Raw genomic sequence first — 57,082 nt, 5'->3', positions numbered from 1 at the left:
GGCCGATCTGGACCTCCGCGGGAATGACCGCGGGACTCGATCTGACGTTGGCGATGGTGGAAAAAGACCTGGGCGCCGAGATCGCGCGGTCGGTGGCGCACAAGCTGGTCATGCACCAGCGTCGCTCAGGCGGCCAATCGCAGCATTCGGAGTTGCTCGATCTGGCGCCGAAATCGGATCGGATTCAGCGCGCGCTCGACTATGCGCGCAAGCACCTGCATCGCGCGCTTACGGTGGAGGATCTGGCCGAAGCCGTGCATTTGAGTCCGCGCCAGTTTAGCCGCGTGTTCTCCGCGGAAACCGGACAATCGCCAGCCAAGGCCATCGAAGGTCTGCGTCTGGAAGCCGCGCGGCTGATGATCGAACAAAGCCGGCATTCGTTCGATGTGGTGGCGAAGGAGACCGGCTTTCGCGACCGGCGTCATCTGCGCGAAGCGTTTATGCGCGGCTTTGGCCTGCCACCGCAGGCGGTGCGGCGCGAGGCGCGCGCGTAGTTGTGTAGGTGCGTAGGTGGCGCGGCGCGCGGGTCGGGCGTTTAGCCCCAGTGCCGCACGCGCCCGGTGTCCACGTGGATGAAATTGTCCGACGCGTAGAAGCCTACGCCGCCGGCTTGCAGCGATTGCGCGGCGTCGCGCAGATCCGCCAGGGCCACGCCGGGCAGGCGGATATCGATCGCCATGCCGTCCATATGCAGGCTGCGCTTGGCCACGCCGCCGCCGCGCGTGCGGCGCAGGCGGTCGTTGGTGGCGGGGCAGCGATAGCCGGAAATCACCTGGAACGGCGCGTCGCTGCCGACTTCGCGGCGCAGCGCGAACAGCAATCCAAACAGTTGCGGATCGATCTGCCCCACGGTGCCGGAGTAATGGTCGCGCAGGAAATGGTTGAGCGTGCGCTGTGCCTGCGGTAGCACCTGATCGCCTATTGCATAGATCAGCGAGACGCTTTCGCCGGTGTGCGTGTGATCGAACGCCAGCGAACGGGCGTCAGTCGGCAGCGCCGCCTGCGCGCTGCGCGCTGACAGTCCGGCAAATGCGGCGACACCGGCGCCCAGCGCGATGCCGCCAGAGCGATGCAAAAAACGGCGACGCGGTGAGGAATCGATTTGAGGCATGGAGATTTTTACAACGGTAGCGGCATTCAGGAAGGCCGGGTGGCAGGCTTGCTAAACGTGCGCTGGCGCAGCGCCTGGTCCAGCAATTTGTCCTGACCATAAATGTCCGGCACGAAGTATACCCGGCCATCGGCACGCGCAATGGCCGTGCCATAAGCCAGCACCACCGGAACCGGCTCCCGCAGCGCCACGGTTTTCGACTTGCCGGCCGTCATTGCCTCACGGATACGCGTCTCGGTCCATTCGGGCATCCCCTGCATGGCGAACTGAGCCAGCGCCACCGGCGCTTCCACGCGGATGCAGCCGTGGCTGAGGTCGCGGCGGCCGCGGCTGAACAGTTGCGGCGCCGGCGTGTGGTGCAGGTAGATGGCCTGGTTGTTGGGGAACACGAACTTGATGTCGCCCAGCGCATTGAGCGGCCCGGGCCGCTGGCGAATGCGCGCCTGTCCATGCAGCACGGCGTCGATATTGGCCTGGTTCAGCGCTGCGCTGGCCTGGTTGCCGAAGACGAATTCGAAGCCCTGGCGCGAGAAGTACGACGGGTCGCGTTGCGCATGCGGAATGACCTCGCGGCGCGCGATCGAACTCGGCACGTTCCAGTACGGGCTGAATTCGATATAGCGCATGTCCTCCTTGAATAGCGGCGTGCGCGTATCGAGCGCCTTGCCGACGATCACCTTCATTTCAAGCTGGATGTCGAGTTTGCCGTCCTGGTAGTCATAGGCGCGCAGCATGAACTCGGGTACGTTCACCACGATCATGCGCGGCCCTCCGGTCAGCGGCGTCCAGCGCAGGCGCTCCATGGTCAGTGCGATCTGCCGCACGCGCGCGGCCGGCGACACATTGAGCTGTGCCAGCGTGCCGGCGCCTATCACGCCGTCGGCGTCCAGCGCATGACGCGTCTGGAACGACTTGACTGCGCTAACCAGCGCGCCTTCGTAGTGCTGCGGCAGTTTCGTGCCTTGCGGCAGGTCGCCCAGCGCTTCCAGGCGCTGCGCCAGTTGTGCGAGGCCGGCATAGGGCTGGCCTGCAGTGAGCTTGCCGCCGGGCGGTGTCGGCAACGGGCGATCCCAATAAGGCAGCGCGCTCAGGGTGCGATAGCGCGCCAGTGCATCGCGCAGCGTGCCGTACAGCGGGAATGACGGTGCGGCGTCGCGCAGCGCTTCGGCCAGCCGGTTGGCCGCCAGGGCGTCGCGCAGGTAGCGGCCGGCATCGAACGATGCGTTGGTGTCGATCGTCGAAAAATTGGCGCCGACCTTGCGCGGATCGACGCGCCCCTTGTGTAGATCCGCAAGATAGCGCGAGACCGATGCAGTCAGCGTGCCATCGATACGCTGCACTGCGTCGGCGGGCAGCGCGGGGTCGTCGATGGCGTGCTTGAGCGTTCGTTGCAGGCCGTCCGCATCGTAGTCGCGCGGCTCCAGGCCCTCGGTGCCGGCATTGGCGAGCGTCTTGACGGCAGCCTGTGCGGCCTGTGTCGGCCGCCCGTCGACAAACCACAGCGGCGCGGGCTGCTGCGCCAGTGCACTGGTGGCTGCGCAGCACAGCCATACGGCGCCCAGACGCGCGAAACGGGACACAAACGAGGGAAGGGCGCGAGCATGCGCGGTGGTAGCGTTTGGCTTCGATGCAACGATCATTGGACGGGGGTGAAAGCGTTTCTCCGGAGCCTATGCTATCCGATCCTTCCGAGGCGCCCTGTTTCAGGGCGTCTATTCGGCGCATTGCGCGAAAAGCCCGCCACCGCCCGGACGCCTACCCGAACGCGTCCTCCATCTGCCGCGCGCGCTTGATGCTGTCGCCGTGCAGATAGAGCGATGTGGTCGATACGGACGCGTGCCGCAGGTTGTCGCGCACGGTGGTCAGTTCCGCGCCACGCGCCAGCGCGTGCGTGGCATGCGTGTGGCGCAGCCAGTGCGGGCTGGCCTTGCGCAGTTTTTCCGCGGTGGCGGGACGTTCCGCTTCCAGCAGGTCTGCCGCGGTCCCGAAAAAGCGCTTGATCACCATCCATAACCGCGCGCCGGTGATCCCGCCGCTTTCTTCCGGGCCAAGGCTGCCGACAATCGGCAGGTCCGGATTCCAGTGCGCGCGCGTCACCGGCAGACCACGCTCGACCAGATACCGATCCAGCGCATTGCGCGCCATCGGCGGCAGTGCAACCCTGCCTGCCTTGGCGCCCTTGCCGACCAGCGCGAGCCAATGATCGCCATGCACGTCGGTTTCGATATTGCGCAGCGTGGCGCCCACCAGTTCGCTGGCGCGCAGCCCCGTGGCGTAGGTGAAGTCGAGAATGAAGCGCAGGCGTTGCGCGGCCGGGGCCTCCCAGCCGTATGACCATTCGAGTCCATCCGCGATGCTGCGCGTAATCATCCATTCGCCTTCGGAAAACGCGTGCGAGATGTCCAGCGCCGCCGTCTTGCTGCCGCCGCGCACCTTCAGGCCGGCAAACGGATTGGCCAGTACGTAGCGCTGCTGCACCAGCCAGCGGAACAGCGCACCCAGCACCTGCAGCGCGTAGGCCGCCGAGCGCGGCGACAACGCATCGGTAAACGGTTTCCAGTCGGCGGCGCTGCGCGGTCGTGCGGGCCCGACCCAGCGCTCGCGCGGGGCGGGCTGGCGCAGGAAATTCCGATAGGCGGTGGCGTCTTCGGTGGTCAGCGACGACAGCGGCCGGCCGCGCTCGATGATGGCCCACAGCATCAGCCGCTCGGCTTCCTTGCGATAGGCGCGTTGCGTGGCGGGCGATTCATGCAGCCCGAGCCACGCCTGCACCGCGGCATAGTCGTTGTCGGCATTGAGCGAACAGGTCTCGCGCGGCGCGCGGAACTGGCCGAGCGATCCATCGACTTCATGCGCAAGCCGGCCCATCTGCTCCCACGGGACGATCACGCCGCGCGGCTCCGTGGCGATCAGCGCGCGGGCGCGGGCCGTCAGTTCGGGGTGCGCGGCAAAGAACGCTTCGATGCGGCGCGCGCCGTTGACGCCAAGACCGGGAATGGTTGCCCACCATTGCCGGCGGCGCGGTATCCGCACGGTGAGATCGGCCAGCGTATGGATATCCTGCGCGCGCAGCGCCGCTACCGCCGACGGCGCCAGCCACATGCCGATGTCGTCGGCAATCGCCGGCGCAGGCGGCGGCAGGGCGCGCAGCGTCTCGATGGCCTGATCGGCCGATCTGCCCAACTGCGCGCGTTCGGCGGCGGGAAATTCGAACAACGCGGCCAGATCCTCGCGCAAACGGTAGCGCGCGTAGGCGGCCAGACGCCGGCGAATCGCTCCCAGGATCCCGCGCGACGATTGCCCGTGCAAGCGGTCGCCATCGAGGTATTGCGCAACCGCCGCCCGCGTGGACAAGCCCGCATGCCAGGCGCGCAGCGCCGCCAGCGACGCGGCATCGGGAAACGTCAGGGGATCGAGGGACGAGCCATTTTTCATGGGGGGGAAGTTTAGCATCGTACGAAACCCATTGCGATAAGAAAAGTTATCGCAATGGCATCGACACAAAGCGAATCCGCCAGGGTCGATTCGCAATGTCATACGTTCAAGGCGCCGAGCCGATCGCGCCGGTAGCCAGCGCCAGCGACGCGGCGGCGGCCAGGGCGCCGCTATAAGCATCGACCGATGCATTGCGGGCCAGCAACAGTTGGTTCTGCGCCAGATTGGCTTCGGTTACGCTTCCCACGCCCTTGCTGTAGGCGGCGAACGCGGCGTCGTAGGTGACCTGCGCCGCATCGGCCAGTGCGCGCGCGGCGTCGTAGGCGGCCAGGCTCGATTCCAGCGCGCTCTGGCTGACCACGACCTGACGCACGGATTCCTGTTTGGCGCGGGCCAGGCGCGCCGACGCGCTGTCGACATCGTTGCGCGCCTGCGCGAGCACCGCGGATCGCATGCCGCCGTCGTAGATCGGCACGGTCACGCCCAAAAATACGCTGTTGCCGTAGCGATAGCCGTTGAGGTTCACGGTGGGCGGTTGCTGGCCGATCGGCGGAATGGCGGTGATCGCCGATCCGCCGGACGCATATGACGCAAATGCCGACATGAACACCTTTGGCATAAACGCCGCCTCGGCCGCCTTCACCTTCGCCTGGCTGGCGCGTTCCAGCGCATAGGCGCCCAGCACGTCCGGCCGCTGCGCAATCGCGGATTCGACGATCTCTTCGACGGAAGTGCGCAAGGCGGGCGACAGCGGGCGCACCGGCATTTCCGCGATGCGCGGCTTGGACAGCGGTGAAATGCCGATGGCCGTGACCAGTGCCAGATAGGCGTCGGTCTCCGCGCCTTGGGCCTGCACCATTGCCAGATTGGTTTGCGCACGGTTCTGCGTGGCCTGCGCCACTTCCACCACAGTGCCGATGCCGCGCTGGTAACGCGCCTTGGCCGCCGCCAGCACCGCATCGGCATTGGTCATCGCGCGCTGCACGGTGCCCGAGCGCGAACGCGCGGCCTGATAGCGATAGAACGCCACGCTGACCTCGTGAATGATGCGCTGGTGCATCGCGGTAAACGCAATGTTGGCGGCCACCGTCGCCTGTTCAGCCGCTTCGACGATGCCCGCGCGCTCGCCGAAATCGAACAGCAGCCACTGCAGCGACAACACCGATACCGCGCCGTGATGCGACGCGTCCACCGCCGCCTGTCCCAGTGCCGTCGGCGTGGAGAGATGCCCGTTCTGATACCCGCCCATGGCGGCCGCCGAGATTTGCGGCAGATAGCTGCTGCGCGCTATGCCGGCAGCCAGCGCAGCGTTGCGCGCGTCGTTCCAGGCGATGCGTGTCAGCGGATTCGACGATTCCGCCAGATCGATCAGCTCTGCCAATGTGTAGGCGTGCGATGGATCGAGCGCAGCCGGCGCAGCGATGGTGGCCAGCGCACGATTGGCGGGCAGCGTGTAGTCCGACGGCCGATCGGATGGGGCGGGCTTGCTGGCCGATCCCGCGACGATTTCGCCGGATGCGGTGGTGGGCGGCTGCCAAGGCCGGTCTGAGCGCGGCGGCGCAAGATCCAGCGCGGAAGTGGCGCAGCCTGCCATCGACAGCGCGGCGGCCAGTGCGGCGAGCGCCGGTGGGATCCGCCACGCATGCGATGTTTCGGTGAGCGTTGCGAGCGTGGCGGGTTCCGACAGGTGGCCGGTATCGAAGAGCTGCGGTTCAGGTGTGCGCATGAGAACTGGAAGAAGCGGTGCGAGCCATCCCGTCGGCCAGACGTCGATCGATCGTCGTCAGCCAGGCGTTGCGCATCTGCGCGTCCGAATCGGCATGCGGCGCCGGATCGGATGCGGTGTCGGTGGTGATGGATTCTGGTGCGGCGTCGGTCACCGACCGCACCCGCGCGGCCAGCGCCGGATCGCCGGGGAATCGCTCCGCCAGCAGAAAAAGCGGCGCTGCGATGGCGTCGAGCGTGCGTAGGCGTTGCCGCCGGTCTTCGACCCACGTGGCGGATGGACCGACCGATTTCGGTTCATAGCGGGCCAGTTGCAGGTCCTCGCCGAGCTGGCCACGCAGTGCGAGCGCGCTGGCCGCGTGCAAGCGCCGCGGCTGGGTCTGGCGAGCATTGACCCATTGCAGCAACTGTTCGTTCAACGCCGTCCACGCGGCGTCGATACGTGCAGCGATGCTGACCGTCCAGATGCGCGTGAATACCAGGTACACCACCAGATTGCCGATCACGATGCCGATCACGCGATCGCGCGCGATGGTCAGGTCGAAGCCCGGGCCCGCCCCCTGGATCACGCAGAGATAAAAGGCAAAGGCAATCTGGAAGCCCGCGTAAGCAATGCGCGGCGACCCCTGGCCGACCCACGCGGACGCCCACGTCCCCACGAAAACCAGCGCCAGCAGGCCGCCCACGGACGACAGCGAAGGCACCACGTACACGATCGCAGCGATACCGAGGATCGCGCCGACCAGGCAACCGGCCAGCCGCAGAGCGAGCTTTTCCACCGTTTCCGCCGCAGTGCCCAGCGACACCAGATAGCAGGTGATAAAGCACGTATGAATGCCGGGCCAGTTCAGTTGCTGATACAGCAGATAGCAGAACATCGCCGCGCCGGTGGTCTTCAGCGCGTAGTGCACGTGCGCGCGATTGGAAAAGATGTCGGCATCGAGAAAGCCGCCGCGCTTGGCCGGCGCCGCTTCGGTCGCGGGCGATGCCGATGCGGCATCCGGCTCCGCATAGCGCACGATCGCGCCGCGCAGGGCGTCGACTGCGGATTGCTGCGCGATGGTCAACGCCGCGGTATCGGGCAGCGACAGCGCGATGTCGACGGGATAGCCGCCGGCATCGAGCATCGCGGCCATGTCGTCGAGCGTCTGCGCCATCGGCGCCGCGAACGATGCGGGTGGCCGCGCCTCGGACTGGCCGCGCATGGCGTCGACGGCCAGCAGAATGGCGGTGGTCGAGGCCGCGGCTTGCCTGAGCGCGGCAAGGTCGGCCGCGTTGGCGTTGCCCTCGATCCGTGCCAGCGTGAGCCATCCCGCTACGGGTTGAACGCCATCGCGCAGCCTGGCATCGAGCGCGGCGCCGTGGGCATCGGGATCGCGCAGGCATTGCGCGGCCACGCGTAGGCACTGGGCCAGCCGGTCGCAGGCCAGCCGGCGCGGCGCGGCACCGATCAGCAGGTTCACCACAATGTTGGCGCCGATCGGAATCGCGACCATCAGCCAGGCATAGAGCAGCGCGCGCGTGGCCAGTTCACCGCCGGGCACCATGCCCAGCTCGTCGAGTGCAAAGCCGACGATCATCGCGATGATCGCGCCAATCGGGCGCAGCTTGCTGGCCGACGTCAGAAACAGCAGGGCGGCCGAAACCACCGCCATGCAGGCCACGCGCAACATCGGATTATCGACGCTGAAGTCGGCCAGCAGCGTCACGAGGCCGATCACGATGCTGACCAGCACCAGCGCGGCCGCGCTCATCACGATGCTGCTGGTGCGGTCCGCGCGGTTGATGAAGAAGATCACGTAGGCCGAGATCGCGGCCTCCGGCGTGCCGTACATCGCCGTGATGAGGACGGTCAGCGTACTGGCAGCGGCAATGCGTGTGGTGGCGGCGGCGCGCCCCGGAAATGGCGCCAGCAGGCGCGCCAGCCACGGCGCTCGCCAGCCGCCGCGATCGGCCGCATCTGGCAGGGGCGCGTCAGCTGCAGGACGCGCCATGCCGGATCTCCACGGTTGCACTGGCGCCGACCCGGACAAGGTTTTCCGGCGGCGACGCCAGCTTGATGCGCACCGGAAAACGCCGCGCCACGCGCACCCAGTTGACCGATGGCTGCACATACGGAAGCGCACGCGGCAGATTGATCCGGTCGGTGTCGGTGATGCCGACACCGATTCCTTCCACGGTGCCGCGCAATGCCTGCCGCCGGTCGATCATGGAATAGACCGTGGCGCAATCGCCGGGCGCGATATCGGCCAATTGGGTTTCGCGGAAATTGGCCACCGCAAACCATTCGCCGGTATGCACGAGCACGAACAAGGACTGGTTGGGCAACACAACCTCGCCGGATAACACCGTTAATCCGCTGACGCGGCCGTCGTGCGGTGCGCGCACCACGGTGTCGTCGAGCGCGCGCTGCGCAATCGCCAGCGCAGCCTCGCGCGCGTGCACGGTGGCGATCGCGCCTTCCTCGCTGCCCACCGCCTGCGCCGTGGCCGCACCTTGTACATGCGCCTGCTTTAGCGAAACGGCGGCATCGCGCTTGGCCACCTCGGCCTGATCGAGCTGCTGGCGGGGCACGTAGCCGTCGGCGGCAAGCGGACGCAGGCGTTCGACGGTGCGCGCGGTCAGCGCGTAGTTCTGCTCGGCGCGCGTGGTCTGTTCCGATGCCACCGACGCGGTGGCGCGTTCGCTGTTGATGGCGCGACGCCGTGTGCCAAGCGTGGCCTGCGCCAGTTCCAGATCGGCCTGCGCCTGCGCGACGGCCAACCGGTAGGGCACCGGATCGATTTCGAACAGCACGTCGCCCTTCGACACCGATTGATTTTCGGTGACATGAATGCGCGCGATGCGTCCCCCTACGGGAGACGCTACGTGCACCATGTCCGCATCGAGCGAAGCATCGTCCGACGCCGGGTAGCGCACCGTGCGATGCCATGCAAACCACGACACCGCTATCGCCAGCGCGACGATAATCAGTGCGATCAGATAGCCGCGTTTTGGCGCGCGGCCAGTGCCTGCCATTTTCATAGGATGTGTCCCGTACCGATCAACCACACGATTTCAGCGATCATCAGGCCAATCGCGGTATTCACCAGCAGTTGCAGGCGGACGATTTGCGCCCAGCCCGTCGCGACGAAAATCCGCCACGAGATGACGGCGCCAACAATGCCGACCAGCGCGCTGAGCAGCCAGAGCGGAAAATACGCGCCAAACAGTCCGAACGCCGGAGCGCCGGCGCAGCCACCAAGCAGTGGGACCCACGCAACGAGGGCAAGCAGGCGTGCCATGAATAGAAGACAAAAAGGGGGTGACGCAATATAACAGCGGGTATTCCGCCTTGTCCAAGCCACAAAGTGAATTTAGAGTAACGGCTTGATCGCCAGGGATAAAAGGTGCAATCGATGCGCAAGGAAATTCAGGTCGCAGACATCGAGCTCGGCAGCCCGCTGAAGTCGGCGCTGGTCGACGAACTGGGTTTTCCGGTGGCTGACGTTGGCACCGTGTTCAGGTCCGCCGAAGAGCGCGCGCTCGTACTGCGGGGCGGACGCTGTTTCTGGGCCGACGACATGGCGCCGCTGCGTGCCGACGAGCCAAGCTCGGCGTGGCACGATCGATATGGCCTGCTGGTTGGCACGCTATTGCATGTCAAGCGTCCCGGCGACGCCAGCCGCGCTGCGGTCAGCCGGCTGATCGGTTTCAACCAGAACGCCGCCTTTATCGGCTGGCCCGCGCTGGCCGGCGCGCCAGTCGATGTCGACGATGGCGAGACCGTGCTGTTCCGCGGCTTTTCTGGCACCAGCATCCACAGCTTTTCCGCGCGTGTCGAGGCCACCTCGCGCACGCCGTTTCCATACTGGATGCTCGGCGACATCCAGCATCTGGAGGCGCGCGAAATGCGCGGCAGCATCCGTGTGCCGGTGCGGCTGATTGGCACACTGTGTTCGACCGAGCAAGGCGCGCCGTCGCAGACCGTGTTGGTCACAGATCTGAGCATGGGCGGCGCTTCGGTTTCGCTTGCGTCGAGCGACCTTGCCGCGCCGGGTCAAACGGTGCGGCTGGAAATCACGCTGCGCGCCGCGGGGCTCAAGACGAAGTTCTCCGTGGAAGGCCTGACCCGCGAGGACCCCGACGCCGACGCGAGCGAATCGTTTCACCATGTCGGCGTGGCATTTGATGCCTACGGGGAGCGCGAATCGCTGCTGCTGCATTCGTTCATCCACGAGCAACTGCTGGAAAGCGCAACCATGCGCCCGGGCGTCAAGCCGCTCCCGATCTAGCGCGAACAAGGAGCACAGATGAAAAAGGGATACTGGGTGGCGTCCGTCGATGTGGCCAACGCTGCCGGCTATCAGGGATATATCACGGCGAACAAGGCTGTGTTCGACAAATACGGCGCCCGGTTTCTGGTGCGCAATGGCGAAAAGACCGTGGTAGAAGGCACGCCGCGCTCGCGCATCGTGGTCATCGAATTCGAAAGCTACGCCCGCGCGCTGGAATGCTATCGCTCGCCGGAATACCAGGCACTGGTGGCGCTGCGCGCGCCGCACGCGCAGGCCGATATCGTCGTGATCGAAGGTTACGAGGATGTGTAGATAATTCGCGCCGACGACATGCCTTCCCGTCATTGCTACATCGGCAGGCTCGTGTGGCATGGGCGGCCGGGCGACGGGGCGTTGCTGGATCGCAGGTCGGCGCGGGAAGGCTTGGAGTCGACGCGCTTGGCATGATCGATGCAGGGATTCGATGATCCACATGAATCGTCGAAAGGAGTTAGCTCATGGCCGAGCGCAAATCTACCCTGACCGATCACCACTATGGCGGCCACAGCGGCGTGCGCGACGATCAGCGTGAGGCGCCCGCGGTGCAGTCCGACGAGGCGCTGCGTGCGATCAAGCCCGCCAGCCACGACAACATTCCCAATACACCGTACGTGCCGTCGGGCGGCAACGAGCCGGCCGGCGTCGAGCGCTACGGCATGTATGGCGTGGCACCCGGATCGGCGCCGCCCAAACCCGCCACGTCCGATACCCGACCGCTGCCCGGGCCCGCGTCGTTGGGCCAGTACGACAACACCGATATGGATCCCGTTGCGCCGCTGAGCGCCGTGCAGCAGCGCGAAGTGCTGGACGAGAAGCTTGCCGCCATCGTCGATCCGCGCGTAGTCCGGGCGGAATTTGCGGACGATACATGCACCCTGCACGGGACGGTCCGCGACGAGCTAACGCGCGAGCACGTGGCGCAGATTGCCAGCGAATGCCTGCCGGGACTGAAGATTGCCACCAGGTTGACGGTGGCGTGAGCGTGGCGCGCTGTGTGTCGATGAAGTAAGCAGCTAATGCATCGGTGCCAATGCTGGCAAGCGTTACAAGCGTGCGTAACCGCTGCCAAGCTGGGATGCGCTGGCGTCATTTTGGACGCGCCAAAGTATCGCGTTGCGCGCGTGCGCATCATGGAACGACGCTTGCGTGACAGTGGCCGAGTCCCCTTGTGCTTCCGCCCAGGCCGGGGTGGCTTCTACGCAGAATGGAGGAAAAAATGACGAAGACCACAACGACGGCAGCAGTGATTGCACTGGTATTGGCGACGCTCGGAGGCTGTACGGCAGCCGGCAGCGGAACCGGCTCTGGCTCAGGCTCGGTCGCGGGTTCCGGCAGCGTGACGCCGACCGACTCGCGTTCCAGCAGTGGCCGCTACGGCGCTGCGCCGAGCGGCAGCAGCGGAAGCGCAAGCGGCAGCACCAGCGGCAGCGGTGCTGCAACCAGCAGCGGCGGTATGCGCTAGGCAATCTCTCGCAAAGAAGCAGCGGGCCCGTAGTGGCCCGCTTTTCGTTTGCGCGCGCGCGTCAATCGAGCTGCTTGCAGTAGAACGCCGATGCCGCGCACGGTTACTTCGGGGGTCATCGGCATCTTCGGAATCGGAAGGGGTAGTGGTTGCGATGCGTCGCGTGAAAGCCGCGGCGATCGGGCCATCGACAGCGCGCCAAGCATTCTATATCCGTCTCAAGATGGCCGGTTGTCGTCGCCCGCGCCTTTCAGCCGCTTCAGAAACCAGCGGCCCGCGGGGCCGGGCGGCGTGTCCTTCCGATACACCGCAAACATGGCAATTGGCGGCGTATGTGGCTGGAAGGCCTCGATTTGCAGCCGCACGAGCGCGCCCGCGTCGAGGTCCGCCTGGACCATCGCCATCGGCATATGACCCCACCCGAATCCGGCGCGCAGGAACGCATGCTTGGCGCCAAGGTCGGCGAGCCGCCAGATCTGTGGCGAAAACACGCCGAAGGTTGCACCTTCGGTCAGTGTCGTGCGGTCGGTCAGCACCAGCTGGACGTGGTCCACCAGATCGCGCGCGCGAATGATGCCCGTGTGCGATGCCAGCGCGTGCGACGGCGCGGCCACGGTGACCATTGGCACATCGAGCAGTTTTTCTGCATCGAGGAGATCTGGCACTGACGGCATTGATCCGCTGATGCCGAGCCGGCACGCCTGCGCCAGCACCGGTTGCATCACGGCGCCAAGCGCCTCCACGTAGAGCCGCAGCGGCGTGTGCGGAAATTCGCTGCGGAATGCGCCGACGGCGTCGGTCAGCGAAGCCATCGGGTACATGACGTCCACCACCACCGACAGCTCCGGCTCGAGCCCATCGGCAATCGCCCGCGCCCGCGACTTGAAGCCGTCCATGCCGCCTACCACCAGCCGCGCCTGCGCCAGCAGCGCAGCCCCTTGCTCCGTCAACCGGGGATAGCGGCCGCTGCGATCGAATAGCTGCACCTCGATCTGGCCCTCCAGATTGGCCAGCGTATGACTGACCACGGACTGCGCGCGACGCAGCTTGCGGCCGGCCGCGGAAAAACTGCCCTCATCGGCCGCAGCGATGAAGGTGCGGAGCTGGTCTAGCGAGACGGCATCGAGCATATATCTATCCGATAGATGGATAGCATCGAGAAATATAGCCTTCCTGGATACATGTCAAGGCCCTACGATTTGCTCATCCACTCTTTGAAAAGGATGAACGACATGAAACCGAACCTGAACGCCAACCCGCACGCAAATCTGAATGCCAACCTGAACGCCGGCATTAGCGCCCGTTTCGACGGCCGCACCGTCGTGCCGGCCGTTGGCCGCATCCTGATGGCCGCAATTTTCCTCGTCAGCGGCGTCGGCAAGCTGGCGGCCCCGGCCGCCACCATGGGCTACATCGCGTCGGTGGGCTTGCCGGCGCCGGCGCTGGGGCTGATCGGCGCACTGATACTGGAGCTGGCGGGCGCCGCGTTGCTGGCGGCGGGCTACAAGACGCGCCTGGTGGCGTTGCTGCTGGCGGGCTACGCGGTGGTGACCGCGCTGATCTTCCACCACGCGCTGGGCGATCAGAACCAGATGTTCCATTTCCTGAAAAACCTGGCGATGGCGGGCGGCCTGCTGCAGGTGGTGGCGTTTGGCGCCGGCGCTTTCAGCCTCGATAACCGTCGCACGCCGGCCCGCCCGTTGGCTGCATAACCGTTGCCCGGTACAGGAGAACAGATCATGAGCATCGCCACCGAACTCTTGCAGCAACACCTGCAATGGCTGGTCGACGCGCCCACGCAATGGGAGACGCTGATCGCCGACGACATCGTGTGGGACCTGCCTTACGCGCCGAGCCTGGGCCATCCGTTACAGCTTGACGGCCGCGACGCGGTATTGCGGCATGCGAACTGGTTTGCCGGCGCAGTCAAGGACTTCCGCTTTTTCGACCCGGTGATCATCGCCACCGACGACCCCCTGTGCGCCGTTGCGCGTGTGCGGGCCGAGGGCCTGATTTCCGCCACAGGCCGCGCCTACCGGCAAGAGTACGTCGTCTTCCTTACCGCCCGTGACGGCAGGATCGCGCACCTGCGCGAGTATTTCGATCCCGTGCAGGCCGCGCTTGCACTCGATGCGCCCGTGGTGGGCGTGTCATCCCGGAGCATCTGATGAAAGCCATCCGTGTTGCTGCTTATGGCAGCCCAGACGCCATGACGCTGACAGAACTGGACGATCCGGTTCCCGGCGATAACGAAGTGCTGATCGATGTCGCGGCAGCGTCGGTGAACCCGATCGACTGGAAAATCGTCAGCGGTGCGATGAAGGCGTTCATACCGCTGCCGCTGCCGTTCACGCCGGGCGTGGATGCCGCGGGCACCGTCATCGCGGTGGGGCGCAACGTGACCACGCTGGCGCCGGGCGACGAGGTGATGGGCTTTATCGGCATCGTTGGCGCCTATGCCACGCAGGCCGTGGTCGACGCGGCGCGGCTGGCGCGCATACCGGCGTCGATGCGTTTCCAGCAGGCGGCGGCGATCCCCGCGGCGTCGCTGACGGCCTGGCAGGCGCTACACGAGCACGGCGCTCTGCAGGCTGGCCAATCGGTCCTGATCCACGCGGCGGCAGGCGGGGTCGGCAGCGTGGCCGTGCAACTGGCCAGGCTGGCCGGCGCGCGGGTGACAGGCACCGCATCGGCCGGTAATCGGGACTACGTGCTGGGCCTTGGCGCCACAGAAGTGATCGACTATGCGGCGGAAGATTTCGCGGCGCGCACGGCGGCCTTCGATCTGGTGCTCGATCTCGTCGGCGGCGCTACGCAGGACCGTTCATGGTCGGTGCTGAAGCCGGATGGAATCCTGGTGTCCACGGTCAGCAAGCCGGATCCGGCGCGCGGCCGCGATGTGGGCGCCCGCGGCGTCAACTTCGCCACCCGCGCCGACGGACCGCTGCTCGCATCGCTGGCCGCGCTGTATGGTTCGGGCGACCTGCGCACCCATATCCACGCCACCTATCCGCTGGCGCGGGCCGCACAGGCGCTGACCACCAACATGGCCGGACATGTGCGGGGAAAGCTGGTCATCGACATGAAATAGCCGGCAGGAAGCGCGTGTGCCGTCAGGTGGTGGTCAGCATCCTGACCTTCACCTTGCGGCCCTTCACCTTGCCCTCGTTGAGCCGCTTGACGGCCTCGCGGCCGATGGCGCGGTCCACGGCGATATAGGTCGACATCTCCATCACGCTGATCTTGCCAACCTGTTCCTTCGTGAAACCGGCCTCGCCGGTCAGCGCGCCGAGGATGTCGCCGGGCCGGATCTTTTCCTTGCGGCCGCCCAGCATCTGCAGCGTCACCATTGGCGGCAGCAGGCGCCCGCCGCCAGCCGGCGTCAGTTCTGTCAGCGGATGCCATTCAAATTCGCCGCCCTGATGCTGTTCGATATTGCCCACGCGGCCCATTTCGTCGAGGCTGACCAGGCTGAAGGCCCAGCCGGCCTCGCCGGCGCGACCGGTACGGCCGATGCGGTGGACGTGCACTTCGGGATCGGGCGTTACGTCGACGTTGATCACCGCCTCCAGTTGCGCGATGTCGAGTCCGCGCGCGGCCACGTCGGTAGCCACCAGCACCGAGCAGCTGCGGTTGGCAAACTGCACCAGCACCTGATCGCGATCGCGCTGGTCCAGGTCGCCGTGCAACGCCAGCGCGGCGTACCCCTGCGCGTGCAGCAGGTCGGCCAGATCGCGGCAGCGCGCCTTGGTATTGCAGAAGGCCAGCGTGGTGGCCGGGCGGAAATGATCGAGCAGCAGGCCGACGGCCGTGAGGCGCTCGCTTTCCTGCACTTCATAGAAGCGTTGCGTGATGGTGCCGGCGTCGTGCGCCTGCTCCACCTTCACGGTCTTCGGCTGGCGCAGGAAGCGCTGCGCCAGCTTGTCGATCGCGGCCGGATAGGTGGCCGAAAACAGCAGCGTCTGGCGCTCCTTCGGCGCGTGGCTGGCGATGAACGAGATGTCGTCATGGAAACCCATGTCGAGCATGCGGTCGGCCTCGTCGAGCACCAGCGTGGTGATGTGGTTGATGTCGAGGCTGCCGCGGTCCAGGTGATCAATGATGCGGCCCGGCGTGCCGACCACGACGTGCGCGCCATGCACCAGGCTTTCCACCTGCGGACGAATCGGCGAGCCGCCGCTCAGCGTCAGCACCTTTACGTTGTCCTCGGCGCGGGCCAGACGGCGGATTTCCTGTGTGACTTGATCGGCAAGTTCGCGTGTGGGGCACAGCACCAGCGCCTGGACGTCGAACATGCGCGGATCCAGCCGGTGCAGCAGCGACAGCGCAAACGCGGCGGTCTTGCCGCTGCCGGTGCGGGCCTGGGCGATCAGATCGTGGCCGGCCAGCGCCAGCGGCAGGCTGGCGGCCTGGATCGGCGTCATGGCGTCGTAGCCAAGCTGGACGAGGGTGGCCTGCATCGCCGCGGACAGCGGCAGCGTGGCAAATGAGGTGGGGGCGGAAGAGGTCATGCCGGATTATAGATGCGCGGCCGCGGCGCGCCCGCTTTCTGCCCGCCAAAGGCCGCGCGGCGCCTACGCTCCGGCATGGCGCCGCGAATCGGCACGGCGCATGGCGCCGCACCGCGCGATGGATCGGGACACGCGCGCGACGCGTCCCGTCGGCGCATGCGCGCGTCGCTTACATGCGATAGCGCAGGGTGGCCATCACGCTGCGCGGAGCGCCCGGCAGGTTCAGATTGGGGCTGGAGCCGTGGCCCGAAACGATGTACCCCTGGTTGAACACGTTGTAGAGGTTCAACTGCGCCTCGAACGATCCGCGCCGATACCAGGCGACCATGTCCGCCGTGACGTAGCCCGGCAACGTCACGGTGTTGGCCGGATCGGCCTGTCGCGCGCCCACCAGGTTCAGCCCGCCGCCCAGCCCGAAGCCATGGCCGAGCTCTTTGGTGAGCCACAGGTTGCCCGAATGGCGCGGCGTCAGCGTGGCCTGCTTGCCCTGCAGCGCCGGCGTCGACTGCGTCACCACCGCATCGAGATAGGCGTAGCCGGCCAGCATGCGCCAGCCGCCGCCAAGCTCTGCCGCGCCGCTCAGTTCGAGGCCGTCGGTGCGCTGCTCGCCGATCGGAATCAGCGCCGTGCCGGTGGCGTTGGCGACCTTGATGTTGGTCCGTTCGATGCGGAACAGCGATACCGTCGTGGTGGCCTTGCCGTCGAGAAAATCGTACTTCGCGCCGACTTCGGTGTTACGCGTGGTCTCCGGCGCCAGCTGCGCGTTGTTGGCCGCCAGCGAGAACGCCTCGCCCGATGGCTGGAACGAGCGGCTCCACGACAGGTAGTAGGACTGCTGCTTCGACGGCTGCCACACCAGGCCCGCGCGCGGGCTCCAGGCATTGTCAGTGCGCGCCAGGTTGGGCTGGCCCGGCAGGCGCTGGATGGTTTCCTGTTCGAAGCGGTCGTACCGCACGCCGAGCAGGGCTTTCCACTGTTCGGAAAACTGGATCATGTCCTGGGTGTAGAGGCCCAGCGTCTTGAACACGCCCAGATTGCTGGTGGCCGGCGTGCCGCCGACCAGACGCGGCAGGACCGGCAGCACCGGATTGAACAGATCGACCGACGCCACGTTGGCGCGCGAATAGTTGACCAGATCCTTGTTCTGCTGACCCACTTCCACGCCGTACAGCAGTTCGTGCTTCATGCCGAAGAACTCGGCCTTTTGCGTCAGGTCGCTCTGGTTGAACCAGCCGTGCTCCTCGCGGTAGACGTTGCTGTGCGTCAGCGACGCGCGCAGCGTGCTTTCGTTGACCGATCCCACCAGCGTGTTGTTGCGGTCAAGCGAGTAGTGGTAGTAGCGCGTCGCATTGCGGATCGACCACTGATCGTTGAAACGATGGTTCACGGTGGCGGTGCCCGAGTAAACGCGGGTCTGGGTGTAGTCGGCGTCGCGCGCGTTTGCCGCGCCGTAGTAGGTCGAGGGATCGACCGCCACGGGCCGGCCGCGATAGGCCGGGATGCCGAAGTCCGTGACGCGGCGGTCTTCCAGCCAGTCGGCCTGTAGCAGGACGGTGGTCTGCGGCGCCAGGCGCAGTTCCAGCGACGGCGCCACGGCCGTCCGGTTCAGGAACTGCTGCGAGCGATAGCTGTTGGCCTCCTCATGGGCGGCGGTGATGCGGAACGCCGCGGCGCCGTCGCCGAAGGTCCGGCCCACGTCGCCCTCTACACGCCGGTCGGCCCACATGCCATAGCTCAGCGCGAAGTCGGTCACGTCGATGCCCGGCTTTTTCGTGACGCGATTGATCAGGCCGCCCGACGAGCCGCGCCCGTACAGCACGGCAGCAGGGCCCTTGATGACCTCGATGCGGTCGACGTTGGAGAGATCGCGAAAATACAAGGCGTCATCGCGGATACCGTCGACGAACTGGTCGGCAATGGCGCTGAAGCCGCGGATCGAGACCTGGTCGCGCTGGCCGTCGCCGGAGGAAAAGCTGACGCCCGGCACGTTTTTCAGCGCGTCCTGCACCGAGGTGGCGTGCTGGTCCTGCATGACCTGCGCGGTCACGACGTTGACGGTTTGCGGAACGTCGCGCAGCGGCGCCTCGGTCTTGGTGGCGCTGACCGTGGTGGTGGGTTTATATCCGCTGCCGAGATCCCGGTTGCCGTCCGCCGTCACCGTGACCGGTGGCAGGGCGGCGGAATCGGTGCCCGTAGTCTGGGCGTGTGCCACCTGCAAAAGAAGCGCCGGACCCACTGCAACACTGGCGCGCACATATTTTTTGTGTAGATAACGGCTCATATCCCTGTTGTAATTCGTTGTAATTTTTAGAAATGAGAGCGATTATCATTTGCGATGTGATTCGGCGTCAATAGTGGCTGCGACTTTTGGTGGTGTGCGGTGGCTGGGCGGCCGTGGCCTATGGTGCGTGGCGGGCACTGAGCTGATCGTGCGTGCGCTGCCGAATAAAAAAGGCCCGGCATTGCGCCGGGCCGTCAGTGCTACCCCCGTTTGCAACCGGTCCGGGACCGTCCATTGCGCCGAGGCTCAGTCGGCCTGGATGCCGAACTCCTTTACCAGCCTGGCATAGCGCGCGTAGTCGGCGGCGATCAGCTTTTGCAGTACGGCCGGCTCGCCGCCCACGGGCGTGACCGCGATGGTGGCCATGCGCGCCACCACGTCCGGCTGCTTGAGGATCTCGTTCACATGGCCGTTGAGCATGCGCACGATTTCCGGCGGCAGATTCTTCGGCCCCAGCAGGGCCTGCCACGCGCCGATTTCCACATCCTTGTAGCCCAGCTCGGCCAGCGTCGGCACGTTGGGCGCGAACGGCGAGCGCCGCGCGTCGGCCACGGCCAGCGGCACCAGCGTGCCGTTGCCGACGTATTGCGCCACCGCGCCGTAGGTGACATAGGTCATCGGCACCTGACCGCCCAGCACGTCGACGATGGCCGGTGCGGTGCCGCGGTACGGAACCTGCGCGATCTTCACGTTGGCCGACTTGTTGAACAGCTCGCCCATGATGTGCATCGGCGATCCATTGCCGGGCGTTGCGTACGTTTCCAGCTTGCCCGCCTTGGCGCGTGCCACGAGGTCGCTCATCCGGGCGATGCCGCTGTTCTTGTTGACGACCACGAATAGCGACTGGGTGCCAAGCTGGGCGATCGGCGTGAGATCGTTGAGCACATCGTAGCTGGCGCCAGTGCCGGCCTTGAGCACCAGCGGCGCGATCGATACCGTGTTGGGCGCCAGCAGCAGCGTATAGCCGTCGGCGGCAGCGCGGGCCACGTAGGCGCTGCCGATGGTGCCGGCCGCGCCGGTGCGGTTTTCCACCACGACGGACTGCTTCAGGCGCGCCGCCAGCTTTTCGGCCATCAGCCGCGCCAGCACGTCGGTGTCGCCGCCAGCGGGATAGGCCACCACGATCGTGATCGGCTTGCTTGGATAGTTGCCCTGGGCCATCGTCGGGGCCGTGCTTAAAAGCGCGGCGACGCCAACTGCGGCGCCGATCGCACCCAGGACGATGCGACGGAAAACGTTCGGTTGCATAACGGTCTCACCCTTAGAAAACATGCTTGATGCCGACCATGGCGCCGATCTGCTGGCCGCCAGGTTTCGGGTTTGCCCCGGCCTGTGCACCGCTGACCGACATCGCCAGCGTGCCGTCATTGTTGATGTAGCCGGCGGTTGCGTACACGGCCGTGCGCTTGCTGAAGTTGTACATGCCGCGGATCGCGTACAGCATCGCCTTGTTGTCGCTGTTCTGGTAGTTCAGGTAATAAACCTGGCCGGCCAGCGTGAAGGCGGGCGTGATGTCATAGGCCGCACCGATGTAGTAGAGCTCGGACAGCGGCGTGGTGCTGCCCTGGTTTTCGCGGCGGATCACGCCGGCGCCGATCTTGGTGCGATTCAGCAGCACATAGCCGGCCAGCGATGCGCGGTCGTCGCGCAGGCTGCTGCTGGTCAGGCCGCCAAACGCGCCTGGGCCGCCGCGCTGCGAGTCATACGCGGCCGTGATGCCCCACCATTTCTGGTCCCAGCCGATCATCGCAGACCATTCGCGGCACTGGCTCTTGTTGGCGGGGTTTTCGCCTGCGCAGTTGGTGCCGGATGGGCTGGGCCCGGCGTTCGTGCCGTCGCGGCCAAAACTGTAGGTGGCGCCCAGCGTCAGGCCGCCGAACGTGCCCTTGTAGGCGATGGCGTTGTCGGCGCGCGTGTTCGGCAGGTAGCTGTCCAGCGATCCCGAGCCGAAGGCGTTCGGCCCCAGGATGTCCGGATCGAGCGTGGCCCAGAACAGCATCGTGTATTGGCGGCCAAACGAGATCTGGCCCCACTGGTTCGACTGCAGCCCGACCAGCGCCTGGCGGCCAAACAGTCGGCCGCCCTGGTTGGCATTGCCGGAATCGGGTGCGAACCCGCCTTCGAGCACGAACACGCTCTTCAGGCCGTTGCCCAGGTCTTCCGTTCCACGCAGACCCCAGCGCGAAGGCACGGTGCCGGTCAGCGTGTTCATGCGGACCACACTGTTGCCCGCCGCGCCGACGTTGTTCACGAATTCCACGCCCGTATCCACCACGCCATACATCGTGACGGACTGGGCGGTGGCCAGCAGGGGCGCGGCTGCAAGCAGGCCTGCCGCGTACTTTGCGATCTTCATCTACCGTTTCCTTCTCTAGTCTTGGGGGCTTGTCGTGGACGTTTCCGTCGGCAACGGAGGCTGCCGTCTCGTTCGGCGTTTCATTAGTAAAACAATGAACTACATAGGAAACGTTGAGCGGAATATAGGCACGGCGTGAAAAGGCGTAGATAGGGGCGAACCCTAGGACGCCGCCCCTGTGTCCGCGCTGCGACGCTGCGGCACCACCCGTTTGGGGGAATGCCAGCGATGCGGTGCCGGTGCCGGCGTGGTGCGCCAGGCACTGCCGTGGCGCGCGGCGCGCTGCCGCATTGGCCGGGTTTGAGCGTGAGCGCCAGACGCTGCGCGGATCGGCCGGTTGCAGGCGTCTGCCCCGCCTTGGCGCGAGCGTCGGCAACACCTCGCACCGTCATCGGGCGCCGTCCGGAAGCCCTGATTTTTCTCCCTGTTTACCCTGATCCCACGAACCGGACGACTGCGCCTATAGTCGAGAAGTTTTATTCGCAAACACGTATTTCATATATGGAACAAACAGAGTCCAATTCTGCACCCGGCCCGGCGGTTGACCTGCTGGCCGCGCTGGACAGCCATTTCGCGGAACGCCTGGTGATGACGGGAAGCGACGGCGCGCGCATCGCTTGCCGCATCGGAGGGACGCGCGGCCCGGTGATCGTCTTGCTGCACGGCATCAGTTCCGGTGCGGCGTCATGGCTGCCTTGCGCCAGCCTGCTGGCCGGGCATGCGCGCGTGATCGCCTGGGATGCGCCCGGCTATGGACAGTCGACACCGCTGCCGATGCCGGCCCCGACCGCGCGCGACTATGCGATGCAGCTTGTGGCGATGCTCGATGCGCTCCAGGTGCGGCCAGACCTGATCGTGGGCCATTCGCTCGGTGCGTTGATGGCGGCCGGGTATGCCGCGCACGCGCCGGCCGCGATGCAACCGGGGCGGTTCCTGCTGCTTAGTCCGGCGCTCGGTTACGGCGCGCCGGGCAAGGAGGACACCGCGCGCGAAGTGGCGCGCCAGCGCATCGCCGCGCTGGAGACGCAGGGCGTGGAAGGGCTGGCGCAGCGCGGCCCGACGCGCTTGTTAAGTCCGGCCGCCACGGCCGACGCCCAGGCCTGGGTGCGCTGGAACATGCGGCGGCTCAATCCCGACGGCTATCGCCAGGCGGTCGCCTTGCTGTGTGGCGACGACATCGGGCGCTATCTCGATGTGAGCGGCCGAGCCTGGGAAGTGGGATGCGGCGCGCAGGACGTGGTGACCACGCCCGCCGCGTCCGCCGCGCTGGCCGAGCGGTTCGACGTGCCATTCCACGCCATCGCTGATGCCGGTCACGCCTGCTATATCGAGCAGCCCTCTGCCGTGGCGCGGCTGATCCGCGCCAGCCTTCCGCCAGCCTGAATCTCAACTGCGCCGAGCCTGGCCGGCAATCGGCCAGCGCATCTTCCCCGCGCGGGTTTACCCCGATCAATCTTTAAAGCGTCGTTGTCTATAGTCCTACCTGTGTTCAATATTTAAACTCGTGTTTCATAGGTAAAACGTCAGCGAGACGGAGAGCCGGCAAGCGCGAGCGTGGATTGAGCCAGTCGTCCCCACACAGCAAGCCATGGAGCAAAGCGCAATGGAAAGCCTCGCGTACAACCCGAACCTGGTTCCCTGGGAGCGTCCCGCGCCCAACAACGTTGCCGGCAAGGGTCATATCGAGAAGCCCGGCCAGGTGGCCAATATCGTCTGGCAGACCCGCGCCGCCGAGCCCACCGCCTACGAAAACAAGCTGGGCGACGCACTGGAAGCGGCCTTCGAGGCCGGCGCCAAATCCCCGGAAGACATCGTGCGCGCTTTCAACCGCGCCGGCCTGCTGACCGCCGACGGCCAACTGTGGACCGAGCAGGGCTTCCTTGCCGAAATGCGCCGCCTGGGCGCCTGAGCCCGCGGACCGAACAGCGAGAAGCGAGAAGACAGATATGGAATCGAACAAGCAAGCACGCGCAGAAGCGCGCCTGAACACCGGCCTGCGCAACTACTGGTATCCGGTGGCTGCGTCGTGGCAGGTCACGCACGCTCCGATCGGCATCACGCGCCTGGGCCAGAACATCGTCGTCTGGCGTGACAGCGCCGGCGGCCTCAATGCGCTGGAAGACCGCTGTCCGCACCGCGGCGCGCGCCTGTCGATGGGCTGGAACCTTGGCGACCGCGTGGCCTGCTGGTACCACGGCGTGGAAGTCGGCGGCGACGGCCAGGTCAAGAGCGTGCCGGCGGTCGACAACTGCCCGCTGGAAGGCCGCACCTGCGTGCGCAGCTATCCGGTCCAAGAGCAGGCCGGCGCGATCTTCCTGTGGTTCGGCGACCGCGCGCCCACCGAGGCCGATACGCTGCGCCTGCCCGAGGAACTGGTCAGCGAGGAACACAGCAACTTCCTGTGCGTGGCGCACTGGGACTGCAACTACCGCTATGCGATCGACAACGTCATGGATCCGATGCACGGCGCATACCTGCACGCGGTGTCCCATTCGATGGCCAGTGGCGAAAAGTCGGCGGTCATGCAGGTGGTGGAAACGGAGCACGGGCTGATTTTCGAGAAGACCGGCCAGCGCGGCGTGAATTTCGACTGGGTCGAATTCGGCGAGACCGGCACGCTGTGGCTGCGCCTGTCGATTCCGTATCGGGACAAGGTTGGCCCGGGCGGACCGTTCGGCATCGTCGGCATCGCCACGCCGGTCGATGAATCGCACTGCATGGTGTTCTTCTGGCGCACCCGCCATGTGCAGGGCTGGGAGCGCGACGTGTGGCGCTTCCTGTATCGCAATCGTCTGGAAGGCCTGCATTGGGACGTGCTCGAACAGGACCGTGTGGTGCTCGAATCGATGGCGCCGGGTGCGCGCGATCATGAAATGCTTTATGCCCACGATGCCGGCATCACGCGCGTGCGTCGCCTGCTCAAGCGTCGCGCCGATGCCGAAGTGTCCGACGAACCGGTGGCGATGCTGCAACCGGTAGCCGGAGCGCACAGCCATGCCTGAGCGCACGCCTCTGAACCTGCTGGCCGGCCGCAAGGTGCTGGTCACCGGCGCGGCGCGCGGGTTGGGCCTGGCCTTTGCCACCGCGATTGCCGAAGCTGGCGCCAGCGTGGCAATGGCCGACATCCTGGCCGAACGCGTGACCGAAGCGGCCGCCGCGCTACAGGCGCGCGGCTTCCATGTGGTGCCGCTGCAGCTCGATCTCAACGATCCGGCTTCGGTGCAGGCGTGCGCCGACGCCGCGTCCAGCGCGCTGGGCGGCCTGGACGGCCTGGTCAACAACGGCGCGGTCACCGACTCCGGCGGCCGCGACCTGACCGCACTCGACGTTGCCACCTGGGACCGTGTGATGAACGTGAACGTGCGCGGCACGTGGCTGATGACAGCGGCCTGCACGCCCGCGCTGCGCGCCAGCGGCCGCGGCGCGGTGATCAACCTCGCTTCCGACACGCCGCTGTGGGGCGCGCCGAACCTGCTGGCCTACGTGGCCAGCAAGAGCGCCATCATCGGCATGACCCGCTCGCTGGCGCGCGAACTCGGCGACGCCAACGTGACCGTCAATGCCGTGGCGCCGGGCCTGACGCTGGTGGAAGCCACCGAATACGTGCCGCAGCACCGGCACGACCTGTACCGCAATCAGCGCGCGATCCAGCGCGAACAGGTTCCCGATGATGTCTGCGGCGCCGTGCTGTTCGCGCTGTCCGACCTCGCCCGTTTCGTGACCGGCCAGACGCTGGCGGTCAACGGCGGCTTTGTCATGCACTGAAACAAAAACCCTCCAGAGGATAGAAATGAGCGATCTGTCGCAACAGGAAAACATCAAGCGCAGCTGGGAACAACCTGAAGGCGCCTCGTTCGAGAAGTGGATGGAATCGCGCGTGGCGCGCTTCAGCACTCGCCGTTACGACTGGGACGCGCTGAAGTTCCAGGCCGACTACGACCCGAAGTACCGCCGCGCGCAGATGCGCTACCTGGGCACCGGCGGCACCGGCGTGGCCGCCGACACCAACACCGTGCCGTCGGAACACTTCACGTTCTCGACCATGATCATCCCGGCCGGCCATGAAGGCCCGTCGCACCTGCACACCGACGTGGAAGAAGTGTTCTTCATCCTGCGCGGCAAGATCAAGCTGGTGCTGGAAAAAGACGGCGAGCGCTACGAGACCATCCTGACCGACCGCGACCTGGTGTCGGTGCCGCCGGGCGTGTATCGCGAGGAAATCAACATCGGCGAGGAAGACGCGCTGATGTGCGTGATGCTGGGCGCCAAGAAGCCGATCACGCCGACCTATCCGCCCGAGCATCCGCTCACCAAGGTCAAGCGCTGAGCCGCACCGGATACGAGCAATGAGCGCCAATCCCGAAATCATGGCGACCGCCCATGCCGACGGCATGGACCGGTACATCGTGCCCGGCCTGGAACGCGGCCTGCGCCTGCTGGCCGAGTTCAGCGCGCGCGACCGCGTGCTGAGCGCGGCAGACCTGTCGCGCCGGCTCGATGTGCCGCGCTCGACGGTGTTCCGCCTGCTGGCCACGCTGGAAGCCACCGGCTACGTGGAGCGTGCCGACGGCGGACGCGAATACCGGTTGGGATTGGCAGTACTGCGGCTCGGCTTCGACTATCTGGCGTCGCTGGAGCTGACCGAACTGGGCGGACCGCTGCTGAACCGGCTGCGCGACGACATCGAGTATCCCTGCAACATCGTCGTGCGCGACGGGCGCTCGGTCGTGTACGTGGCCAAGGCCGCCGCCTCGCGTCCGTTTGCCAGCAACGTCAACGTGGGCGCGCGGCTGCCCGCGCACGCCACGGTGCTCGGTCACGTGCTGCTGGAAGACCTGAGCCTCGACCAGTTGCGCGCGCTGTATCCCGAGCCGCAGTTGCAGGTCTATTCCGACAACACGCCGCGCACCGTGGACGCGCTCTACGGGCTGGTGCACGAGGTGCAGCAGCGCGGCTATGTGCTGCAGGAAGGCTTTTTCGAGGCCAGCATTTCGACCATTGCCGCGCCGGTGCGCGATCGCACGGGCAAGGTCGCGGCGGCGCTGGGCGCGACGATTCCCGCGTCGCGGCTGCCGCAGGAAGAGCTCGACCGGATGGTCGGCAAAGTCAGGGAAACCGCGGGCGAACTATCGCGCCTGCTCGGCTATCGGCCGCATCGCCACGCCAGGGGTACGCAGCCCAGGGTGGTCACCATGAATCGCGATTGAGGGATTGAGGGAAGAGGGGATTCGATGTCCATGATTGAACTCGACGGCAAGGTTGCCGTCGTCACCGGCGGGTCCTCCGGCATCGGGCTGGCCACGGTCGAACTTTTGCTCGAAGCCGGCGCGGCGGTGGCCATGTGCGGCCGCGATGCGGCCCGCCTGCGCAGCGCCGAGGCCGGGTTGCGCGAGCGCTTTGCCGGCTGCCGCCTGTACGCCGCCACGTGCGACGTGCTCGACCCTGCGCAGGTTAACGCGTTCGCCGCGGACGTCGCGCGCGAACTGGGTCCGGCGGACATGCTGGTCAACAACGCCGGCCAGGGCCGCGTGTCGACGTTCGCCACCACCGAGGATGCGGCCTGGATCGAGGAACTGCAGCTCAAGTTCTTCTCGGTGATTCACCCGACGCGCGCGTTTCTGCCGCAGCTCGAGCAATCGAAGCAGGGCGCCATCGTCTGCGTGAATTCGCTGCTGGCCACGCAGCCGGAGCCGCACATGGTGGCCACATCGGCCGCACGGGCCGGCGTGCACAACCTGGTGCGCTCGCTGGCCACGGAATTCGCGCCTAAGGGCGTGCGCGTCAACGGCATCCTGATCGGCCTGGTGGAATCGGGCCAATGGCGCCGCCGCTTCGATGCGCGCCCGGCAGAAGATCGTCATCTGGACTGGGCCGCGTGGACCGCGCGCCTGGCCGCACAAAAGCACATTCAACTGGGCCGCCTTGGCCTGCCGCAGGAAGCCGCGCGCGCCATCCTGTTCCTTGCCTCGCCGTTGTCTTCGTACACCACGGGCAGCCATATCGATATTTCCGGAGGACTCTCCCGTCATGCGTAACGAGCAACAACAAGTCACCGTCGGCTGCGCCATTGCAGCCTTCCTCGAACAGTGCGGCGTCAAGGCTGCATTCGGCGTGATCTCGATCCACAACATGCCCATCCTCGACGCGATGGGCGAGCGCGGCAAGATCCGCTTCGTCCCCGCGCGCGGCGAGGCGGGCGGCACCAACATGGCCGATGCCTATGCCCGCACCACGGGCAGCCTCGGCGTGTGCCTGACCAGCACCGGCACGGCCGCGGGCAATGCGGCCGGCGCAATGGTGGAAGCGCTGACCGCCGGCACGCCGCTGCTGCATATCACGGGCCAGATCGAGACGCCGTACCTGGACCAGAGCCTTGCCTACATCCACGAGGCGCCGGACCAGCTCACGATGCTCAAGGCCGTGTCGAAGGCGGCGTTCCGCATCCGCAGCGCCGATACCGCGATCTCTACCATCAAGCTGGCCGTGCAGACCGCGCTGACGGCGCCGAGCGGCCCGGTCAGCGTCGAAATTCCGATCGACATCCAGGCCGCGCTGATTCCGATGCCGAACGACCTGAAGCCGCTGCCGGTGCCGCAGCACCAGCCGTCGGCCCATGCGCTCGATGCGCTGGCCGAACGCCTGCTGCAGGCCAAACGGCCGATGCTGTGGCTGGGCGGCGGTGCGCGCCACGCCAGCAAGCAGGTCAAGCGCCTGCTGGACATGGGCTTCGGCGTGGTCACGTCCACGCAGGGACGCGGCATCGTGCCCGAAGACGACCCGCGATCGCTCGGCGCGTACAACCTGCACAAGCCGGTGGAAACGTTCTACCAGACCTGCGATGCGATGGTGGTGGTGGGCTCGCGCCTGCGCGGCAACGAGACGCTCAAGTACGAACTGAAGCTGCCGCGTCCGCTGCTGCGCATCGACGCCGATCCGGCATCGGAAGGGCGCTGCTACCAGAGCGACTATTTCGTCAGCGGCGACGCCGCGCTGGCGCTCGATGGCCTGGCCGATCGCCTGGCCGGCCGCATGCGGATCGATGCCGGCTTTGCCGACGACCTGCGCCGCGCGCATGACGCCGCGGTCGGTGCGCTGGTCGATGGGCTGGGACCGTACAGCGCGCTGGTGCAGGCGCTGCAACAGGCCGTGGGGCGCAATTTCAACTGGGTGCGCGACGTGACCGTATCGAACAGCACCTGGGGCAATCGTCATCTGCAGGTGTTCGATTCGCGCGCCGGCGTGCATGCGCTGGGCGGCGGCATCGGCCAAGGCCTGGCGATGGGCATCGGCGCCGCCGTGGGCGCGGCCGCCACGGGATCGGGCAAGAAGACCTTCACGCTGGCTGGCGATGGCGGCTTCATCCTGAACCTGGGCGAACTGGCCACGGCGGTGCAGGAGCGCGCCGACATGGTCATCGTGCTGATGAACGACAAGGGCTACGGCGTCATCAAGAACATTCAGGATGCGCAGTACGGCGGCCGCCGCCACTATGTGGACCTGCACACGCCCGACTACGCGCAGCTGTGCCAGTCGCTGGCGCTGCGCCACCGCCGCGTCAGCAACCTGGCCGACATCGGTGCGGCGCTCGACGAAGCCACCGCGCAAGCCGGCCCGTTCCTGCTCGAGATCGACATGCTGTCGATCGGCAGCTTCAAGACCGTGTTTGCCGGCCCGCCCGTCAACAAGCAGGCCCCCATCGCCAACACGGCGGCGGCAGCGGCCTGAGGAGACATAGCCATGCTGCATGTGTCGATGGTGGGTTGCGGGGCGATTGGCCGCGGCGTGCTGGAGTTGCTGAAGTCCGATCCGGACGTCGCGTTCGACGTGGTGATCGTGCCCGAAGGCACGATGGACGAGGCGCGCGGCGCGTTGTCGACGCTGGCGCCCAACGTGCGTGTCGCCACGCGCCTGGCCGACGACGAGCGGCGTCCCGACCTGCTGGTGGAGTGCGCGGGTCACCAGGCGCTGCAGGAGCACGTAGTGCCGGCGCTGGAGCGCGGCATTCCATGCCTGGTGGTGTCGGTGGGCGCGTTGTCCGAGCCCGGCCTGGCCGATCGGCTCGAAGCCGCGGCGCGCCGCGGCAACACGCAGGTGCAGTTGCTGTCCGGCGCGATCGGCGCCATCGACGCGCTGGCCGCGGCGCGCGTGGGCGGGCTCGACGAGGTCGTCTACACGGGCCGCAAACCGGCGCGCGCATGGGTCGGCACCCCTGCCGAAAAGCTGTTCGACCTCGATGCGCTGACGCAGCCGACCGTCATTTTCGAGGGCACTGCACGCGAGGCCGCGCGGCTTTATCCGAAGAACGCCAACGTGGCGGCCACGGTATCGCTGGCCGGGCTGGGCCTGGACCGCACGTCGGTGAAGCTGCTGGCCGATCCGGACGCCGTTGAGAACGTCCACCACGTCGAGGCGCGCGGCGCGTTCGGCGGCTTCGAACTGACCATGCGCGGCAAGCCGCTGGCGGCCAACCCCAAGACGTCCGCGCTGACCGTGTTCAGCGTGGTGCGCGCACTCGGCAACCGCGCCCACGCGGTGTCGATCTGACGAGAACGTAATCCCATGACGACGCAACAAGTCCTTCCCATCCTGATCGCGGGCGAATGGCGCCTCGGTGGCGGCGATCGCTACGCCACGCGTTATCCGGCAACCGGCGAGGTGGTGGCGGAACTGAACGCGGCCAGCCTGGCCGATGTCGAGCAAGCCATCCAGGGCGCGGACCACGCCTTCCGCACGAGCGGCTGGGCGCGCCGCAAGCCCCACGAACGCGCCGCGGTGCTGCATCGCGTGGCCGAACTGATCCGCGCGAAGTCCGAGGCGCTGGCGCAGCGCCAGCGCCTGGACAACGGCAAGCCGATCAGCGAAACCCGCGCGCTGGTGGCCAGTGCCGCCGCAACGTTCCAGTTCTTTGCCGCCGCGCTCGAAACACTCGAAGAACAGATCACGCCGCAGCGCGGCGATTGCCTGACGATGAGCGTCTACGAGCCGATGGGTGTGGTGGCGGCCATCACGCCGTGGAATTCGCCGATTGCCAGCGAAGCGCAGAAGATGGCGCCCGCACTGGCCGCCGGCAATGCGGTCATCGTCAAGCCGGCCGAGGTGACGCCGCTGATGGCGTTGGAACTGGCGGCGATCTGCGAGGAAGCGGGCGTGCCGCGCGGCCTGATCAGCGTGCTGCCCGGCAAGGGCTCCGTGATCGGCGACGCCATTACCAAACACCCGCTGGTGCGCCGCGTGTCGTTCACGGGCGGCACCACCACGGGCAAGCACATCGCGCATATCGCCGCCGACAAGATGATGCCGGTGTCGCTGGAGCTGGGCGGCAAGTCGCCAACCATGGTGTTCGACGATGCCGATCTCGACCATGCCGTGAACGGCGTGCTGTACGGCATCTTCAGCTCGTCGGGCGAATCTTGCATCGCCGGTTCGCGCCTGTTCGTGGCGCGCTCGCAATACGAGGCGTTCATCCATCGCCTGGCCGCTGGCGCGGCAAAACTGCGTGTGGGCAATCCCGCCGACGAACGCACCCAGATGGGGCCGCTGATCACCGACCGGCACCGCGACGGCATCGAGTCATATGTGGCCGCGGGCGTGGCCGAGGGCGGCCAGTTGCGCACCGGCGGCATGCGCCCCGATGTGCCGGGACTGCCCAACGGTTATTTCTACACGCCGACGATCATCGAGGGCCTCGATAACCACGCGCGCATCTGCCAGGAAGAGATCTTCGGCCCCGTGCTGGTGGCGATGCCGTTCGACGACGAGGACGATCTGATCGAGCAGGCCAACGACAGCGTCTATGCGCTCGCGGCAGGCATCTGGACGCGCGACTACAAGCGCGCGTGGCGGGTGGCACGATCCGTGCAGGCTGGCAACGTGTGGATCAACACCTACAAGCAGTTCTCGATCTCGACGCCGTTCGGCGGCTGGCGCGACAGCGGTCTGGGCCGCGAGAAGGGACGGCTGGGCATCCTGCAGTACATGGAACAGAAGAGCGTGTACTGGGGCCTGAACGAACAACCGCTGCCGTGGGCCAACTAGGCGCATCGCGACGCACCGCAAACGGCAGGACGGAGAATGGAAATGAAAGTATTGGGAATTGACGAGATCGTCTACGGCGCCGACGACTTCGACGCGTGCCGCGGCTTTTTCGGCGACTGGGGCCTGACGATCAAGCGCGACGACGCGCAGGGTCTGGATTTCGAAACGCTCAACGGCTGCCGCGTGCTGGTGCGCAAGGTGGCCGACCCGGCGCTGCCGCCCGCCATCGAGGATGGCCCGACGCTGCGCGAAGTGGTGTGGGGCGTCGACGACGAAGCGTCGTTGGCCGCGGTGCGCAGCCGCATCGCCGACGAACCGACCTTCGTGTCGCTCGACGGCGGCGCGCGCATCGGCTGCACTGACCCGAACGGCCTCGCCGTGCGCTTTCAGGTGTCGCGCAAACACGCCGTCGAAGTGGAATGCGCGCTGATGAACACATGGAACGAGAAACCGCGCATGAACCAGCGCAGCCCGATCTACGAGCGCGCGATTCCGATCGAGGTGGGCCACGTGGTGTTCTTCGTCAAGGACGTGAAGGCCACCGAGCGCTTCTACATCGAGAAGTTCGGCTTCGTGCAGTCGGACAACTATCCCGAGCGCGGCGCGTTTCTGCGCTGCACCGCCGAGGGCGGCCATCACGACCTGTTCCTGCTGCAGTTGCCGCATGGCAAGGCCGGCCTCAATCACGTGGCTTTCACGGTGCGCGATATCCACGAGGTGTTTGGCGGCGGCATGAATATGTCCCGCAAAGGCTGGGATACGCAGCTCGGCCCGGGACGCCATCCGATTTCGTCGGCCTATTTCTGGTACTTCAAGAATCCGGCCGGCGGCCTGATCGAGTACTACGCCGACGAGGACCAGCTCGATGCGCACTGGGAACCGCGCGCGTTCGAACCGGGCCCGACCATGTTTGCCGAATGGGCGATCGAAGGCGGTATCGATGGCAACACCCGTCGGCAGAAGAACGCCGGCGGCCCGGAAGGCAAGTTCCTGACGGAAAAGCGTTGAGCGTCTGGAAGTAGAAGGAAGGAAGCCGTATGAGTGCGAGCCAATCTTTGACACTGCGCGTGCAGGCCATGCGCTTCGAGGCGCGCGGTGTCGTCAGCATCGAATTGCGCGATCCCGCGGGCGCGCCATTGCCCGAATTCGCGCCCGGTGCGCATATCGACCTGCATCTGGCCAATGGGCTGGTGCGCAGTTATTCGCTGTGTGGCGCGCCGGAGCAGCGCGACCGTTATACCGTCGGCGTGCTGAATGACCGCAACAGCCGCGGTGGCTCGCGCTTCGTGCACGAGCAGCTGCGTGTGGGCGCCACGCTGAACGTGGCCGCGCCGCGCAACCACTTTGCGCTGGACGAGGACGCCGCGCATACGGTGCTGGTGGCCGGCGGCATCGGCGTCACGCCGATCGTCTGCATGGCGCGCCGGCTGGCCGAACGCGGCCGTTCGTTCACGCTGCTGTACTGCGCACGCTCGCGCGCCGAGGCGGCCTTCGTCGAGCAATTGTCTGCCTACGGCGATGCGGTGCGCTTCCACTTCGACAACGAAGCGGGTGTGCCGCCGAACCTGAACGCCATGCTGGCCGGCCAGGACGCCACCACGCATTTCTATTGTTGCGGTCCCGGCCCGATGCTCAACGCATTCGAGGCGGCCTGCGCCGCGCACGGCTACGCGAACGTACATGTCGAGCGCTTTGCCGCCGATCCGGCAACCGAAGCGGTGCAGGAAGGCGAATACAGCGTGCAGTTGCAGCGCGCCGGCAAGACTGTGCGCGTGCCGTCCGGCAAGTCGCTGCTCGACGCGCTGCTGGAGTCGGGCGTGGCGGTCGAGTACAGCTGCCGCGAGGGGGTGTGCGGGTCGTGCGAGACGGCCGTGATCGAAGGCTGCCCCGATCATCGCGACAGCGTGCTCAGCAACAGCGAGCGCGCCACGAACAAGACCATGATGGTCTGCGTGTCAGGTTGCAAGGGCCAGCGCCTGGTGCTGGACCTCTGACCGATGCCAGCCGCGCCGTGACAGGCGCGGCAAACGAAGACTGCCCGCCAACAGGCAGAGCCGCACGTCTTGCGACACAGCGGCCGCGCGGGTAACTGCCCTACACGATTTCTGGAAACGATACCCGTGCTGATTCAGAGACAAGACACCGCGCCCCCGATCCAGGCTGCCCAGGCGGGCACCATGACTTACGGCGGCGCCGCGAACCATGCTGCTGCGCCGTCGCAGGCACACCCGACACCCGTCACCCGCGGCCAGATCGTCGCGCGCATCGAACGCATGCCGGGCAATGCGATGCATGTGCGTGCCCGGCTGCTGATCGGACTGGCCACGTTCTTTGACGGCTTCGACGTGATCGCGATCGCCGCCACGCTGCCGCTGTTGATCGCCAAGTGGTCGCTGACGCCGGGGCAGATCGGCTTGCTGATCGCCATGCCGTCGGTCGGCCAACTGCTGGGCGCATTGCTGTTTCCGGCGCTGGCCGAGCGCTTCGGACGGCTGCGCTCGATTGGCTGGAGCGCCGGCATCATCGGCCTGATGAGCGTGGCGTGCGGCTTCGCGCCGTCGTTCGAGATCTTTCTGCTGCTGCGTGTCGTGCAGGGGCTGGGCCTGGGCGGCGAACTGCCCGTGGCGGCAACCTACATCAACGAGGTCACGCGCGCGCACGGTCGCGGCCGGTTCGTGCTGCTCTACGAAATCGTGTTTCCGATCGGGCTGATGGTGTCGAATGCGCTGGGCGCGGTGCTGGTGCCGCGCTACGGCTGGGAGGTGATGTACTTCCTCGGCGGCGTGCCGCTGCTGTTGTTCTTCGTGCTGCGCCGCGTGATTCCGGAATCGCCGCGCTGGCTTGCGGAAAAGGGCAGGCTGGCGCAAGCCGACGATGCGCTGCGCGCGTTCGAGGCGCGTGCCAAGGCACCGCTGCCGCCGGTCGGCGATACGTCGAAATTCGACGCAATGGGCAAGCATCCGCGCCGCCGCGTGCGCGATCTGGTGGGCAAGGCCTATCTGGGCCGCACGCTTGCAGTGTGGACGTTGTGGGCCACCTGCGGCTTTATCCAGTACGGCCTGTCGACGTGGCTGCCGACCGTCTACAAGACCGTCTATCACGCGCCGCTGCAACTGGCGCTGAACCTCGCGGCCGGCGCATCGGTGCTGGGCGTGGTCGGATCGCTGGTGTGCGCGTTGCTGGTCGACAAGGTCGGGCGCAAGCCGGTGATCAACGTATCGTTCGTGCTGTGCGCGGCGTCGCTGATCCTGGCGGGCGTGTTCCATGCGTCGTCGGTCTATGTGGTGGCCACGCTGTGCGCGCTGGCGATGGGTTTCCTGGCCAGCGGCTTCATCACCGCCTACGTCTACACGCCCGAGCTGTATCCGACCAGCGTGCGGGCGATGGGCTGCGGCCTCGGCGGGGCATGGCTCAAGGTGGCGGCGATCTTCGCGCCGGGCATCATTGCCTCGACCATCGGCACCGGCAACCTGAGCACCGCGTTCTTCTGGCTCGCCGTGGTGCCGCTGATTGCCGCCGTCACCGTGTTCTTCCTCGGCATCGAGACCAAGGGCCAAGTTCTGGAAGAGCTCGAAGTCTGAACGGCCTGCTGGTGTTGTCTGCGCCGTACGGTGTCGTCGCTTGCCCCGCCGCCGACTTTCCCGGCGCGCGGGGCTTTTTCATTGCGCCGTCACGCCATGAGGCGCAATCGATCAGGGTTTACAGCAGGTTGAGTCATCAACAAAGAGATCATAGAGTGAATGCGTTCCTGATGTGGATCTCGGTTTTATATATGGAACGTTTCTGCTAGTGTTCGGATAGCGTTGTCAGCGCTGGGGTGCATGGCGCGGCGCGAAGCGTGCTATACCGATTCGTTGCGGTTCATTGGCAAACCGAACGTCAAGCAGAGAGAGACCATGACAAACACCACTCCCGTGGAGGAGACGCAGGACAAGTACATCGTGCCGGGTCTGGAGCGGGGGCTCCGGTTGCTCGGTGAGTTCAGCAGCAAGGACCGCACGCTGTCCGCGGCGGAGCTGGCAAGACGGCTGCAGGTGCCGCGCTCGACGGTATTCCGGCTGCTCGCCACGCTGGAAATGATGGGGTTCGTGGAGCGCACGGACGGGGGACGGGAGTTTCGCCTCGGGATGGCGGTGCTGCGGCTCGGGTTCGACTACCTGGCGTCGCTGGAGCTGACCGAACTGGGACGGCCCCTGCTGGACAGGCTGCGCGACGAGATCCATTACCCGTGCAATCTGGTGGTGCGCGATGGCAGGTCGATCGTGTATGTGGCCAAGTCGGTGGCGGCGCGGCCCTTCACCAGTACCGTCAACGTCGGCACGCGCCTTCCCGCGCATGCCACGGTGCTGGGCCGGGTGGTGCTGGAAGACCTGACGCTGTCCGAGTTGCGCGAGCTGTATCCCGAAGAGCGGCTCGAAGTGTTCTCGGAAAGCACGCCGCGCACGGTGGAAGAGTTGTACGAGATGGTGCAGCGCGACCGCCAGCGCGGATACGTACTGCACGAGGGATTTTTCGAGGCCAGTATCTCGACCATTGCCGCCCCGGTGCGTGATCGCACCACGCGCGTGGTGGCGGCGCTGGGCGCGACGATTCCGGCGGCGCGGATCGATCCGGCGCAGCTGGAGCCGATGGTGGAAAGAGTGCGGGCAGCGGCGGCGGAGCTGTCGGGCCTGCTGGATTACCGGCCCATGCCAGAAGGCAGGGTGGCCAATCAATGACACGACGACGGTAGCGGTAGCGGCCGTCACGATCGAAGGGACGGGCAGGAACAGCATGCGGCAAGCCAGCCATCACGCAACAGCAAGGCAACGGATCCGGCGATGGCTGGGCGCCACGGGAACGGCGGCGACCGCAGCGGTGGCGACGTCCCTCGCGCTCATCGGCGCGGCGCACGCCGCATGCACGACCGTGCGGATCGTCGTGCCGTTCCCGGCCGGGGGCGCGGCCGACCAGCTCGCCCGCACGCTGTCGATCGGACTGCAACCGCGCCGGGGCGTGCCCATCGTGGTCGACAACCGGCCCGGCGCCAACGGCAATATCGGCATCGATGCGGTGCGCCGCGCCGCAGGTGATGGTTGCACGTGGCTGGTGGTGCCGGCCGGCAACCTGACCATCAATCCCACGCTGTTTCCTGCGCTGTCGTACAACGTGACGCGCGACTTCCGGCCAGTTTCGCTGCTGGCCGGATCCCCCAACGTGCTGGCCGTGCATCCGTCGGTCAAGGCGCGCACGGTGCCGGAACTGATCGCGCTGGCAAAGCAGGCCGACCAGGCCGGGGCGCCGCTCGGCTACGCCAGCCCGGGGGTTGGCAGCGGCCTGCATCTGGCCGGAGAACTGTTTCATCACAAGGCCGGCGCGAACATGCTGCACGTGCCGTACAAGGGCACCACGCAGGCCGTCAACGACGTAGTCGGCGGCCAGGTGCCGGTGTTGTTCGGCACGTGGCCAACGCTGGCGCCATTCATCCAGTCGGGTGCCTTGCGTGCAATCGCGGTGACGCAGTCGCGCCGCTCGCCTGCCGCGCCCGATGTGCCGTCGCTGGCAGAGCAGGGCATGCCCGGCATCGACGTCAGTTCCTGGTATGCGCTACTGGTGCCGTCGGCCACGCCGAAGCCGCTGGCCGACGCCATTTCCGCCGACGTCCAGACGCTGTTCGCCACGCCGGCGATCCGCGCCGATCTGCAGCGCCAGGGCCTGGAACCCGTGGCAAGCACACCGGACGCACTGGCCGCACGAATCCGCGATGAAACCGCGTCGTGGGCCACGCTGATCCGCGCGTACCACATCACGCCCGATTAGCGGCCGACACCCAAGGCGCCTCGGCGGCGCCATCCATATCCAGTTTTTTGAGTCGTACCGGCCGCACCGCGCGCAGTGCGCGGTGGCCTGCGGCCGTCTTTTCTTGCACTGGCGAGGACAAAGCGAGGCAACCATGGACTTTGTGTTGAACGGGAAAGCAACGCACTTCGGTGGCGATGGCGATACGCCGCTGCTGTGGGTGATACGCGATGACGCCGGGCTGACCGGCACCAAATACGGCTGCGGTATCGGCGCATGCGGGGCTTGCACGGTCCATGTCGACGGCCACGCGCAGCGCGCGTGCGTGACGCCGGTGTCCAGTGTGGCGGGGCGCAACGTGACCACCATCGAGGGCCTGTCGCCCGATCGTTCGTCGAAGGTGCAGCAGGCGTGGATTGCCAAGGACGTGCCGCAATGCGGCTACTGCCAGTCGGGCATGGTGATGGCAGTCAGCGCGCTGCTCAAGCAGAACCCGCATCCCACCGACAAGGACATCGACGCCGCCGTGAGCAATCTGTGCCGCTGCGCCACCTATCACCGCATCCGGGAGGCGATCCATGCCGCAGCCAAGTGACATGTTGACGAGCCCCGCGCGGCGCGGCTTTCTCAAGGGCGGCGCCGCGCTGGCCGGAGCGCTGTGCATTCCGTTGCCGGCGCTGGCCAGCCGCACGGTCGACAGCGGTGCGCACGGCACCCACGAAATCACCGATTGGATCTGGATCGAGCCCAGCGGCAAGATCACGCTCGGGTTGTCGCAATGCGAATGCGGCCAGGGCGTCTACACCGGCATGCCGCAGGTGCTCGCCGACGAACTCGACGCGGACTGGCAGAACATCGCGGTGACGTTCGTCACCGGGCGCGACGCCTATCGCACGGGCGCGGCATACGAAGAGCCGCAGCAGTTTGTCGGCGCGTCGATGTCGGCCACGCTGTTCTACCAGCGCCTGCGCATCGCCGGCGCACAGGCGCGCGAGGTGCTGGTGATGACCGCGGCGCGCCGGCTGCAGGTGCGGCCCGGGCAGTGCCATACCGACAAGGGGCGCGTCCATCACGGCGCGACCGGGCGCTCGCTGTCGTATGGCGAACTGGCCGCGGAGGCGGCGACGCTGCCGCTTAACCCGTCGCCGCGTCTCAAGAACGAGGCCGCGCACAAGCTGATCGGCCGTGACCTGCTGCGTCTCGATACGCCCGCCAAAGTAGATGGCTCGGCCGAGTTCGGCATCGACGTGCGCGTGCCCGACATGCTTTACGGCGCGCTGAAAATGCCGCCGACCGTCACCGGGAAGGTCACGGGCATCCGCAACGCGGACGCGGTCAAGGCGATGCCCGGTGTCAAGGCCGTGGTACAGGCGCCCGACGCGGCCATCGTCGTCGCCACCAGCTACTGGCTCGCCAAGAAGGGCGCCGACGCACTCGAGATCGACGTCGATCCGGGCGCGGCGAGGGGGCTGGACAGCGACAACATCATGACCGCGCGCAAGTCGGCGCTGGGGGCGTCGGAAGCGGTCGTAGCGACGCGCCTGGGCGATGCCGACGCGGTGCTGGCCGCCGGCGGGCGGCTGGTCGAGGCCGACTATCACACGCCATATATCGTGCACGCGACGATGGAATCGGTGAACGCCACGGTACATGTGCGCGACGATGCCATCGAAGTGTGGGGGCCGATCCAGGGCCAGGATTTCGTGCGCAACGCGTTGGGCAAGCTGTACGGCCGCAAGCCCGAAACGGTGATCGTCCACACCACGTTCCTGGGCGGCAGCTTTGGCCGCAAGTTCCTGCCGGACTTCGTGATCCACGCCGCGCGCGCTTCGGCGGCGGTCGGCAAGCCGGTCAAGGTGATCCGCTCACGCGAGGACGATATCCGCCATGGCTTCTACCGCCCAGGCGTGTCGGGCCGCTTCCGTGCGGTACTCGATGAGAAGGGCATGCCGCTCGCGATGCACGCGCGGCTGACTGGGCAATCGCTCTACGGCGTGATCAAGGCCGAGCGTATGGCCAAGAACGGCGGCTGGGACGAAACGATGCTTGAAGCGATCTACGATTGCGTCTATCGCGTGCCGAACCTGAAAGTCGACATGATCGACGTGAAGCAGCCGATTCCCGTCAGCTTCATGCGCAGCGTGGGTTCGACATCGAGCATCTTTATGCTGGAGAGCTTTGTCAACGAGATGGCCGACGCGGCGGGCATCGACCCGTATCGCTATCGGCGCGCATTGCTGGCACACAATCCGCTGGCGCTGCGCACGCTCGACGCGGCGGCCAAGGCGGCAGGCTGGGATCGCAAGCCGCCTGCCAACGTCAGCCGCGCGTTCACGTTCAATCTCTACACAGGGCGCGGCGAGGCGTTTCAGACCTACGTGGCCATGGCGCTGGAAATCGAGCGAACGGGCAAGGCGTTGGCCGTGAAGCGCGTGGTCTGCGCGGTGGAGTGCGGCCGCGCGATCAATCCGAACCTGATCCGCGCCAACATCGAGGGCGGCATCGGTTTCGCGCTCACCAATACGCTCCGCAGCGAAATCACGTTCAAGGATGGCGTGGTGCAGCAGAGCAACTTCCACGACTATCGGCTGTTGAGCCTGTCGGAGATGCCGAAGATCGACGTGGTCATTGTCGACAGCGACCGGCCGCCGCAGGGTTGTGGGGAAGTCTCGCTCGGACCGGTTGCGCCCGCCGTGGCACATGCGCTGTACAAGGCGACCCGGGCGCGCCGCAGGTCGATGCCGATGAAGCTGGAGGCGTGAAGGGCTAAAGGACAGCGCAGAGCCGGAAAGGGGGGCGGCGCGCGCGCAGGCGCCGCCCGCTCTCCACATTTTTTTCGCATTGCTTTCGCCGGTCGCCGCGTCAGGTTTTGCGATAGCCGAGCAGTGCGGACAAATCGCGCGCGGCGGCCTTGACGGCTTTCTCGGTGCGTTCGCGCAGCGTGCCATCGGCTTCGAAGCGCTGCTGCGGGCCGGCCACGCTGATCGCGGCGATCACGTTGGACGCGGCGTCGTACACCGGCGCCGCGCATGAGTCGATGCCGGGCTCGAACGCCGAAAAACTCCATGCGCAACCGCGTTCCAGATCGGCCGCGAGGATATCGGCCAGCCGTGCGTGCGTGGCCGGGCTCTGGTTCGTGACCGTCGGCAGCGGGTCGTCGCCAAGCCGTGCGCGCAGTTCTTCGGCCGAAAGATGAGCCAGCAGCATGCGGCCCGGCGTCGTCAGATGTGCGGGCACGCGGCTGCCGACCTGAATATTGCTGACGAGACCCGTGTTCGGCATGTCGCGCAGCAGATAGAGCACGTGCCCGCCATCGGGCACGGCCAGATACGCCGACAGTTGCAGCGATCCGCTCAACTGCGCGAGCACCCGGCGCGCGAAAGTCGTCAGGTCGTTGGCGGCCAGCACGCGCGAGGCGATCTTGAGAAACGCGAATCCGACGGTGTGCCCGCCCTGCGGCAGACGTTCGACCATGCCCTCGTGTTCGAGCGTATCGAGCAGCCGCATCACGGTGACGCGGTTGACATCGATGCGTCGGCCGACTTCGCTGAGGTTGGCCGTGGAGCCGCCTTCGGCGATAAAGCGCAGCAGGCGCAGGCCGCGAATGACCGGTGTGACCAACTGCGGTGCGCCTGCGGGATCGTCGGTGTCGGAATCGGCGGGCGCATTGCGCAGGGAAGCAGTCGAGGTCATGGATTCGGTGTGGCGGGAATGACGGGGAACGCGTTCAGTGCAGCGCCACGTTCCAGGCGTCGTAATCGTACACCCAGTCCGCATTGCCGCCGGCCTTGAGCCACTCGTTACCGCGCGAACCGATCTGGATGCGGCTGGTGCGTTCATGACGCGCGCGCTGATAGCGCGCCAGCGCGGCCGGGATGTCCTCGGGACTGGCATCGGCCAGGCAACGCGCCAGCACCACGCCGTCCTCGATCGCCATGCCCGCGCCCTGCGCCATGAACGGCATCATCGGATGGCATGCATCGCCCATCAGCGTGACGCGTCCTGCGGACCACGTGGGCAACGGGTCGCGCACGTACAGCGCCGAGATCAACACGTCGTCGCAGGCGTCCAGCAGCGCGCGGGCGTCGGGATGAAAGCCGGCATAGGCGGCACGCAGGTCTTCCACACGGCCCGGCGTGGTCCACGATTCGTTGCGCCAGCTTTCCTGTGCGACCGTGGCAAACACGAAGATCTCGCGGCCACGATTCAGCGGGAAGGTCACGATCTGGCTGGTGGCTTCGGGTCCCCACCACTTGGTGAAGGCGCCGATGTTTGGCACCCCCGCCAGCCGCTCGGCCGGCACCACGGCGCGATAGGCGACCACGCCGGTGAAGATCGGATGTTCCTCGCCAAGGATCGCCCGGCGCACCACCGAATGAATGCCGTCCGCGCCGATCAGCACGTCGACGTCGTCGCTGGAACCATCGGCAAACTGCACGGTGGCGCCGTTTTCACGCGGCACGATGCCGATAGCCTTGCGGCCGAGCTTGACGTGGGCGGCCGGGACGGCGGCTTCGAGCGCGCTCATCAGGTCGCCGCGGTGCATCGTCAATTGCGGCGCGCCGTAGCGTCGCTCCGCCTCGTCCGACATCGCCAGCCGCGAGGTTTCCTCGCCAGTGTCCCAGGTACGGCTGATGCGGTGCGTCGGGCGCGCGGCGGTGGCGCGCAGCGCGTCGCCGATGCCGAGTCCGTCGAGCGCGCGCACCGCGTTCGGCGTGAGGTTGATATCGGCGCCGACGCGGGCGAAGCGGGCCGCCTGCTCGTACACAACGACGTCCATGCCCAGCTTGCGCAAGGCGATGGCGGCGGCCAAGCCGCCGATGCCGGCACCGTTGATGCCGATCTTTCCTGAAATCATGGGGGGCGCTCCCGAGCGGTTTCGCAGTGAATTTTCTAATGTTCAAATATGAACGATAAGTTCATAAATAGACTAGCGAGACTCGGGGCAGCGGTCAATCGGGATTTTGCAAAGGGCAGAGGATGTGACGCGGGAGCCGTCACGCGCCACGAAATTGCACCGGCAGGCGTGCCGTGTACGACCCTTGAAAAGCGCGGCCACGACTCCTATTTTCGAGCCAAAAATGTGGCGGGTGGATGGGGCGCGCGGTCTCATCCGACCCTGCCGTCCCATGAATTTCATCCATATTTTTTACAGGACCCTTTCTCTCAGTTCGAGGTCGCCATGGAGTTCGATACCGATTGGATCACGTTGGGTCGCCATCGCGTTCGCCTGCGCTGCGTGCGTGGATTTCCGACCGAAACGATGCGCAGTTTGGCCGAGGCCGCCCGCATTGCCGTCGAGCACAACATGAGCGCCGCGGCGCGGCTGCTGGAAGTAGTTGCCGATCGATCGAATGCTTATTCGATCAACATCGGCACGACGTTTCCCAAGGACAGGGACGCGGCGCCGCATCTGGAGATAGCGCTGGCTACGCTGTTCGGACTAAAGCCAGACCAGATCAGCATGGAGGTCACGGTGGTCAGCCAGGCCGAAGTCGATCTGCATTTTGGCGTGTATGAACGCATGCTGGCCGAGAAGATCGGAATCGTTCCGCGCATACAGTGATGCTCGTGACGCGCCGCCTCTACGGGGTCACGGTTGCCGCCGGTTTGCCAGCAGATGCATGACCGTGGTCAGGATGGCCGCGGGCAGGCAGGGTTTTTCGAACACCGCATCGAACAGATGAGGGTGCTGCCGGCCGATCTCCGCCTGCGCCGCCGTCAGCAGCACCACCGGGATGTGTGCGGTATCCGCACCAGCCCGGAGCTTCTGCGCAAGCTCCAGCCCTGTCATGACAGGCATCATGAAATCAGTGATGATCAGGTCGGGCCGCGTTTCCACGATCAGGCGATAACCGGCTTCGCCATCGGCGGCTGTTTTTACGGTCAACCCTTCTGCCGATAGCATGAACGCCAACGCATCGGCATTCATCGTCTCATCGTCAATGACAACTACGGTTGCCATGATTCAGGACTCGCTGCTTGTGGGCGCGGCGATGACTGGTGCAACAGATTCCCTGTCTGCGGAGCCTGGCAGGATCAGGCGGTTCGCCACATGCAGTCCGCCCGTGCCGATGACCACATCGTGCAGGGCGGTATCGAACGCGCTATCGCGCATTTTCACCACGCCGATCAGCCGGCGCAATTCGCCGCCCATTCCGGCCTGACGCAACAGGATCAGGTTGTCGGTCAGCGTGGAAAAGTCGGGCAGCGGGTCGGTGCCGGCAAAGCCGTCGAGATCGCGCACCTCAAGGGTGGCGATGGTCGACACACCGTGGCCGCGCAGCTCGTTGGCAAGCGCGGAGTAGAACTCCATCAGGCGCGGCGGATGGACGGCAGCGCGCTGAAAGCCCGTCATGCCATCGATAAACAGCCGGTGGATGCGGAAATCGCGTACGGATTCCAGCAACTGGTGGCCGAGCGAGTCGAGCAGGTTCTCCGTGAGCGGGTTCCAGACGATGAACAGGGCGCCTGACCGCTCCAGCGCCTCGATATCGATACCGAGCGCACGGCCCTTGGCGCGCAGGCGCTGAGGTGACTCGTAGAAGCCAAAAAACAGGGCCGGACATTCTGGTGTGGCAAGGCTCAGGAAATTGAGCCCGAAGGTGGTCTTCCCGCTGCCCGCCGGGCCCAGCAGCAGCGTGATCGATGCCGGAGGCAGTCCGCCGCCGATCAACTGGCCCAGCCCCTGCACGCCCACGTCGACGCGCTCATCTGGCAGCCATTCTTCGGCCGACGGTTTGGCTAGCAGGGCCTCGAGGCGCGGATAGACATCGATGCCTTCGGACGAGATCCGGTATTGGTGCAGACCGCCCAGTGCCGCGCTGCCGCGCGATTTGGAAATACGCATTTGCCGCACGGTGCGGATCCCGACCAGTTCTTCCTTGAGCTGGATGACGCCATCGACCATCGTGTGTTCGGGGCTCACGTCGTCGATGCGGGCACTGGTCAGGAACAGCACTGTGCAGCCGGTGAATGCGGCGTGGCTTTGCAGTTCCGCGACAAAGGTCTTTACGTCGAGCGCCGATTCCGCCTTGTCCTTGGCAATCAGCAGTCCATCGAGGATCAGCGTCGTGCAACGATGACGCGCCAGCTCGGTGCGCATGGCATTGACCAGCGACGGCAGTCCTTCCTCCTGCAACACCTTGAACAGGCTGATATAGAAAATATCGCGCCCGACGGCTGCGGCGTCGTAGAAATCGAACATGTCCAGCGCCTGGAACAGGCGGTCGTGCGATTCGGCCAGCAACGTCACGTAGAGGATTTTTCCGCCTTGGCTGGCCTGGTGGAATGCTATCTGGTTGGCCAGGATGGTCTTGCCCGCGCCGGGGCTGCCTTGAATGATGTAGGCAGCCCCATGCACAAGGCCGCCGCAAAGAATGGTGTCAAGGCCGGCTACGCCGCTTTGTACGCGAAGAAGCTGTTTTGTCATGGTTATCGTTAAAGCAATGGGGGCGGTGTGATCGGGTGCGGCCGACATTTGATGAGGTCTTGCCGAGGCCCATGCACACGCGTGGGGAGGAGTGTAGACGAGTTAGCCGATTCCCATCGCCGCGCGTTATCAGAAATTTCGCGGCAAACAGGCCCGTCGCATCGCGCCGGCGATGCCCCGTTCCGCTTGCGCGCCGCTCGAAAAGTCGCATTGCGGACCCGCAGCGGCGAGCGCGCGCGTGGTAACTTGCCGCTTTTCCTCTCGTCGCGGCTGCGCCATGGAACGCTTTACGATTTCCCTTGATGATGCACTGGCCAACGAATTTGACCGTCTGATCGCCGAGCGCGGCTACGGCAATCGGTCCGAGGCCGTGCGCGACATCCTGCGTCGGCACCTCGATCACTGGCGCGAGTCGGTCGATGCGGACGGACCCTGCGTGGCCAACCTGTCGTACGTCTACAACCATCACGAACGCGAACTTGCGGAGCGGCTCACGCGCATCCAGCACGATCACCACGATCTGACCGTGTCGACCATGCACGCCCATCTCGACCATGCACACTGCATCGAGACAGTGATCCTGAAGGGGCCGGCCAGCGCGGTCCGCAAGCTCGCCGACGCCATCAGCAGCGAACGCGGCGTGCGCCAGGGGCAACTGAATATGGTCATGACCGAGGGCGATCCGATGCGGGTCGATTCCCATCCGCACGGCCACGCGGGGCATCCGCACCATCACGACTGAAGTTGCCTGGCGCACCATATGGGTGCTTTTCGATTGGTATGAAGTTTGCATAATTCTTCATACCAATCCGTATCATAAAAAAATGAGCCAGCATCATCCCTCACGCCGGGCGGCGTCGACGCGCCCGGCCATGCCCCCATTGGGGCTTCTTGCCGCGGCGCTTGCCGTGATGCCTCCTGAAGCGCAGGCCGGCGGTCTGCAGCAGGCAACACAGGAACTTCCCGAACTCACCGTGCGGGCCGCGCGTGACGATGCGCCCAGTGCCGACGCCGCGGTGTCTGCCACGCAGGGCTACGTCAGCCGCGACCAGCTAGCCAACCGTCCGCTGCTGCGCCCCGGCGAACTGCTTGAAACCGTGCCGGGGCTGATCGTCACCCAGCACAGCGGCGACGGCAAGGCAAACCAGTATTTCCTGCGCGGCTTCAACCTGGACCACGGCACCGATCTTTCCACCAGTGTGGCCGGCATGCCGGTGAATATGCGCACGCACGCCCATGGCCAGGGCTATACCGACCTCAATTTCGTGATCCCGGAACTGGTCAGCGGCATCGCATACAAGAAGGGCACCTACTTTGCCGAGGAGGGCGATTTCTCGGCAGCGGGCGCGGTCAGCATGGACTACGTCTCCGAACTGCCGACCGGCATCGCGCAGGTCGAGCTGGGGCAGCACGATTATCGCCGCGCGGTACTGGCCAATTCGCACCAGGTGGGGCCGGGCATCGCACTGTATGGGCTGGAATGGCTGCAGGAGAATGGGCCATGGGTCATGCCGGAGGGCGTGCGCAAGCTCAATGGCGTGTTGCGCTACACGCTGCCGCTCGGTGGCGGTGAACGCGTCAGCGTCAGCGCCATGGCCTATCGCAATCGCTGGGATTCGACCGATCAGGTGCCGCAGCGCGCGATCGACGACGGGCGGATTTCCCGCTTCGGGTATATCGATCCAAGCGACGGCGGCTACGCGTCGCGGTACAGCCTTTCGGCGGACTGGCTGCGGCCGGTAGCGTCCGGCTGGTTCAAGGCCAATGCCTACGTGATCAAGAGCCGGCTGCAACTGTTTTCCAACTTCACCTATGCGCTGGAGAACCCCGAGCGCGGCGATCAGTTTCAGCAGTTTGAAAATCGCGTCACGGCCGGGGCCAATGCATCGCGCGTGTGGTTTGGCAAGCTGGGCACGCGCGATACGGAAACCGAGATTGGCGCTCAGGTGCGGTTTGACCGGCTGGACCCGATCACGCTGGCCAGTTCGGAGGCGCGCCAGATCTACCAGACCACCCGGACCGACACGATCAACGAAACCAGCGCCGCGCTCTACTTGCGCAATACAACCGAATGGTTGCCGTGGCTGCGCACCATCGCCGGCGTGCGTGCAGACCAGTTCTGGTATGGCGTGTCGAGCGACAATCCGCTCAATTCGGGCAACGGCGCCGACCATATCGCCAGTCCCAAGTTCAGCATCGTCATGTCGCCGGCCGAGCGCACCGAAGTATTCGTGAACTGGGGGCGCGGCTATCACAGCAACGATGTGCGCGGTGCTACCACCACGGTCGATCCGTCCACGGGCGAGCCGGCGCAGAAGGTCAGCGTGCTGGTGCCGGCCACGGGATACGAGATCGGCATTCGCACCAGGCGGCTGGCGCCGGGCCTGCAACTGTCGGCGTCGCTCTGGCAGCTCGATATCGGCTCCGAACTGGTCTTCTCCGGCGATAGCGGCACCACCGAGCCGAGCCGTCCAAGCCGCCGCCGCGGCATTGAACTGGCCAGCTACTATGCACCGCCCGACGGCCCGCTGGCTGGGCTGATGGTCGATGCGGACGCGGCATTTTCCCGCGCACGCTACCGCGATCATCAGGATGGCGGCGACTACATTCCCGAATCGATCCAGACCACGGCCTCGGCCGGCGTCTCATACAACAGCGGCCGATGGGCGGTCGGCGCGCGTGCGCGCTACTTTGGCCCGCGTCCGCTGGTGGAGGACAACAGCGTGCGGTCCGCGTCGTCGTTCCTGGTCAACCTCAAGCTCGGTTACCGGCTGTTCAGGAACGTGAAGATCTTTGCCGAGGTACTCAACGTGTTCGGCAAACGGGTCAACGACATCGACTACTACTATGCGTCGCTGCTCAAAGGCGAGACATCGCCGCTGAATGCCGACGGGTCGGCGGCCGGCATCTACGATCATCATGTCCATCCCGCCGAACCGCGCACATTCCGCGTGGGCGCAACGTGGAATTTCTGAGCGCGCGTCTGGGGCGTTACGTAGAACGTACCCGGCCGGGTAACATTTTCACGCCCGCGGGCTCAGGTTCTCCTGCGCCAGATGTGGGGACCGGGGCCGGCGATGTGACCCGTATCCTCAGTAGTTCAACACGACGTTCAACATGGCCACGCGCGGATTACCTACGGGCAGCACGTTGTTATTGAGTCCGCCGGCGTAGTACGACTTGTCGAACACGTTCTTGACGTTTAAAGCCGCGCGCCAATGGCTGGCCGTGTAGCCGAAGCCGAGATCCGCGACCGCATAGCCGGGGACGGAGTAGTTGAAGCTGTAGCCGCGCTTGGCGCTTTCGCCGCGCGCGCCGATCCCGGCCCACCAGCCCGCCAGTGCGCCGCGGAAGCGATATTGGGTCCAGAGCGAGAAGCTGTGGCGCGGCACGGCGTTCAACGGCTTGCCCACATTCGCGGCGATCGTGTCCTCCGTGACTTCGCCGTCGATGTAGGCATAGGCCGCCATCACGCTCAAGCCGTTGCCCAGGTCCTGCGTCAGTTCGGCCTCGAATCCCCGCGACCGCTGCTCGCCCACGGCGACGCTGTATCCGGTGTTGACCGGATCGCTCGTCAGCACGTTCTTGCGCACCAGATCGAACGCGGCAAGCGTCAGCAGGCCGTTCTTGCCCGGCGTGTCGAACTTCACACCGACTTCCACCTGGCGGCCTTTCTCGGGCTTGAACGACGCATTGTTGACGTCGGTGCCGGCGTTCGGCAGGAACGACGTGGAATAGCTGACGTAGGGGCGCGCCCACTGGGTGAGGTCGTACATCACCGCGGCACTGCCGGTGACGGCGTTGTCATCGCTGTCGGTGCGCGTGGCATTGAGCCGGTTGGTACTGGCCGTACGCGCCGATTCGTAGCGCAGACCGCCGGTCACCGTCCAGCGCTCGACAATGCGGATCTGGTCGCGCAGATAAAAGCCCAGCGCATTGAGCGTGTCGGTGCTGTCGGTGCTGAAGCTGGCCGGGCAATCGACAGCGGCGCCGTACACCGGGCTGTAGACGTTCAGCGCGGCCACCCGACAGGTCTTCTGCAGACGATCTTCCTTGCTGTGGCGATAGTCGACGCCGAACGTCAGCGTGTGCTGGTGGCCGGTGAATGCAAACGACTTCTGCACGTTGGTGTCGACGCCAAACGCATCGCCGGAGAAATCTTGCTGGGTGGCGCTGCGGCTTAGTGTCTGGCTGTTGACGGCCATTGTTCCGGCCGTGACGAACGTGCCGGTCAGCGACGAGGTCTGGTAGCGCAGGTTCTGGTTGACGGTCCAGCCAGAATCGAAGCGGTGCGTCAGCGCGTAGCCGATGCGGTTCTGCTCGCCGTCATAGGGCGCGGCGTTCGGCTCGCCGATAAAGCGCGAATTGGGCACCACGCCATTGATGTTCGATACCAGCGTGCCATTCACGGGCAGACCTTGCTGGCGCACATAATGGCGCTCGTTGTGGCTGGCCAGGATCGTGAAATCGGTTCGATGCCCGAAATCGAGGCTCAGCGACGGTGCGACGTAGCGGTTCCGATACCAGACGTGATCGGTGGCGTCGTCGCTGTTCATCGCCAGCGCATTGAGACGGAAAGCGGCCTTGCTATCGGGCTTCAGCGGCGTGCCGACGTCGGCCGTCACCTGGCGCAAGCCATAGTTGCCGACCGTAAGACCCAGTTCACCGAACAACTCGAGACGCGGGCGCTTGGTGACGATATTGACCAGGCCGCCCGGCTGTACCTGGCCAAACAGCACGGATGCCGGACCCTTCAGAATTTCCACGCGCTCCGCGCCAAACACTTCCTGCGCCACGCGATTGTTGGTGTCGACCAGCAGTCCGTCGGCAAAGACCGATTCCGACGCACGCTGGCCCCGGATGATGAAGTCGTCCCAGCCGCGACGGCCATAGGTATTGGCCGACACGCCCGCCGAATTCCACAGCACGTCGCTGAGGTTCTGGGATTGCTGGCTGTCCATCAGATCGCGCGTGATGACGGTGATCGACTGGGCACTGTCGGCCGCCGATTCATTCGACTTGGTCACGCCAGCGGGACGACGCGTGGCAAATCCGATATCGCCCATGTCGTTGGCGCCGGCGCTGACCGTGACCGCTGGCAATACGGCGCCCTGGTCGGCGGCGAAGACCGTGTTGCCAACGAGGGAAAGGCAGGCGAAGGCTGAGGGAGTGAGAAGACAGCGAGCAGACATTGAGAAGATCCGACGACGACGATCGAGCAAGAGAAGGCCGCAAGAGACGTAATCGGCAGATTGTAAATAAGAAGGATTCGTATTTACAACAACTATCTCGGAATATTTCGAGGCGGGAGAATGGCCAGCGCCAGGGCGGCCGGGGTGGGGTGGAGCATGGCGGCCGGCAGGAATGCAGGAAGGGGCGAGGTTGCTGCAGACCAGGCGTAGCGGCTGCATGGACGAGAGTTGAGGCGGGATTCGCCCAAAAATTCGTCGCGTCTCAACCCAAATTGGTGATTTCTCTGGAGAAACGACGCGGCGTTTCACGCCGCATCGCAGACAGAACGCGCCTCATCGACGGCGTTGCGCCGGAATTCCACTCGGTTGCTACCGATCAGAAGCTCAACGCAAACCATGCGAAAAATTCGATGGCTGGTAAAAGCAGAACCAGAAATAGAACGAGCATTGTTCTGTTCGCCCTGTCAGCAGCGGCGAACCATATTGCTATAGCCAGCGCTATCAACCACCCCGCCAGACAGTAGAAGGAAAGCGAAAGCTGCGCGCTCGGGCTCCATGTGGCGTCTGCGAAATCAATTTCTTGCCAGGACGCTCGCCTTAGCCAAGCGGACAAAAAAATCAAAAGCAATTGGACAAGGCCGAGGGTCAGATAGCGCTTCTTCACTGGCTACCTCGCTTCGGATAGTAATTCTTCTTGGTAAGGCGTTTTGATTTCATGAGGGCTGCATCCAACTCTTGCCCCACACCCGCTCTACAAACGGAGTTCTTGCCGTTCCAGTTTGCCTTCGCCCAGACTTGCAACGACGCGATTTCGGCCGCCACGCTTCGCTTCGTACATTCGCTCGTCCGCATCTTTGATTGCATCGGCTAGGGGCTGATCTGCTCGTGGCCACGTCGTAACGCCAATCGAAATGGTGATATGTCCCACTTGTGGCATTGCTGATCTTTCCACTGTTTGCCGAAGTCGCTCCGCGTACTCCATTGCAGCGGAGAGGGACGTATCCGGCAGCAAGACCAGAAATTCCTCGCCTCCCACCCGGCATGGCAAGTCGTGGCTGCGGGAGCAATCACGAATGCATCGCGCCAAATGCTGCAAAACCAGATCGCCGACGTCGTGGCCGAATGTGTCGTTGACGCGCTTGAAGTGATCGATATCGAGCGCTACAAGTGCGACGGGCATTCTTTTCTTTTGGATGTCGGCCAACGCCTCGTCAAGGGCTCGCCGATTTGCCAAACCGGTCAGAGGATCGGTCTGCGAGGCTAGCTCCAAACCCGTAACCCTGGCTTGCGTTGAGTTGATGCTGCGTAGCAGTGCCTGTTTAAGGTTGTTCGATTCGAAATACCAGGCACGGACGCGGGCTATCTTGTCGGCGCTTTCAATCAGTCCTGTGTCGGTCGTGCTTTCTGCGAGGCGACGTAGCGGGCGTGCAATCAGTATGGCCAATCCCCAAATCACAAGGAAGCCCACAACCGCAATCGGCGTCGCCGTTTTGAGTATCCTGCTCATCAATACGTGAAGCGGGGCCAGCACTGAAGTCACCGGTTGCTGACTGACGACGGCCCAGCGTGCGGCGGGGATAAACGCGTAGCCGCTCAACACATCGTTACCGCGTCCGGTGGTCATGCGGGAACTGCCGTCTTGCCCATCGAACGCATTGTCAATGCCTTTGTTTGCCCCAGCCTTCAGCCCGATACGTGTACTGACGGTGTGGAACAGGAGCGTGCGCTGGGAGTCCACCAAATAGACCTGAGCGTCGGTCAGATAGAAATGCTTGGTGATCAGCGAATGCAAAATTCCGTCCTTTTCCACATAGATCGCTCCGCCTATATATCCAAGAAATTCACCGGCTCGTGTAATGATCGGCGCCGAGATGAACACAATCAGATTTCCGGAGCCAGATCGAAAGGCAGGGCTGACCAGTGGTTTTCGCTCTTGCAGGGCGGCCTGCGCGCTTGGAGTCGATAGCTGCATGCCGTCCAGTCGCAGGGAATCCGGTGCGCCTGCCAAGATGCGCCCACTCGAATCAACAATCAGCACGCTGTCGAATGCGTCGTCTTCGAGCTGCAATCGCCTTGCCTCCGAAGCGAGCGCAGGGATGTCGGTGAAACGATCTGAAAGTTTGCCTGCCGCATATTGCAGGCGCGATTGGGCCGACAGGAGGAATGCGTTGACCGACGCAGCCACGCGCGCGCTATAGGCGTGGTTGGCGTCAAGAGCATTTTGAATCAAAGTCTCCCGCATCACGCGGTACGATGAATACAGGGAGTTGGCTAGCGTAATGACGCAAGCGCCAAGCGCCAGGGCCAGAATCAGGGTGCGAAGATCTGTGCGGGGAGTAGCCATCAAGTCTGATCCCATTTTCGGCGGTTTTCTATTATGACCGCACTTTTAGATCGCGCTTGAGAGAGTGCTAAGTTCGCAACGCTCGCTGACTCCCCCGATAGTCGTCCACCGACGCATCGGCTGGTCTCAACGTCCCGCAAGGCACCGTCGGAAAGCCGCTGGAATACACGTGCTTATGGCAATCGCATGCATCCGGCAAGGCGGTTCCGAACGGGACGGCGTTTATGCAAGCCGCCCCTCGTGCACGGGCGCGCCGCCTGCCGACATGTCGGCGCACAGGATCGTGCCGGTTGTCGATTCGGTCATGAATAGCGTGGTGCGATCCGCGCCGCCGAAGCACAGGTTGGTCAGCGATGCACCGGCGGGGCTGCGGATCACCTCGACCGGTTCGGCGCGATGATTGAGCACCCAGACATAGCCGAGGCCCGGATTGGCCACCAGCAGATGACCATCGGTGCGCATAGCAAGGCCGTCGGGACCGCTCGGGCCGTACGAAGTAAAGAACTGCCCGACCTTGCTGACAGAGCCATCGGGCTGCAATGGCACGCGCCACACGCTGTTGGCGCGCGTCATGGCGACGAACAGCACTTTCTCGTCGGGCGACAGCACCACGCCGTTCGGGCTGGGCGCGTTGTCCAGCAGCACATCGAGTTTGCCGTCGGGCGCCAGGCGATAAACGCGTCCGGTCGGATCGTGCAGACCAGTTTGGCCCTGGTCCGTGAAATACAGGTTGCCGTGCGAATCGAAGGTCAGGTCGTTCACGCCACGAAAGCGCTCCGAATTTCGGCGCTCCAGAAACGGCGTAACGCTGCCCGACCGCGTATCCAGACGCATCAGGCCGTTGCGATAGTCGGTGATCAGGAAATCGCCGTTGGCCAGACGCTTCATGCCATTGGGTTCGCCGTCATATTCGACCACCAGATCCCATTCGCCTTGCATCGAAATACGGAAGATACGGCCGTAGGGAATGTCGGTCACCCAGAGGTGGCCATCGGCCCACACGGGTCCTTCGAGGAAAGAGTGGATGGTTGCGCCGCTGCGATTGGCATGCGCCCAGGCATTGGTAGGGTCGTTGCGCCGCCATGACGCTGGCAGCGGGCTAAAGACGCTCGCTTCGCGTACTGCCGGTGGTTCGATAAGGAACATCGTTGCTCCTGGCTATTGCTTTTCGATCTGCGCCTTTTGCGCGACCGAGGCCCATTGCGCAGTTTCGCGCTGAATCAGCTGTGCGAACGCGGGACTGTCAAGGTTACCCGGTTGCGATCCCATCTGCGCGAGGAACCCCTTCATGTCGGGCGCCTGGAGCGCCCGATGGATTTCCGTCTGCAGTCGCGCAATGACATCGGCGGGCGTGCCTTTGGGTGCGGCCAGGCCGGACCAGTTGAACAGATTGAATCCGGGAACGCCAGCTTCCGCGAAGGTGGGCACGTTGGGAAACACATCAAGACGGGTCTTGCCGCTGATGCCAAGCAGGCGCATCTGATTGCCGCGGACCGGCGCCAGCGCAGTCGGCGTCGATACCACCAGCAGGTCCACGCTGCCGGACAGCAGTCCAACCATGGCCTCTCCCGCGCCCTTGTACGGCACGTGCATCAGCTTGATACCCGCGGCTTGCTGGAATGCTTCGGCCGCAAAATGGGGCGAACTGCCGGAGCCGCCGCTGCCAAACGTCACTTCGCCGGGATGCGCCTTCGCGTAGGCGACCAGGGAGGCCAGATCCTTGAAGCGCGAGTCGGCCTTGACGCCAAGCACGACCGGCGAAAACGCGAACGGCGCAATCGGCACCAAAGCAGTCTGATGGTCCCAGCTCAGTTTTCTGAAGACATAGGGCAGGGTGGTGTATGAGTTGTCGTTCGCCAGCAATGTGTAGCCGTCCGCGGCAGCGCTTACGACCTGGGAGGTCCCGATCGTGCCGGACGCCCCCGGCTTGTTCTCCACCACGAAGCTCTGTCCGGTCTGCTGGGTAAGCTTCTGGGCGATCTTGCGCGTCACCACATCGACGGCGCCGCCGGGCGGATTCGGCACGATGATGCGGACCGGTTTGTCGGGATATGCGGCCGCGGCGGACAGGCTGGCGAGCAGCGTCGCACCCGCCAGCGCGCAGGCAATGGTTCGATGAAACATCGTTGTCTCCTTGTGCCGCATAGTATCCGGCCGTCAGCCGGGATCGTGCGGACAGGTTCTTAGGTTTCTGGTTGCCGATGCCGGCAATGCCGCCGTGCGCGGTCAGGCCGGCGCGGGCACCCCTTGCAGCACTGCCAGCACGTTCTTCGCGGCGCCTACGCCCATGTTCACATACGCAGCGTCGCTGACGCCGCCGATATGTGGCGACAGGATGACGTTGGGAATCTCGCGGAACACATGCGGCGTCGGCATTGGTTCGACGGCAAAGCTGTCCAGTCCGGCGGCCAGCAGTTTGCCGCTGCGCAGCGCTTCGGCCAGCGCCGCTTCGTCGATGAGTCCCCCGCGCGCCGTGTTGACGAGAATCGCGCCGTCCTTGAACGTCGCCAGCGTCTCGCGGTTCAGCATGGCACGGTTTTCGTCGGTCAACGGGCAGTGCATCGACACCACGTCCGATTCCGTGAACACGCGGGGCAGGTCGACCAGCGTCACGCCTGCCGGGGCCGTCTTCGCAAAGGGGTCGAAGGCGATAACCTGCATGCCCATCGCCACGCCGATGGCCGCCGCGCGCCGGCCGATTTCGCCAAGCCCGACGATGCCGAGCGTGCGGCCATTGAGTTCGACCGCCTTGTACGTGGCCTTGTCCCAATGGCCCTGGCGCATGCGCGCGTCCAGATGTGGGACGGCCTTGGCGCACGCCAGGATCAGCGCCCAAGCTTGCTCGGCCACGGCAGCGGCATTGGCGCCGAGCGCGGCGGCCACTTCGATGCCGCGCGCCCGCGCAGCGGCCTTGTCGATCGTGTCGGTGCCGGTGCCGTGCTTCGAAATCACCTTCAAGGCCGGCGCGGCGTCCATGACTTCGGCGCCAATGGCGCCATAGCGCACGATAATGCCGGCCGGATTGTGTTGGCGGGCGAGGGCCACGAGATCGGCAGCCTGCGGCGTTTTTCCCGCGAATATGACTTCGTAGTCGTCCAGCAGTGCAAGCGCTTGCGGCGCAAGGTCAGGGCCCGTGACGATGATGACCGGCTTGTTCGTCACAGTGCTTCTCCCTGTTTCAGAACGCCAGCGGTGACCAGCGATGCGAGCAGCCACGGCGCGGTGGTGTTGCCCTCCTTGATCTGGGCAATGCGCTTGGCTTCGGCTTCTTCCTTCTTTTCTGCGGCATCGAGCAAGGCCTCGATTTTCTCGCGCTCGACTACCACCAGGCCGTCGGCGTCGCCGCAGATGTAATCGCCAGGGTGCACCGTCACGCCGCCCACGGAGATGGGATGGCCGATGCGGCCGCCGACTTCCTTGGTCGGGCCATTCGGATTGGTGCCCACCGAAAACACCGGGAACTGCATCTCGTCGAGTTCCAGGCTGTCGCGGACCGCGCCGTCGATCACCACGCCGGCGAGGCCGCGCTGACGTGCCGCGTGCATCATGATGGTCCCCATCAGCGCCGAGGTCTGGTCTCCCTTGCCGTCGACGACGAGCACATCGCCGGGCTGCGCGAGTGCCAATGCCGCGTGGATCATGAGGTTGTCGCCGGGCCGCACTTCGACGGTAAACGCTGGGCCGGCAACCTTCATGGTCGGACGCAGCGCGCGGATCCGGCCATGCAACGCGCCGCGGCGTCCGCCGACGTCGGACAGAATCGCGGGTTGGAATTTAGCGGCGCGCGCGACGATCTCGGCGGGTACGCGCTCGAACGATTTGATGATGTTTGGCAAAGTCATGATGGCATCCTGGCAGTCTGGGAGGGAGAGGGAGGAGAAAGGCGTCAGTCGAGCTTGACGCCGGAGGTCTTGATGACCGACGCCCAGCGGCCGATGTCCTGCTTGATCAGCGAGCCAAACGCCTCGGGCGTGCCGCTCAGCACCGATGCGCCTTGCTCGTTCAGCTTGGCGACCAGCGCCGGCGCCTTGAGGGCCTTGTTGAATTCGGCATTGAGTCGCGCCACGATGTCCTTCGGCGTGGCGGCAGGGGCGAGAAAGCCGAACCACGTTGCGGTATCGAAGCCCGGATAGCCAAGTTCGGCCACGGTGGGCACCTGCGGCAGGTCAGGCAGGCGTTTGGGCGCGGTCACGGCAAGCGGACGCATCCGGTTGCTCTTGATATGGCCGAGCAGCGTGGGCACCGATGCCATATAGAGGTCCACCTGCCCGCCCATCAGATCGTTGACCGCCTGTGCCGCACCCTTGTACGGGACATGCGTGAACTTCACCTTCGCGGTTGATTGCAGCAGCTCGCCGCCGAGGTGCGCCACGGTGCCGTTGCCGGGCGAGGCAAAATTGAGAGCGCCCGGTTTCGCCTTGGCGGCCGCGATCACCTCCTTGAGCGTGTGGTACGGCGAATTGACGTGGGTGACCAGAACCAGCGGCGCCGATGCCACCATGCTGATCGGGGCGAGGTCCTTGAGCGGGTCATAGGGCAGCCGTTCGTACAGCGACGGATTGATGGCCAGGTTGCTGGTCTGCCCCAGGACGATGGTGTAGCCGTCGGCCGGCGCCTTGGCCGCGGCGTCCACCCCGAGGTTGCCGCCGGATCCTGGCTTGTTGTCGACCACGAAAATCCAGCCCGTTGATTTCGCGACCGTGTTTGTCACTTCGCGAGCGATGATGTCGGTGCCCCCGCCGGCCGGAAACGGCACGATCACGCGGATCGGCTTGGCGGGATACTGTGGCGCGGCGTGCGTGGTGGGGGACGCGAGCACCACGGCTGCGGCAAACATCCGCGCGCAGTGCTTGAGAATGGCCTTCATGTCTGTCTCCGAAATTCGTTTTCGTTGTGAGTTGGATTGTGTTTCACCGTTTCACTCCATACAATCACGTTTCATACAATGAACCGCATTTCGGCCCATGCCCTCAAATAGGGGTCGTCTCAGAAAACGGAAAATAAAGCACGCTAAGGCATAGCCGAACCTGCCAAGCTTGCTCCACCCTGTAGTGACGCGATCAGCGGGCAGGAAACGTTCCCCCTTCGCGCATGGCAGGCGCAC

At 65.5% G+C, this 57,082-nt stretch carries 51 protein-coding genes and 1 pseudogene (1 of these 52 cut by a window edge); 27 read left to right on the top strand and 25 right to left on the bottom strand.

The genetic code is table 11. The features are described from left to right. Nucleotides 1-494 carry the 3' portion of a GlxA family transcriptional regulator gene (locus F7R19_RS13795; RefSeq protein ID WP_150980988.1) on the top strand. Its footprint begins 448 nt before the window's first position, so the window shows 494 of its 942 coding nt (coding positions 449-942); the start codon falls outside the window, past its left edge; the stop codon is at nt 492-494. Between the two features lie 41 nt (nt 495-535). On the opposite strand, the gene F7R19_RS13790 is transcribed toward F7R19_RS13795, so the two are convergent. The 7 genes from F7R19_RS13790 to F7R19_RS13760 form a co-directional block, all read right to left on the bottom strand. Continuing rightward, entirely contained in the window at nt 536-1,111 is a 576-nt protein-coding gene (locus F7R19_RS13790) for a YcbK family protein (protein WP_150980987.1), read from the bottom strand. A gap of 26 nt (nt 1,112-1,137) precedes the next feature. Continuing rightward, nucleotides 1,138-2,751: a L,D-transpeptidase family protein gene (locus F7R19_RS13785; RefSeq protein ID WP_150980986.1), complete on the bottom strand. Its 1,614-nt coding sequence runs from the start codon at nt 2,749-2,751 to the stop codon at nt 1,138-1,140. A 115-nt stretch (nt 2,752-2,866) separates the two neighbouring features. Further along, nucleotides 2,867-4,546 (bottom strand): site-specific integrase, encoded by a 1,680-nt coding sequence (locus tag F7R19_RS13780; RefSeq protein ID WP_150980985.1) that lies wholly within the window; start codon nt 4,544-4,546, stop codon nt 2,867-2,869. A 106-nt stretch (nt 4,547-4,652) separates the two neighbouring features. Then, on the bottom strand, nt 4,653-6,140 hold the full coding sequence (locus F7R19_RS13775; protein ID WP_211922735.1) for a TolC family protein: 1,488 nt from the start codon (nt 6,138-6,140) through the stop codon (nt 4,653-4,655). Nucleotides 6,141-6,258: 118 nt separating this feature from the next. Further along, a complete protein-coding gene (locus F7R19_RS13770; protein WP_150980983.1) occupies nt 6,259-8,265 on the bottom strand; it encodes an FUSC family protein in 2,007 nt (668 codons plus the stop codon). Beyond that, nucleotides 8,246-9,295, bottom strand: coding sequence for a multidrug transporter subunit MdtN (mdtN, locus tag F7R19_RS13765; protein WP_150980982.1), 1,050 nt, complete (start codon nt 9,293-9,295; stop codon nt 8,246-8,248). The genes F7R19_RS13770 and mdtN overlap by 20 nt, the downstream gene beginning before the upstream one ends. Further along, the gene (locus F7R19_RS13760) at nt 9,292-9,555 is read right to left on the bottom strand and encodes a hypothetical protein (protein ID WP_061959300.1); all 264 of its coding nucleotides are present in this window, start codon (nt 9,553-9,555) and stop codon (nt 9,292-9,294) included. The genes mdtN and F7R19_RS13760 overlap by 4 nt, the downstream gene beginning before the upstream one ends. A 114-nt stretch (nt 9,556-9,669) precedes the next feature. On the opposite strand from F7R19_RS13760, the gene F7R19_RS13755 reads away from it, so the two are divergent. The 3 genes from F7R19_RS13755 to F7R19_RS13745 all read left to right on the top strand — a co-directional run bounded on the left by F7R19_RS13755 (nt 9,670) and on the right by F7R19_RS13745 (nt 11,567). Next, a complete protein-coding gene (locus F7R19_RS13755) occupies nt 9,670-10,545 on the top strand; it encodes a flagellar brake domain-containing protein (protein WP_150980981.1) in 876 nt (291 codons plus the stop codon). 18 nt (nt 10,546-10,563) lie between these two features. Beyond that, nucleotides 10,564-10,860 carry a DUF1330 domain-containing protein gene (locus tag F7R19_RS13750; protein ID WP_061959302.1) on the top strand — a complete coding sequence of 99 codons (297 nt, stop codon included), beginning with the start codon at nt 10,564-10,566 and terminating at the stop codon, nt 10,858-10,860. 185 nt (nt 10,861-11,045) lie between these two features. After that, a complete protein-coding gene (locus F7R19_RS13745; RefSeq protein ID WP_150980980.1) occupies nt 11,046-11,567 on the top strand; it encodes a hypothetical protein in 522 nt (173 codons plus the stop codon). Nucleotides 11,568-12,267: 700 nt separating this feature from the next. Here F7R19_RS13745 and F7R19_RS13740 read toward each other — a convergent pair. Beyond that, entirely contained in the window at nt 12,268-13,179 is a 912-nt protein-coding gene (locus F7R19_RS13740) for a LysR family transcriptional regulator (protein WP_150980979.1), read from the bottom strand. A 102-nt stretch (nt 13,180-13,281) separates the two neighbouring features. Between F7R19_RS13740 and F7R19_RS13735 the strand changes: the two genes are divergently transcribed. The 3 genes from F7R19_RS13735 to F7R19_RS13725 are packed head-to-tail and all read left to right on the top strand — an operon-like array spanning nt 13,282 to nt 15,140. Continuing rightward, on the top strand, nt 13,282-13,761 hold the full coding sequence (locus tag F7R19_RS13735; RefSeq protein ID WP_407648903.1) for a DoxX family protein: 480 nt from the start codon (nt 13,282-13,284) through the stop codon (nt 13,759-13,761). 27 nt (nt 13,762-13,788) lie between these two features. Beyond that, the gene (locus F7R19_RS13730; RefSeq protein ID WP_061959305.1) at nt 13,789-14,217 is read left to right on the top strand and encodes a nuclear transport factor 2 family protein; all 429 of its coding nucleotides are present in this window, start codon (nt 13,789-13,791) and stop codon (nt 14,215-14,217) included. Then, a complete protein-coding gene (locus F7R19_RS13725) occupies nt 14,217-15,140 on the top strand; it encodes an NADP-dependent oxidoreductase (RefSeq protein ID WP_061959306.1) in 924 nt (307 codons plus the stop codon). The genes F7R19_RS13730 and F7R19_RS13725 overlap by 1 nt, the downstream gene beginning before the upstream one ends. A 22-nt stretch (nt 15,141-15,162) precedes the next feature. Here F7R19_RS13725 and dbpA read toward each other — a convergent pair whose 3' ends face one another. The 4 genes from dbpA to F7R19_RS13705 form a co-directional block, all read right to left on the bottom strand. Beyond that, nucleotides 15,163-16,560, bottom strand: a complete 1,398-nt coding sequence (dbpA, locus tag F7R19_RS13720) for an ATP-dependent RNA helicase DbpA (protein ID WP_150980977.1) — start codon at nt 16,558-16,560, stop codon at nt 15,163-15,165. Between the two features lie 169 nt (nt 16,561-16,729). Next, nucleotides 16,730-18,841, bottom strand: coding sequence for a TonB-dependent receptor (locus F7R19_RS13715; protein ID WP_150980976.1), 2,112 nt, complete (start codon nt 18,839-18,841; stop codon nt 16,730-16,732). Between the two features lie 246 nt (nt 18,842-19,087). Further along, nucleotides 19,088-20,089, bottom strand: coding sequence for a Bug family tripartite tricarboxylate transporter substrate binding protein (locus F7R19_RS13710; protein ID WP_150980975.1), 1,002 nt, complete (start codon nt 20,087-20,089; stop codon nt 19,088-19,090). A 13-nt stretch (nt 20,090-20,102) separates the two neighbouring features. Beyond that, nucleotides 20,103-21,197: a porin gene (locus F7R19_RS13705; protein ID WP_150980974.1), complete on the bottom strand. Its 1,095-nt coding sequence runs from the start codon at nt 21,195-21,197 to the stop codon at nt 20,103-20,105. A 501-nt stretch (nt 21,198-21,698) separates the two neighbouring features. Here F7R19_RS13705 and F7R19_RS13700 point away from each other — a divergent pair. The 17 genes from F7R19_RS13700 (at nt 21,699) to F7R19_RS13620 (ending at nt 39,772) form a co-directional block, all read left to right on the top strand. After that, nucleotides 21,699-22,580 carry an alpha/beta fold hydrolase gene (locus F7R19_RS13700; protein WP_150980973.1) on the top strand — a complete coding sequence of 294 codons (882 nt, stop codon included), beginning with the start codon at nt 21,699-21,701 and terminating at the stop codon, nt 22,578-22,580. Between the two features lie 220 nt (nt 22,581-22,800). After that, nucleotides 22,801-23,106, top strand: a complete 306-nt coding sequence (locus F7R19_RS13695; protein WP_407648905.1) for a recombinase-like helix-turn-helix domain-containing protein — start codon at nt 22,801-22,803, stop codon at nt 23,104-23,106. 37 nt (nt 23,107-23,143) lie between these two features. Then, nucleotides 23,144-24,199, top strand: coding sequence for an aromatic ring-hydroxylating dioxygenase subunit alpha (locus F7R19_RS13690; protein ID WP_150980971.1), 1,056 nt, complete (start codon nt 23,144-23,146; stop codon nt 24,197-24,199). Continuing rightward, nucleotides 24,192-24,962, top strand: a complete 771-nt coding sequence (locus F7R19_RS13685; RefSeq protein WP_061958869.1) for an SDR family oxidoreductase — start codon at nt 24,192-24,194, stop codon at nt 24,960-24,962. Before F7R19_RS13690 ends, F7R19_RS13685 begins: the two co-directional genes overlap by 8 nt. A gap of 25 nt (nt 24,963-24,987) precedes the next feature. Then, on the top strand, nt 24,988-25,524 hold the full coding sequence (locus tag F7R19_RS13680; protein ID WP_061958868.1) for a cupin domain-containing protein: 537 nt from the start codon (nt 24,988-24,990) through the stop codon (nt 25,522-25,524). 19 nt (nt 25,525-25,543) lie between these two features. Continuing rightward, entirely contained in the window at nt 25,544-26,404 is an 861-nt protein-coding gene (locus F7R19_RS13675) for an IclR family transcriptional regulator (RefSeq protein WP_150980970.1), read from the top strand. Between the two features lie 24 nt (nt 26,405-26,428). After that, complete coding sequence (locus tag F7R19_RS13670; RefSeq protein ID WP_150980969.1) at nt 26,429-27,232, top strand: SDR family oxidoreductase; 804 nt, start codon at nt 26,429-26,431, stop codon at nt 27,230-27,232. Further along, complete coding sequence (locus F7R19_RS13665; protein WP_061958865.1) at nt 27,225-28,922, top strand: thiamine pyrophosphate-binding protein; 1,698 nt, start codon at nt 27,225-27,227, stop codon at nt 28,920-28,922. Before F7R19_RS13670 ends, F7R19_RS13665 begins: the two co-directional genes overlap by 8 nt. A 12-nt stretch (nt 28,923-28,934) precedes the next feature. Continuing rightward, on the top strand, nt 28,935-29,741 hold the full coding sequence (locus tag F7R19_RS13660) for an aspartate dehydrogenase (RefSeq protein WP_150980968.1): 807 nt from the start codon (nt 28,935-28,937) through the stop codon (nt 29,739-29,741). Between the two features lie 15 nt (nt 29,742-29,756). Beyond that, nucleotides 29,757-31,232, top strand: coding sequence for an aldehyde dehydrogenase (locus F7R19_RS13655; protein WP_150980967.1), 1,476 nt, complete (start codon nt 29,757-29,759; stop codon nt 31,230-31,232). Between the two features lie 42 nt (nt 31,233-31,274). Next, nucleotides 31,275-32,240 carry a VOC family protein gene (locus F7R19_RS13650; protein WP_150980966.1) on the top strand — a complete coding sequence of 322 codons (966 nt, stop codon included), beginning with the start codon at nt 31,275-31,277 and terminating at the stop codon, nt 32,238-32,240. A 29-nt stretch (nt 32,241-32,269) separates the two neighbouring features. Next, nucleotides 32,270-33,226, top strand: a complete 957-nt coding sequence (locus tag F7R19_RS13645) for a PDR/VanB family oxidoreductase (RefSeq protein ID WP_150980965.1) — start codon at nt 32,270-32,272, stop codon at nt 33,224-33,226. A 183-nt stretch (nt 33,227-33,409) separates the two neighbouring features. Beyond that, a complete protein-coding gene (locus tag F7R19_RS13640) occupies nt 33,410-34,813 on the top strand; it encodes an MFS transporter (RefSeq protein ID WP_061958877.1) in 1,404 nt (467 codons plus the stop codon). A gap of 315 nt (nt 34,814-35,128) precedes the next feature. Further along, nucleotides 35,129-35,950, top strand: a complete 822-nt coding sequence (locus tag F7R19_RS13635) for an IclR family transcriptional regulator (protein WP_061958876.1) — start codon at nt 35,129-35,131, stop codon at nt 35,948-35,950. Between the two features lie 55 nt (nt 35,951-36,005). Next, the gene (locus tag F7R19_RS13630) at nt 36,006-37,031 is read left to right on the top strand and encodes a tripartite tricarboxylate transporter substrate binding protein (RefSeq protein WP_150980964.1); all 1,026 of its coding nucleotides are present in this window, start codon (nt 36,006-36,008) and stop codon (nt 37,029-37,031) included. Between the two features lie 133 nt (nt 37,032-37,164). Beyond that, the gene (locus F7R19_RS13625; protein WP_061958861.1) at nt 37,165-37,605 is read left to right on the top strand and encodes a (2Fe-2S)-binding protein; all 441 of its coding nucleotides are present in this window, start codon (nt 37,165-37,167) and stop codon (nt 37,603-37,605) included. Then, nucleotides 37,589-39,772 carry a xanthine dehydrogenase family protein molybdopterin-binding subunit gene (locus F7R19_RS13620; protein ID WP_150980963.1) on the top strand — a complete coding sequence of 728 codons (2,184 nt, stop codon included), beginning with the start codon at nt 37,589-37,591 and terminating at the stop codon, nt 39,770-39,772. Before F7R19_RS13625 ends, F7R19_RS13620 begins: the two co-directional genes overlap by 17 nt. Nucleotides 39,773-39,872: 100 nt before the next feature. On the opposite strand, the gene F7R19_RS13615 is transcribed toward F7R19_RS13620, so the two are convergent. Both F7R19_RS13615 and F7R19_RS13610 read right to left on the bottom strand, forming a co-directional pair. Continuing rightward, nucleotides 39,873-40,703 carry an IclR family transcriptional regulator gene (locus tag F7R19_RS13615; RefSeq protein ID WP_150980962.1) on the bottom strand — a complete coding sequence of 277 codons (831 nt, stop codon included), beginning with the start codon at nt 40,701-40,703 and terminating at the stop codon, nt 39,873-39,875. Between the two features lie 34 nt (nt 40,704-40,737). After that, nucleotides 40,738-41,868: an FAD-dependent monooxygenase gene (locus F7R19_RS13610; protein WP_285846675.1), complete on the bottom strand. Its 1,131-nt coding sequence runs from the start codon at nt 41,866-41,868 to the stop codon at nt 40,738-40,740. A gap of 324 nt (nt 41,869-42,192) precedes the next feature. Between F7R19_RS13610 and F7R19_RS13605 the strand changes: the two genes are divergently transcribed. Continuing rightward, a complete protein-coding gene (locus F7R19_RS13605; RefSeq protein ID WP_061958857.1) occupies nt 42,193-42,576 on the top strand; it encodes a hypothetical protein in 384 nt (127 codons plus the stop codon). A 27-nt stretch (nt 42,577-42,603) separates the two neighbouring features. Here F7R19_RS13605 and F7R19_RS13600 read toward each other — a convergent pair whose 3' ends face one another. Both F7R19_RS13600 and F7R19_RS13595 read right to left on the bottom strand, forming a co-directional pair. Beyond that, nucleotides 42,604-42,975: a response regulator gene (locus tag F7R19_RS13600; protein ID WP_061958856.1), complete on the bottom strand. Its 372-nt coding sequence runs from the start codon at nt 42,973-42,975 to the stop codon at nt 42,604-42,606. Between the two features lie 3 nt (nt 42,976-42,978). Then, nucleotides 42,979-44,442, bottom strand: a complete 1,464-nt coding sequence (locus F7R19_RS13595) for an ATPase domain-containing protein (protein WP_150980961.1) — start codon at nt 44,440-44,442, stop codon at nt 42,979-42,981. Nucleotides 44,443-44,719: 277 nt separating this feature from the next. Between F7R19_RS13595 and nikR the strand changes: the two genes are divergently transcribed. After that, nucleotides 44,720-45,184 (top strand): nickel-responsive transcriptional regulator NikR, encoded by a 465-nt coding sequence (nikR, locus tag F7R19_RS13590; protein WP_150980960.1) that lies wholly within the window; start codon nt 44,720-44,722, stop codon nt 45,182-45,184. A gap of 169 nt (nt 45,185-45,353) precedes the next feature. Further along, nucleotides 45,354-47,417 (top strand): TonB-dependent receptor, encoded by a 2,064-nt coding sequence (locus tag F7R19_RS13585; protein ID WP_150981043.1) that lies wholly within the window; start codon nt 45,354-45,356, stop codon nt 47,415-47,417. A 117-nt stretch (nt 47,418-47,534) separates the two neighbouring features. Here the strand turns inward: F7R19_RS13585 and F7R19_RS13580 are convergent, their stop codons facing one another. The 9 genes and pseudogenes from F7R19_RS13580 to F7R19_RS13540 form a co-directional block, all read right to left on the bottom strand. After that, nucleotides 47,535-49,634, bottom strand: coding sequence for a TonB-dependent siderophore receptor (locus F7R19_RS13580; protein WP_150980959.1), 2,100 nt, complete (start codon nt 49,632-49,634; stop codon nt 47,535-47,537). Nucleotides 49,635-50,010: 376 nt separating this feature from the next. Beyond that, nucleotides 50,011-50,298: a hypothetical protein gene (locus F7R19_RS13575; RefSeq protein WP_150980958.1), complete on the bottom strand. Its 288-nt coding sequence runs from the start codon at nt 50,296-50,298 to the stop codon at nt 50,011-50,013. 87 nt (nt 50,299-50,385) lie between these two features. Next, nucleotides 50,386-51,978, bottom strand: coding sequence for a GGDEF domain-containing protein (locus F7R19_RS13570; protein ID WP_170292592.1), 1,593 nt, complete (start codon nt 51,976-51,978; stop codon nt 50,386-50,388). Between the two features lie 222 nt (nt 51,979-52,200). Further along, nucleotides 52,201-53,124: an SMP-30/gluconolactonase/LRE family protein gene (locus F7R19_RS13565; RefSeq protein WP_150980956.1), complete on the bottom strand. Its 924-nt coding sequence runs from the start codon at nt 53,122-53,124 to the stop codon at nt 52,201-52,203. Nucleotides 53,125-53,136: 12 nt separating this feature from the next. Continuing rightward, the gene (locus F7R19_RS13560; protein ID WP_150980955.1) at nt 53,137-54,102 is read right to left on the bottom strand and encodes a Bug family tripartite tricarboxylate transporter substrate binding protein; all 966 of its coding nucleotides are present in this window, start codon (nt 54,100-54,102) and stop codon (nt 53,137-53,139) included. A 102-nt stretch (nt 54,103-54,204) separates the two neighbouring features. After that, the gene (locus tag F7R19_RS13555) at nt 54,205-55,140 is read right to left on the bottom strand and encodes a hydroxyacid dehydrogenase (protein ID WP_150980954.1); all 936 of its coding nucleotides are present in this window, start codon (nt 55,138-55,140) and stop codon (nt 54,205-54,207) included. Then, a complete protein-coding gene (locus F7R19_RS13550; protein ID WP_150980953.1) occupies nt 55,137-55,820 on the bottom strand; it encodes an RraA family protein in 684 nt (227 codons plus the stop codon). Before F7R19_RS13550 ends, F7R19_RS13555 begins: the two co-directional genes overlap by 4 nt. Nucleotides 55,821-55,864: 44 nt before the next feature. Beyond that, nucleotides 55,865-56,815, bottom strand: coding sequence for a Bug family tripartite tricarboxylate transporter substrate binding protein (locus F7R19_RS13545; RefSeq protein ID WP_223506374.1), 951 nt, complete (start codon nt 56,813-56,815; stop codon nt 55,865-55,867). Nucleotides 56,816-56,988: 173 nt separating this feature from the next. Next, nucleotides 56,989-57,082: pseudogene (locus F7R19_RS13540) on the bottom strand (MerR family transcriptional regulator); the annotation flags it as partial.

Origin of the sequence: Cupriavidus pauculus (assembly GCF_008801835.1) — a bacterium.
GTDB lineage: Bacteria > Pseudomonadota > Gammaproteobacteria > Burkholderiales > Burkholderiaceae > Cupriavidus > Cupriavidus pauculus.
Note: the sequence above shows the minus strand (reverse complement) of the source record. Positions and strands in the feature narration are given on the sequence as shown.

Bases quoted from the DNA above. Each gene is read 5' to 3' on its own strand.
- F7R19_RS13790 (WP_150980987.1), bottom strand. From the start codon at position 1,111: ATGCCTCAAATCGATTCCTCACCGCGTCGCCGTTTTTTGCATCGCTCT.
- F7R19_RS13785 (WP_150980986.1), bottom strand. From the start codon at position 2,751: ATGATCGTTGCATCGAAGCCAAACGCTACCACCGCGCATGCTCGCGCC.
- F7R19_RS13780 (WP_150980985.1), bottom strand. From the start codon at position 4,546: ATGAAAAATGGCTCGTCCCTCGATCCCCTGACGTTTCCCGATGCCGCG.
- F7R19_RS13775 (WP_211922735.1), bottom strand. From the start codon at position 6,140: ATGGCAGGCTGCGCCACTTCCGCGCTGGATCTTGCGCCGCCGCGCTCA.
- F7R19_RS13770 (WP_150980983.1), bottom strand. From the start codon at position 8,265: ATGGCGCGTCCTGCAGCTGACGCGCCCCTGCCAGATGCGGCCGATCGC.
- mdtN (WP_150980982.1), bottom strand. From the start codon at position 9,295: ATGAAAATGGCAGGCACTGGCCGCGCGCCAAAACGCGGCTATCTGATC.
- F7R19_RS13760 (WP_061959300.1), bottom strand. From the start codon at position 9,555: ATGGCACGCCTGCTTGCCCTCGTTGCGTGGGTCCCACTGCTTGGTGGC.
- F7R19_RS13755 (WP_150980981.1), top strand. From the start codon at position 9,670: ATGCGCAAGGAAATTCAGGTCGCAGACATCGAGCTCGGCAGCCCGCTG.
- F7R19_RS13750 (WP_061959302.1), top strand. From the start codon at position 10,564: ATGAAAAAGGGATACTGGGTGGCGTCCGTCGATGTGGCCAACGCTGCC.
- F7R19_RS13745 (WP_150980980.1), top strand. From the start codon at position 11,046: ATGGCCGAGCGCAAATCTACCCTGACCGATCACCACTATGGCGGCCAC.
- F7R19_RS13740 (WP_150980979.1), bottom strand. From the start codon at position 13,179: ATGCTCGATGCCGTCTCGCTAGACCAGCTCCGCACCTTCATCGCTGCG.
- F7R19_RS13735 (WP_407648903.1), top strand. From the start codon at position 13,282: ATGAAACCGAACCTGAACGCCAACCCGCACGCAAATCTGAATGCCAAC.
- F7R19_RS13730 (WP_061959305.1), top strand. From the start codon at position 13,789: ATGAGCATCGCCACCGAACTCTTGCAGCAACACCTGCAATGGCTGGTC.
- F7R19_RS13725 (WP_061959306.1), top strand. From the start codon at position 14,217: ATGAAAGCCATCCGTGTTGCTGCTTATGGCAGCCCAGACGCCATGACG.
- dbpA (WP_150980977.1), bottom strand. From the start codon at position 16,560: ATGACCTCTTCCGCCCCCACCTCATTTGCCACGCTGCCGCTGTCCGCG.
- F7R19_RS13715 (WP_150980976.1), bottom strand. From the start codon at position 18,841: ATGAGCCGTTATCTACACAAAAAATATGTGCGCGCCAGTGTTGCAGTG.
- F7R19_RS13710 (WP_150980975.1), bottom strand. From the start codon at position 20,089: ATGCAACCGAACGTTTTCCGTCGCATCGTCCTGGGTGCGATCGGCGCC.
- F7R19_RS13705 (WP_150980974.1), bottom strand. From the start codon at position 21,197: ATGAAGATCGCAAAGTACGCGGCAGGCCTGCTTGCAGCCGCGCCCCTG.
- F7R19_RS13700 (WP_150980973.1), top strand. From the start codon at position 21,699: ATGGAACAAACAGAGTCCAATTCTGCACCCGGCCCGGCGGTTGACCTG.
- F7R19_RS13695 (WP_407648905.1), top strand. From the start codon at position 22,801: ATGGAAAGCCTCGCGTACAACCCGAACCTGGTTCCCTGGGAGCGTCCC.
- F7R19_RS13690 (WP_150980971.1), top strand. From the start codon at position 23,144: ATGGAATCGAACAAGCAAGCACGCGCAGAAGCGCGCCTGAACACCGGC.
- F7R19_RS13685 (WP_061958869.1), top strand. From the start codon at position 24,192: ATGCCTGAGCGCACGCCTCTGAACCTGCTGGCCGGCCGCAAGGTGCTG.
- F7R19_RS13680 (WP_061958868.1), top strand. From the start codon at position 24,988: ATGAGCGATCTGTCGCAACAGGAAAACATCAAGCGCAGCTGGGAACAA.
- F7R19_RS13675 (WP_150980970.1), top strand. From the start codon at position 25,544: ATGAGCGCCAATCCCGAAATCATGGCGACCGCCCATGCCGACGGCATG.
- F7R19_RS13670 (WP_150980969.1), top strand. From the start codon at position 26,429: ATGTCCATGATTGAACTCGACGGCAAGGTTGCCGTCGTCACCGGCGGG.
- F7R19_RS13665 (WP_061958865.1), top strand. From the start codon at position 27,225: ATGCGTAACGAGCAACAACAAGTCACCGTCGGCTGCGCCATTGCAGCC.
- F7R19_RS13660 (WP_150980968.1), top strand. From the start codon at position 28,935: ATGCTGCATGTGTCGATGGTGGGTTGCGGGGCGATTGGCCGCGGCGTG.
- F7R19_RS13655 (WP_150980967.1), top strand. From the start codon at position 29,757: ATGACGACGCAACAAGTCCTTCCCATCCTGATCGCGGGCGAATGGCGC.
- F7R19_RS13650 (WP_150980966.1), top strand. From the start codon at position 31,275: ATGAAAGTATTGGGAATTGACGAGATCGTCTACGGCGCCGACGACTTC.
- F7R19_RS13645 (WP_150980965.1), top strand. From the start codon at position 32,270: ATGAGTGCGAGCCAATCTTTGACACTGCGCGTGCAGGCCATGCGCTTC.
- F7R19_RS13640 (WP_061958877.1), top strand. From the start codon at position 33,410: ATGACTTACGGCGGCGCCGCGAACCATGCTGCTGCGCCGTCGCAGGCA.
- F7R19_RS13635 (WP_061958876.1), top strand. From the start codon at position 35,129: ATGACAAACACCACTCCCGTGGAGGAGACGCAGGACAAGTACATCGTG.
- F7R19_RS13630 (WP_150980964.1), top strand. From the start codon at position 36,006: ATGCGGCAAGCCAGCCATCACGCAACAGCAAGGCAACGGATCCGGCGA.
- F7R19_RS13625 (WP_061958861.1), top strand. From the start codon at position 37,165: ATGGACTTTGTGTTGAACGGGAAAGCAACGCACTTCGGTGGCGATGGC.
- F7R19_RS13620 (WP_150980963.1), top strand. From the start codon at position 37,589: ATGCCGCAGCCAAGTGACATGTTGACGAGCCCCGCGCGGCGCGGCTTT.
- F7R19_RS13615 (WP_150980962.1), bottom strand. From the start codon at position 40,703: ATGACCTCGACTGCTTCCCTGCGCAATGCGCCCGCCGATTCCGACACC.
- F7R19_RS13610 (WP_285846675.1), bottom strand. From the start codon at position 41,868: ATGATTTCAGGAAAGATCGGCATCAACGGTGCCGGCATCGGCGGCTTG.
- F7R19_RS13605 (WP_061958857.1), top strand. From the start codon at position 42,193: ATGGAGTTCGATACCGATTGGATCACGTTGGGTCGCCATCGCGTTCGC.
- F7R19_RS13600 (WP_061958856.1), bottom strand. From the start codon at position 42,975: ATGGCAACCGTAGTTGTCATTGACGATGAGACGATGAATGCCGATGCG.
- F7R19_RS13595 (WP_150980961.1), bottom strand. From the start codon at position 44,442: ATGACAAAACAGCTTCTTCGCGTACAAAGCGGCGTAGCCGGCCTTGAC.
- nikR (WP_150980960.1), top strand. From the start codon at position 44,720: ATGGAACGCTTTACGATTTCCCTTGATGATGCACTGGCCAACGAATTT.
- F7R19_RS13585 (WP_150981043.1), top strand. From the start codon at position 45,354: ATGCCTCCTGAAGCGCAGGCCGGCGGTCTGCAGCAGGCAACACAGGAA.
- F7R19_RS13580 (WP_150980959.1), bottom strand. From the start codon at position 49,634: ATGTCTGCTCGCTGTCTTCTCACTCCCTCAGCCTTCGCCTGCCTTTCC.
- F7R19_RS13570 (WP_170292592.1), bottom strand. From the start codon at position 51,978: ATGGCTACTCCCCGCACAGATCTTCGCACCCTGATTCTGGCCCTGGCG.
- F7R19_RS13565 (WP_150980956.1), bottom strand. From the start codon at position 53,124: ATGTTCCTTATCGAACCACCGGCAGTACGCGAAGCGAGCGTCTTTAGC.
- F7R19_RS13560 (WP_150980955.1), bottom strand. From the start codon at position 54,102: ATGTTTCATCGAACCATTGCCTGCGCGCTGGCGGGTGCGACGCTGCTC.
- F7R19_RS13550 (WP_150980953.1), bottom strand. From the start codon at position 55,820: ATGACTTTGCCAAACATCATCAAATCGTTCGAGCGCGTACCCGCCGAG.
- F7R19_RS13545 (WP_223506374.1), bottom strand. From the start codon at position 56,815: ATGTTTGCCGCAGCCGTGGTGCTCGCGTCCCCCACCACGCACGCCGCG.